Here is a 55,689-nt window from a genome sequence, read left to right on the forward strand (position 1 = left end):
GCAGATCAAGGACGCCTTCCCTGTGGCCGGGTCACCGGTCCCGATAGAGGTCTTCGTCCGGCTCCCAGAGCGAGTAGAAGTCCTCCGGTGGATCGTCGAGGACGATTTCGTCGTTGAAGTCTCCCAGCTCCGAGAGCTCGTCCTCGACCTCTAGGCCGCATGCAGAGCAGTCGAAAATGTAGGGCGTGAAGATCACGGTGCCCTCCTGCCCGTCCTCAGGGTGGAGGTCGCCGACGAGCCAGCCGTCCGAGCCACAGGCAGGGCAAGGCCTGGGCAGGCTGTGCTGCATAGCAAGGGTGCCGAGTTGCCGTGTGATCGTCGTGAGGAGGACCTCCCGTTCCATCGGTTCCAAGTGGCCGTATCGCTGCTCGAAGACGGCTCGTGCCCTGGCGAGCTTGCCTTCCAGGCGGATGCGGGTAGCCCGGACTCGCTCCTCGATCAGCTTGTCGTGCAGGGACAGGTAACTGCCCCAATAGGTGTTCGGATCTATCTTCAGTTCGGTGAGCAACGGATCGATCAGCCGAAGGCAGGTGGTGAAGACCGTCTGGACCTCGGCGGACTCATGGACGCCGCTGTGAGCGACGCCGTTGCGCGCGTTCGCAACTGGTTCGAGAGCCTGCTTGCTGACAGGCATCTGATTGCGAAGGATCTTGTGCACTCGGGTATGAGCTTCGACCAGCCCGATGGTCTTCGCCCGGCTCGCGGGGATGGACGTGTGCGCGCCGTGGCCGGTGGCGTGCAGGAGCGAGTCGAAGTCCCGCGCCTCGACGATCAGGGCCGGGTGCAGCGACGAGAGGTAAGCCTTGAGAAGGTGCTCGGCGGCGATCCCGGCATGGTGGACTGCGAAGTCGTATGACTCCGGTCCCTGCGCGAAGGCCGTCAATGCAGCGGCCATCCACCGCTGAGATGAGGTCTGAAGCTGTTCGGAGTGCATGGGCTGGACCCTAAGGCTGTTCGACAGGTGAGGGGCCTGATTTTGTGCCCTCATCCCTGTGGGCACGACCGCTCGGCAAGCTCGCCCCGGAACCAGTGGAGTGGTGCCCGAACTGCGGCGCCCATGCCCTTGTTCGGGGCGTGGTCACCACCGCCGCTCACGACGCCTTTCAAGGGCAAGGTGGCGGTCCAGTACCACACCGCCCGCTTCCGGCTCGTGTCCCAACGCGCCAAGGTGTTGAACGTGCCGCCCCCGGCCTTACGAAGGCCAGGCACGTCCGCCTCGGATACGCCTGTCAATGCTCCCGCTGCACCAGCGGTCCCCATCTGCGCGGTGGGTCATAGTCCGATGCCGCGCATGGGGTTGTCCCTCCAGCGGTCGACCGCGCGCACGTACTCGTGTACCTGAGGGCTCATCGGTGACCAGCGGCCGTGCTCGGCGATGAACGCCACCGGCGTGCCGGCCTTCGCTGCCTCGGTCGGGCCACCGGCCCGCAACCCGTGAGCCGTGAAGGTGTCCGCCCGGGGAAGGCCGGCCGCGCACGCCAGGCAGCGGACCCGCTCGTTCACTGCAGCCCCGCTCATCCGGCCGTCCTGGAGCCGGCCCCAGCGGTTGATCCGGCGCAGAAGGGGGCCATCGACGGAGCCGTGCTCGGCGAGAGCGTCCAGCCAGGCCCGGGTGACGCGTACGGGGTCCGTGTCCGGGTGGGAGCCGCGGGGGATGGTCACCTCGGCGCCCACAGCGTCCTTGTCCGTCTTGGACTTGCGGATGAGGACGACCAGGCCGTCCTCGGTGAACGTCACATCCGCGATGTCCAGGGCTGCGAGTTCGGATCGGCGGGCCATCATCGCGAAGCCGAGCACCAGCAGCACCCGGTCGCGAAGCCCCGTCAGTGTGCTGAGGTCGGTGGCGTCGATCATCGCGCGCAACGGGTCGAGCGTGATCGGTGGCGCCTTGCGCTTCCGCTTGCCGGCCGTGGCCCGGTCTTGGCGGTGCGCCTTAAGTACAGCCAGGGCGGCGCTGGTGTCAGGCAAGCCTGGGTGCCCGCTGTGGCGGTGGACAGTGCGGATCGCGGCGATGCCCTGCTCGATGGTCGAAGGCGCCCGATCGAGGTCGGCGAGATGGCCTACGTACTCGGCCAGCGTCTCGGCGGTCGCGGGCAGCACGGTGCGGCCGACCGAGGAGCACCACCCCACGAAGGCCTCCCATTGGCGCCCGTAAGCGGCGCGGGTGTTCTCGGGTACGGACTGCTCGATGCGGTCACGGGTTGACTCAGAGATCTGGTTGTCCAGGTGAGCCGGGAGGTTCGTGGCGGCCGGGACGAGTTCGCTGGACATGCTTAGCCTCACTGCCCTGACCCTCCATAACCTGACTTATGGAGGGTCAGAACGCTTCCCTAGGAGAACAGATTGGATGGGTCGTTCCGCATTCTGGAGGCGGTCCGCCACGGGTGGTCCAGGCCGGCATCGCCAACCGCGGCGCCCATCAGGAGAGCCCGCTCACCCTCGGCGAGCGAAAGCGCGTCGGCGAGCCTGACCGCGGCGTCCGCGACGGACAGCGCAGTCCGCTCTCCAGGTTCACCAGGTAGCCCGGGGACAGCCGGACCAGGCGGCCGAGCTCGCGCAGGCCCAGCCCGGCACGCTGCCGGGCCGCCCGCAGCACCCTGCCGAGCTCGGGCGGTGGCACCCGGCGCTCTCGCAGGCCCCGCGCCGGCACGTCACCGCCCGACAAGACCATCGCCCCCGAACAGCCGACCGCATGTTTGCCAACCAGCGCCGGGCCAACCGGGCGCCTCCGCGTGGAGCCGGTCCACGCGGAGGCGGTGCGCGATCGTCTCTCTCACTCGTCCTCCGCGACGGCATGGGCCTGGCACAGCTGGTACCGCAGCAGTTCGAGTTCGGCGAGGACGTTGGACAGGGAGGACGCCAGGGTGGTGACCGTCGCCCCCTCGCCGTCGCCGTCCTGGTAGAGCAGGGACTCGCTGAGCGTCACGAGGTCGTCCGGGTGGAGGTAGGTCCTGCCGGCCTCCGTGTCGGCCCGGTGCCGCAGCTGGGTCTCCTCCTCGTGGATCCGCCGGAAGTAGGCGCTGAAGAGGCTGTCGAGGGCGTAGGCCCGCTGGACGGGGGTGAGCTGTTGCCAGGCCCAACGCCCGTACTCGCGGACATCGGTGGACTCCCCGACGTGCCGGGCTGCCTGCCGGGCCTCGTTGAAGGCGGCGTGAAAGGCCAGGCCTTCGTGCTGGATCTCGGGGACGATGCCGTCGAAGGTCTCCCAGGGCCCGGTCATCGGCCGGCCTCCGCGAGCGCGACGCGGACCAGACGCGGGGCCGCTATGCGGGGCGTCTGGACGACGTAGGTGATGCCGCACGGGCCGCGGCGGACGCCCAGGCCCAGGTGCCGGTGCAGCTCGCTGCACTTCGGGCACCTCACGATCGCCTGGAGGTGGCCGGTGGTGGCGAGGCGTCTGGCGCGCACGTGCGGGACAGGGTTGGTCTCGGAGGTGTAGTTCATGGTGCTGCTCCTTGCTGGGTTGGCCGGGCCCGGCCGGATGCCGGACCCTGGAGGGTGCCGGGAGCGGGCTCACTGCGGATGGGCCCGAGCCCGGCAAGTCGTTGGATCAGGCCGCTGCGATGCAGGGGCCTCCGCCGTCGGACCAGGCGACGAACTCCGGCTTCAGCCAGGCACCGCCGTCTGGAGTAGCGGCCGTGACCGTGATGCCGCCCGGCCGGAGCACGTAGATCCACTCGTCCCACAGCGGGTCCGCGGTCACCTCCGTCACGAGGCCCTCGGGCTCACTGCGGTCGCCGTGGCAGTAGCAGCGGAAGCCGCGGTCGCCCCGCGGCGGGCACGGGTTGATCCACCCGCAGTCGGCGGTGGGGTCGGTGCCGATCTGGGACCAGCCGGCGGGGTGTTGATCGATGAGGAAGTCGAGCATCGCGTCGAGGTCGTGCCGGTAGGCGCGGTGGTACAGGTGCAGGAGTTGGGGGATGCGGTCGGCGGGGTGGCCGTCGTTGGTGACGTACCGGCCGTGGAAGCCGGTGTGGGTGGGGCGGGCGATGATCGACGGGTGATTGGGCATGGCTGTGTTCCTTGGGTCTGAGGCAGTTAAGCTGGTGTCGGCTGGTCATGACGCTCGGGCCTGGGGCCGACAGTCACGACCGTGGGGTGGTCGTGGCGTTCGGCCGTCAACGCGGACGACGGGTTGCGAGGGGCAGCAGCCGACGTGAACGGTGATGCCTTGGTCAGCCAGGAAGGGCGTCGGCGGTTCATCCGCTTGGGGCGTTCGTGAGCTTCCTGGGCCGTGTGCCGGGTTCGTCTCGCGCTGTGCCGGGCAACCCGGCACAGCAAAGTGGCTGTTGAGAGGCCTGGGGAAGGTAGGTGTGCCGGGTGTGCCGGGTGACTTGGCATTGCAGCTCTATTTGCGCGCTACTCTCTGGGACCTCTCACGCGCGAAGCTTTTTGAGAAAACCCGGCACACCCGGCACAGCCCGGATCACCTGCAGAAATAGGCCTATCCGTACCCGGCACACACCCGGCACAGTGCCCGGCACACCCGGCTCACGGACTGTCCTCCCGGTCCTGAGCCGTCATGAGCCTGAGACCGACGTACATCGGCACTTGGAGCCCGCCGACGCGCTTCCTGGACCGCCGTAGACCAGGGATGGCCGCCAGCAGATTGCGGCCGAACGTCTCCTTCGTGCCCTTGCGGTCACGGCCGGAGAGGTCGCACCAGTCCTTCCACGCCTCGAACAGCATCTCCGTGGACACCTGCTCGTCCGGCGCGACCACGCACCGTTCCCCGAGGAATGCCTTGATCGGCGAGACGCTGGCAGCCAGCATGGCGACGGCCTCCGCCGACGACTCCGGTTCCAGGAACCTGCCTCGCTCGGCGAGCCGGGCAAGCCCGTCCAAGGCCCAGTTGAGGATGCCGGGCAGTTCCTTCTTCAGGTCGCGATCGAGGGTGGTGTCCTCACGTCCCAGGAACGAGTTGGTCATCGTCAGGATGATCAGACGGGACGCGATGGCCCCAGAGGCGTCCGCGAACGCGGGCAGCTCGTTGCTCAGCAGCATGAAGCGGGCTGGGATGCGGCCAGACCACGGGTCCTTGTGCTTGCGGTCGACGGTGATGGTGTCTTCGCCGCTGATGGCCAGCAGACGTTCGACTACGGTTTCAGCGCCCTGCCGTGGGAGCCGGCCGTCGGCGACGATCGCGAGGGACTTCCCGATGATGTCCGAGAGACCGAAGTTGGTAGTCAGGCTGGACATCGTCGGGCCAGCCATGTTGGCCTTCCCGACCAGATCGGTGATGGTCCGGGCGATCGTGCCCTTCCCGGACCTGGGCGGGCCAATGATCAGCAGGATCTTCTGCAGGTCGGTGCGCCCGGAGATCACGTACCCGAAGAACTCCTGGAGCGCCCCAACGGCGCCCGGATCATCTGGCCACAGTTCGGCGAGGAATCCGAGCCACCTGGCCGGAGCGGGCGCGTTGCGGTCGTAGTCGAAGGGGACGGAGACGCGGTTGAAGTAGGCCGGGGTGAGTTGATGGAGCTGCCGGCTACGGATGTCCAGCAGACCGTTTCGCGCAGCGATGACCTGGACGTGATCGCCTTCGGGCTCGGGAGCCGCGAGCCAGGTCGGGACCTCGATGTCGGACGGCAGGTGGGTGATCGCGGCGATGGCCTCGATGAGGTTGCTCACCTTGCCCCGGGTCGGGGCCCAGGGCATCACCTTGACCTTGCCGTCCTTGTCCGCCCCCTCGAATGTTGCGTGCTCCAGGCGTGGATACAGCTCTGCCCGTACGGCGGCGTCGTCCAGTTCAACCCAGTGCGGACCCGCCCATCGCATCCACGTTCCACGCCAGTTCCGCAGGACCAGGAAGCCGTGGCGTCGCCATTCCGGCTCAAGCTGTCGGGCCACAGCCATCGGGTTCGCGGGGCTGGGCAGCTCCAGCGGGCGCTCGACGGCGTCGGCGTCTTCCGCGTACGGGCCGCCGTACAGGGTGTCGTCCCAGTCCTCGTCCACGGGGCCGGCGGGGGCGGGAACCGACATGAGGCCGCGGACCATGGGGTCGACCGAGGAACTGTCGAAGGAGGTCACGCCGCAGCTCCCTGCACGTCGGCGCGGTCGACCTGCTGGCCGTTGACCATGTGACGGTGCCAGCCCGGCTGGCCGGGGATCGCTACGGGCGGCCAGGCCACCGACGCGGCGGGCTCACGGGCCGGAGCGAACCTCCGCGCCCGGTCCCCCTCCTCGACGCCGGGCACCTTCGCCAAGGACTTGGCCCAGCCAGCGATGAGGCCCCAGTCGGCAGCCTGCTCGGCGGCGAGCTGTGCGTAAACCTCCGCGGCGATCTCGTCCCGCACCCCCTGACCGAGCTCGACATCGGCCTTCGCCTCGCAGATGACCCGCTCCGGCAGCTCTGCGCAGTGCTCCCGCCATGCGGCAGCCGCGCGGATCAGGGCTGCCGCGCGTCGCGGGTCGTCGAGCGGGAGCTGCAACCACTCCTGGGAACCGTAGGTGATCTCGGCGTGCCGTCCGTCGACCTCCAGGGCGGCAAGCTGTCCACGCTCCCATGCCTGCACCGCGGCGCGAACCTTCCGGTCCTCCCGAACGGCGTCCTCCGACCGGCGGGTCAGCTGCGCCTCGTTCTGGATTGTCAGCATGCCTTCCTCCCCGCGACGTCGTCGACGAGAGCGGTGAGTGCCCGGTGGAGACGGAGACCAGCGGCGCGGGTACTGCGCTTGCTGGGCTGTTCGGCGAGAACGTCGCCAGCTGCTGCAAGAAAGGCGTGGAACTTCACCCCGGAGCTCCGGCGGTCGGCATCCAAGGGTTCGTCCTGGTGGCTGGCCGCTTCTGCCCTCGGGCTGCCGGGAATGGTGTGCACGGGGTCTCCGGGCTGTGGGAGTAAGTGGGTAGGGAGGGCGAGGGCGCGCCCCGGCGAATGGCGGGGCAAGCAGCCCCGGGACCTGCTTGGCGGGATGCACCTGGGCTTCGTCATGTCCGTGTTGGGCTTGGTGCCCCCGCAGGCACGTCGGTGAGCACCGGCGTCCGGGCCGGGGTCGTTTCCGGTGCTAGGCGGCGTCGCGGCTACCCGTCGACTGCGGCGCCAGCAGGATTCGCAGTTGGGCGACCTGTGCTGGCGTAAGCAGCGGAGCCTCGTCAACCTTCGCCTTGATGCGCCGCCAGTAGGCGGCCCGGGCGTGATCCCCGCGGGCTTCGGCTTCCTGGGCCTTCATCTCGGCGTACATCACGCCACTGCCCTGCGCCGTCGCCGCATGAAGGCCTCGATATCTCTGAGGCTGTAGCGGACGCGAGCAGCCGGCCCGTCACCGAGCTTCGTGAAGGGCAGCCCGTTTTCGAGCGCCCTCCAGTTGGCCAACGTCTGTGGCGCCACCTTGAGAATCAGGCTCGCCTCGCGAGGCGTTAGCCAGATTTCGAGATCACTAGCATCACTCTGATGCATGAGCACTCCAAGACAAGTAGCAGAATGACTACTTTGGCGAATGAGTTCGCCATTGCATGGAGCATAGATCGGTAGCTTGCAGGATGTCTACCCTGTGGAGGAGAATCCCCATCATGGCTTCCAACGCAGTGATCAGTGGCCCGACCGCAGGCCGGGTAGCGGAGAACGTGGAGCGGATTCGCAAGGCACGCCAGCTGCATCAAAAAGACCTGTCAGCCCGGCTCCGGGAAGTTGGCCGGCCCATGCTCCCTACCGTGGTCAGCAAGATTGAGCGCGGCGAACGGCGCGTGGACGTTGACGACTTGGTTGCACTGGCCCTTGCGCTGAACGTGAGCCCGACGACGCTGCTGCTGCCGCCGACATCGAGCGACACCCCGGTCGCTTTGACCGAGTGCGTCAGTGTCGCCAGCCGCACCGCATGGCAGTGGGCCGAGGGCCAGCGCACCGCGATGGAATTGGAACGGGCCGATGGCGTCGATCTGGCCGGACCTGGAGCGGACCCGGCAATCTCTCAGGACGCATACGAGCGCGAGCAAGAGTTCGCGCGTCAGCAGGCCGCTTACCGGGCTCTCGCCCAGCCGGAAGAGCGGCGAAGGGCCGAGGACCACTCGGCGATCAGAATGATCCGCAACCTTGAGGACGTAGTCACCGACCTGGTGGCACCAGCACCCGACATGGACCGTGCCGGGCTCGCCGCCCTGGGGCGGATGGCACATCGGCGCCACACCCAGCTGGGGATCGAGCTGGACGGGATCGTCGAGAATCTCCCACCTGTCCATCCGGGCGCCCCCGTGCGCGACATGACTTCCGGGAGTTAAACCACGCGCGCTAGAGATCGTCTTCAAAGGTCAGATCCAGAGCAGGATCGAGGCGACGGTGACGGCTGCCTGGTAGGACTCGCGGGTCTTGTCATACCTGGTGGCCAGGCCGCGCCATTGCTTCAACCGGTTGAAGCAGCGTTCGACGACGTTGCGGAGCCGGTGGACACGGCGGTCGAAGCCGGGTGGGCGGCCGCCGCGCGAGCCTCGGTTCAGGCGTCCGAGCGTCTGGTCGACGCGTTCGGGGATGGTGTGGGGGATGCCGCGCCGCCGTAGGTAGGCGCGGATCTTCCGGGAGCTGTAGCCCTAATAGGCATCAAGGCCGGAGCTTCCCGACCTTGGCAGGGACCGGGCGAGACGTCTGATCTGTAAGCCGTGCTTCGAGCGCTTCGACAAGAGCGACGCGTGCGCGGCCCCTGCCACTCGGGGCCGGGCCGCCGTAGCGTGCCGTGGTTCGAGCCGTTCCCAGGGCCACCTCTTGATCAGCCGGAGCCGTGGAACTCTTCACGAGAGCGAGGACCCTGAGATCAGCTGGGGCCACGGACGGCTGATGGGGTGGTGCGCCGGCGAGCGCTTCTATTAGGTCGCCGAGTGGTCCTACCGCGGCTCGACGCCGACGGACACCGGAGCATCGAAAAGAGGCGCGCATGCACGTGACCTGCGGGATCGACTGGGCCGAGGACCATCATGATGTGGCGGTGGTCGACTCTGAGACCCGCCTGCTCGGCAAGCTGCGGATCAGTGACGACGCGGCGGGCTTCCAGGACCTGCTGCGGTTGCTCGCCGAGCACGGCGACACGCCCGACGACCCGATCCCGGTCGCGATCGAGACCTCTCGCGGGCTCCTGGTGGCCTGCCTGCGAGCCTCCGGACGCCGTGTCTTCGCGATCAACCCGATGGCCGTGGCCCGTTACCGCGACCGCCACGCCGTCTCCCGCAAGAAGTCCGACCACCAGGACGCCGTCGTCCTGGCGAACATCCTGCGGACCGACGCCGAGCTCCACCGCTCCCTGCCCAGTGACTCCGACCTGGTCAAGGCGATCGCCGTCCTCGCCAGGGCTCAGCAGGACGCGGTCTGGGACCGCACCCGGGCCCACAACCGCCTGCGCTCGCACCTGCGCGAGTACTACCCGGCGATCCTGGAGGCGTTCACGGGCAAGCGCGAGCGGCTGCTGGCACGGGAGGCCCGCGCGGTCCTGTCGATCGCGCCCACCCAGGCAGAGGCCGCCACACTCACCCGCGGCAAACTCAAGGCCGCCGTCACCAGGGCCGGCCGCCAGCGCCGGATAGACGCCGAGACCGACCGCCTGCTCGAGGTGTTCCACCGGACCTGGCTCCGCCAGCCGGCGCTGGTGGAAACGGCGATGGGCCGCCAGACACTGGCCCTGCTCGCCCAACTCGAAGCGGCCTGCCAGGCCTGCGACGACCTGGCTGCCGCAACCGAGGAACTCTTCCTCCAGCATCCCGACGCGGAGATCATCACGAGCTTCCCGGGCCTGGCCGTACTCACCGGCGCCCGGATACTCGCCGAAATAGGCGACGACCGCACCCGGTTCGACACCGCCCGCGATCTGAAGGCCTACGCCGGAAGCGCCCCCGTGACGAGGGAATCCGGCAAGAGCCGGCGCGTCAGCCACCGACGGATCAAGAACAGCCGCCTGGCCGCGACCGGCAGGCACTGGGCCTTCGCCGCACTCACCGCCTCACCCGGCGCCCACAACCACTACAACCGCCGACGAGAGACCGGCGACCGCTACCACGCGGCCCTCCGCCACCTCTTCAACCGCATGATCGGCCAGCTCCACCACTGCCTCACCAGCCGCCAGAAGTTCGACGAGGAGATCGCGTTCGCCCCACCGAAAACGCCGCCACTCGCCGCAGCCGCTTGACCCGATAACTGCATGGGGTGTCTTGTCGGCGATGAGGTGGTCGGGCCGGGTGCGCGCTCGCCCCGGCCCGACCCTGGGGGCCCGGATCGCTTCCAGCACGGCTTCGAGGCGGGTGCAGTCGTTGGTGTTGCCGCCCGTCAGGACGAAGCCGAGCGGGCGGCCCCGGCCGTCGCAGGCCAGGTGGAGCTTGGTGCTCAGTCCTCCGCGGGAGCGGCCGAGGGCGTGATCACCCGCTTCGTCCCGGTCGGCTGCCCCCTTTTGCCCCCGGTGGCGTGCTGGTGGGCCCGCACGATCGTGGAGTCGACCGACACCAGCCAGTCGATGTCCCCGGCCGCGTCCTTCTCCGCCTGGATCGCCTGGAGCATCCGGGAGAACGTGCCGTCCAGCGCCCACCGGCGGAACCGCGTGTACAGCGTCTGCCAGGAGCCGTAGCGCTCCGGCACGTCCCGCCAGGACGTACCGGTCCGCAGCTTCCACACGATCCCGTTCAACACCAGCCGGTCGTCCGAACGCGGACGACCGGCCACCCCCGAAGCCGGCAGGAACCGCGACAGCACCGCCCACTCGGCATCCGACAACTCATGACGACGCACCATGACCGCCATGATCCCTCAACACTTGATCAGCTTTGAAGACGACTCCTAGGCCAGGCATCCGCGTTAGCCCGACGCCGAACCATCTACCGCCGCCCTTGCCAGGCCCGCGCCAGGTCTACGAGCACACCGGTTCCCATTGCCCCCACCGGGGCCCCGCTTGAACACCCCCATCGAATGCTTCGCCTTTCGCTCCAAAGCCGCTCGCCTGGAAGCGCGAGAGGCTCGCGCCTGCCGTCCTCGGCCGAGTTACCGAACCGGATCACGGACGCCACCTCGGCAAGCCGGATTGATACGAAGCTCGGCCACCTGACCGCGGAAAGGGACCAGGCCGTCCTCGCCGGAGTCCCCAATAAGCCTTCAGCGGGCGCTGCACACGGCCAAAGCCTGCGGAGAGGTAGTCGACCGCACGGGCCAGGCAGGCTCAGCCCTCGGGGTAGTCACCAACCAACTCGCTACGATCGCCCACATCGCCCCGCTTCACAGTTGGCACGATGCCGATCAGGTGTTGGGGACCGCGGCTTGGAGCGGGTGTGCGCCGCCGGCGCTGAGGCTCGGTTGCTGGCCCGACTGCACTCCCGAGACCTCGAAGCACGCTCTCGACCTTCCCCGGCTCCAGCCGCATGGAAAGATCATCCCGTGGCGGAACGATGGCCAGGCGGCCGAAAGGACTCTGGGTGGGGATGATCAAAAAGCTACGGCACACCACGGCGGTATGCGTTCTACTGGCCTGCTCGGCAGGGTGTACGGGCCTGCTGAACGACACGCACAAACCTGAGACCACGGCAGAAACGAGATGCGCTGGCCCTTCCATGTACCCCAGCAGGACTGCCGTTCCGGCGAGCACTCTGCTGGCGCATCCCGAAATGGTTGAGCAGTTCAAGGATACGGTCCGCTCCCATGGATCTGCGGCTGAGCAGTTCGCCACGCGGCACGTCGTCCAATGGCACGCCGCGGCCACCGGAGGGCGTCCGGGCCTCTTTCACGCAGCGATCGTGATAGGCACTGACCTACCGGGTTACAACATCGACTACGGTAACTCCGCCACAGGCGCCGGCAGCCAGATGGACGCCAATAATCAAGGAAAGCTCCAAGCAGAGCTGATCCTCGACGCCTTCGAGAAGTGGTGGGGCGGAAGCGATGAGCGGCAGGACCCTATGTACGCACGGATGGTGCAGGTAGTGGCGGCAGGCGACACGGTCATCCACGATGGCCGACACCTGAACCGCCAACTGTGCCCCGCGCAAGAGCCGGCCGGCCCCTGACAGCGGGAACATCAAGAAGCAAAAGTAACTGGACGTTCACACTGGCCAACCCCCGCTTCAGGGACACCTTTGCGTCGCTGATCATCAACGGGGACGCCGACATCCGGATCAGAACGACCAGCGGTCCGCTGTCGATCATCTCAGCAAACCGGGCGAGCGGCTGCAACCGAGGCGAGCTGATCGCACTAGAGATCGTCTTCAAAGGTCAGATCCAGAGCAGGATCGAGGCGACGGTGACGGCTGCCTGGTAGGACTCGCGGGTCTTGTCATACCTGGTGGCCAGGCCGCGCCATTGCTTCAACCGGTTGAAGCAGCGTTCGACGACGTTGCGGAGCCGGTAGACACGGCGGTCGAATCCGGGTGGGCGGCCCCGGCCGTCGCAGGCCAGGTGGAGCTTGGTGCTCAGTCCTCCGCGGGAGCGGCCGAGGGCGTGATCACCCGCTTCGTCCCGGTCGGCTGCCCCCTTTTGCCCCCGGTGGCGTGCTGGTGGGCCCGCACGATCGTGGAGTCGACCGACACCAGCCAGTCGATGTCCCCGGCCGCGTCCTTCTCCGCCTGGATCGCCTGGAGCATCCGGGAGAACGTGCCGTCCAGCGCCCACCGGCGGAACCGCGTGTACAGCGTCTGCCACGAGCCGTAGCGCTCCGGCACGTCCCGCCAGGACGTACCGGTCCGCAGCTTCCACACGATCCCGTTCAACACCAGCCGGTCGTCCGAACGCGGACGACCGGCCACCCCCGAAGCCGGCAGGAACCGCGACAGCACCGCCCACTCGGCATCCGACAACTCATGACGACGCACCATGACCGCCATGATCCCTCAACACTAGATCAGCTTTGAAGACGACTCCTAGCGCCCCGCACGAACCACAGCCCGTGCGGGGCGCCTTGCTCACGTTGTGTCGTTCAGCGTGGCTTCTTCCACTCGATGTCGATCGTGGAGTCATCGAAGTAACCTGTGCCACTGCCAGGTACGAATCCGGGCTGTCGGCCCCGCCGAGCCTTGTTGATGGTGACGGTCATGATCGCGTCGATGATCGAGCGCTTCTTGTCCAGGTGGTAGCCCTCCCACTGCTGGGCGATCTCCTCAGTGCCAAGCGGCAGCGACGCGAGCACCGAGCCGGATGTCTGGGCAACCATCTCCGCTGTGATCTTCTCCAGCCGCGCCCGGGTGAACGCGGTCGAGTCGAGCATCTGCTTGCGGGTGATCAGATCCTGGCCATAGTCGGCGGCAATGCTGTCGAGCTTGGCTCGCAGGGTATTGGCCAGGGCCGCCAGTTCCTGTCGCGACGGCCCTTCCGCGACGGGTGGCAGCAGCAGTTCGGCAGCGTCCGACCTTGAGAGGCGGTCCACTGCCAGGCCTTCGACGTAGGCGTCCAAGGCGTACGCGTCCCGGACGATGTGCTTGCCCGTCCGGCATCGGTAGGCCGGCCGATGAGTCTTCTCACCCTCTCCCGCCTTCGCCTTGCCGCCGACCCCGGTCGTGGACCCACGAGCGGTCTCGCCACAAACCCCGCACACGTACAAGCCGGAGCCGAGCCAGACTCGGGCGTTCGTGGTCGTGGTGCGTCGCTCGGGCGCCTCCAGGATCGCCTTGCATGCCCGCCACTTATCCTCGGGCACGATGGCTGGCCATCCAGCTTTGCCGATAATTTCGCCGTAGTGGTCGATCAGGCCAGCACTGCGGGGGCGCAAGAGGAGCTTACGAAGCTCGCTGGGCTGCCAGTCGCGGGATTCGGGCTCGCCCTTGCTGCCATCCTCCTGGCGGTACCTGCGGGCCACTGTGCGAACGCCCTGGGCCGCGAGGGTGCTACAGACCGACCGGAGCGACTCGCCAGCGATGATGGCGTCGGTCGCGGCCTCGACGTGCCAGGCCTCACTACCAGGAAGATTCGCAGCCTCGGCGCCACAGGCGCCGCATCGGCGATCGGCATCGAAGCCCTCGACGGCCGAGCACTCCGGGCAGATGAGCGACCGCAGGGTGACCCCGTTGCTCTCATAGCCGAACGGACGTGGACCGCCGCGGAACTCGCCCTGCGCGAGCGTCTCAGCTTTGCTGTCACGCACGCGCTCGGAGATCTCCTCGGACTCGCCTTGCGCATCGACGGCTGCCCTGCGCGCGTCCTTGCGACCCTCAGCCGTCGACAGGTTGAACCGCCCTTGCTTGATCGTCTCTACCTCGATGTTCTTCTGGACGATGAGGTCGAAGAAGTCGAAGGCATCCTTGATCTGCCGATACAGCCGCTTGGGTGACAGTGCGAGCACCGCATCCGCTTCACCCGATCGGAGCATCTGCAGCATCCGCTCGTACTCGGGCCTCGGCTTGCCGGAGTACGCCGAGAGGTCGTTCTCGACAAGAACGGCGACGATGTCCCAGCCGTTGCGCTCGGCTCGCCGGCGGCACTCTTTCTCCTGGCGGTCGACGCCTTCGCGCTTACCTTCCCGGTCGTCGCTGATCCGGCAGTAGATGACGACTCGGCGGCGCGCACCGCCTTCTGCTGCTCGTGTCTGCATGTCAGCAGGGTAGCGCTAAAAGAGTTTTTTGGAAGCCATTGACAGGTCGAAGCCGCTGCCGCTCTTGGGCACCGAGGCCGGGCTGAGCCCGACGGTCAGTTTGCGCTGCGGCCAGGCCTCACCGCTGTTGCAGACCGCGGCGCGGACCCGGTCACGGGCCTCGGTGAGTGCCTTGTCGGGCAGGCCGACCAGGGTGAACGCGGCCACCCCGGGCTCCAGATCGGCCTGGACCTCGACGATCACTCCGTCGACCCCGACCAGGGCGACGGAACAGGTGCGGGCGAAGGCCATCTCAGACCACCCCCCGCAGGTGGTCGACCAGGGCCGCACCCCGCGCCCGGTTGACCACGGCCACCAGGTCGATCCGCACCCCGCCCGGTGGGGCGGGCGGCCACTGCGGATCGGACGGCCCGGGGTCGTACCCGGGCCCGGCGAGTCGGGCGAAGTGCCCCGGCCAGCGTTCGGCCAGCCAGCGTTCCGCCAACCGGCGCAGCCGGGCGGCCTTGGCCCGGTCGATGGCCTCGCTGGGCTGTTGGAAACCCCGCTCGGAGCGGGTCTTCACCTCGCAGACGGCGACGGTGTCGCCGTCGAGGGCGACGATGTCCAGCTCGCCCTCGACGCAGCGCCAGTTGCGGTCCAGGATGCGCAGCCCCGCCTCCGCGAGGTGGCGGGCGGCGACCCGCTCGCCGTAGCGGCCGAGCCCGTTCCTGGTGGTGCGGTCCGGATCGGCCGGGCCGGCCGCCCCGGTTGCGGCCGCGTTCGGTACGGCCTGGTCCTGCACGACGGTGTTCTGCATGGTGACCACCTCCGCCGAGGAGGCTGCACCACCGTGCGCGGCGGGGCCGGGAATTTCCGCTTCCCTGTGGATAACCCGGGCCTGTGGACAACTCTTGTCACCCGCAGGAGTGAGAAGCCCCCGTCAGGCGAAATTCGGCTGGACAACGCGGGACGGAGTCGTCCAACGTCAGTTCCCGAAGCCGGACTCGTCCGAGGGCAGCTCCAGGTCGCTCTTCGCGAGTTCCTCGATGTTCACGTCCTTGAAGGTCAGCACCCGGACCTTGCGGACGAACCGGGCCGGCCGGTACATGTCCCAGACCCACGCATCCGCCATCGACACCTCGAAGAACACCTCGCCCTGGACCGAGTGCACCTGCAGCTCGTAGTCGTTGGTGAGGTAGAACCGTCGCTCGGTCTCGATCACGTACTTGAACAGGCCGACGACGTCCCGGTACTCCCGGTAGAGCTTGAGCTCCATCTCGGTCTCGTACTTCTCGAGATCTTCGGCACTCATCCAGGCGTCCCCTCAACTTGTCACGTCCACCCATTGTGGACCACCGCACCCACGCTCAGAGCCGTACCGGATCCACCGGCGGGCCCTCTGCCAGCAGCCGCCCCAGGAAGTCCGCCAGTCCGACCGGATAGACCGTCTCGGCGGTCCCCCGCAGTTCCTCGACCGTCCACCAGCGCGCCGCGAGCAGCTGGGCGTGCTCGTCCTCGCCCATGCCCGAGTGGTCCAGACCCGTCTCCGTGGTCCGGGCCAGGTGGAACCACTGTTCCTGCTCGTAGCGCTGTCCCCGAAAGGAGAACGACACCGTGCCGTACGCCACCAAGGGCCCCAGGTCCACACCCCGCAAGCCGGTCTCCTCCGCGAGCTCCCGCTCGGCGGCCCCGCGCACGTCCTCCCCCGGCTCCAAGCCGCCCCCGGGCGTGAACCACCACGTCCGGTCGGGCACCGCGGGGTCGGCGCCCAGGAAGAGGAGGATGCGGTCCAGCCCGTCCAGCAGCAGGATCCGCGCCGCCCTGCGACGCTGTGCTGTCATGGCAGCGCTCCACGCTCCTTCCGTTCGCATCGGTGGCGCTACCGATCCTGCCACCCGCCGCGTCCGTCCGGGGCGATGTTCGGCAGAGCGGCCCGACCTGCGACGTCCGCGCTCAGGAGCTGCGCCCCCGGCGGAGTCGGCGCGCCAGGCCCGCCACCCCGCCCAGCGCCGAGGTCACCACGATCAGCGCCGCACCGGCGACGGTGGCGTAGGCGGCCGGCTCGAGCGGCCCGGGGTCGGAGGCCCTCGGGCCCGAGAAGCCGTCGAAGGCGGTGGTCCGGTCCAGCAGGCCGGTCCGGCCGAAGGGCAGCAGGGTGGCCTCGACCCTGGCCTCGACGGCCGTGGCCGGGACGGTCCCGCCGTCGACCTCCAGGTGGGTGCGGGAGTCCAGCGAGCCCACCCGGTTGTCGCCCAGCAGGAACAGCCGCCCCTGCGGCACCGTCACGCTGAACGATTCGCCCTGGCTGCCCTGGGTCGCGAGGTACGGCTCGTCCACCGGCTGCCCGTTGACCGTCAGCCGGTGGTCGGCGGCCGTGGTGGCGACGGTGTCGCCGCCGACCGCCACGATCCGCTTGACCATGAGCTCACCGCCCCAGGCCTGGTCGCGGAAGACCACCACGTCACCCCGGCCGACGGCGCCGCCGCCGACCTTGCGGGCGAGCACGGTGTCACCGATCTGGAGCGTCGGGTGCATCGAGGCGGTGGGGATCTTGTACGGCCGGTAGTCGACCGCGATGAGGGCGAAGCCGCCGATCATCATCAGCAGTCCGAGCGCCAGCGCGACGCCCTGCAGCACGGCGGCGGGCCGGCGGCCGGGCCGGGCGGGCGCGTCCGAGCGGTCGGCCGACTGTTCCACGACACTGCTCATCGACACCGTCCACCTCTGGCCGACCGGAGAACACCACTGGCACGCCGGTGGCTCGGGCGCGAACGCCGACGGGCCGTGGCACGTCCGAGCAGATTACTCGTCGGTACCACGGCCCGCGCAAGGGTCGGGGAGGAGCAGGTGGAGCTCAGCCGTCCTTCCGACGGTCGCTTCGGGCCCGCACCCGACGCACCAGCGGAAGCAGGGCGACGGCCCCCACCGCACCGGCCACGGGAGGCGCGGCCGGCAAGGCCCCCGCCGCCAGGCCCTTCTGGTCGAAGGTGTCCGGCACCGGGAGCGTCGACCAGTGGTTGATCGGCCAGGCCACCGTGAAGGCACGGCCGATCACGTTGTCCACCGGCACGGTCCCGCCGCCCGGCTGGTCCATGTGGAACCGGGAGTCCAGCGAGTCGGCACGGTGGTCGCCCATCACCCAGATCTTGCCCTTCGGCACCTTCACCGGGCCGAACGGCTGAGTCCCGCAGGGGGTGTTGCCCGGGTAGATGTACGGCTCGTTGAGCGCCACGCCGTTGACCAGGACCGGCCCGTCGCCCTTGCACTCGACGGTGTCCCCGCCGACGCCGATGACCCGCTTGATCAGGTCCTTCTCGTTGGCGGAGGGCATCAGCCCGACGAAGCTGAGCACGTCCTGCACCCCGCGGACGAAGGAGTTGCTGCTCTGCTGGGTCGGCTCGTCGTTCAGCCAGCCCCCCGGGTCGTGGAACACCACGACCTCTCCGCGCTCGGGTTCGGCCCCGAACCAGGGAGTCAGCTTGTCCACCAGGACGCGGTCGCCGACCTGCAGCGTGTTCTGCATCGACTCGGACGGAATGGAGAACGCCTGGACGAAGAAGGTCTTGATCACGAGGGCCAGGACCAACGCGATGCCGACCAGGATCGGCAGCTCCTTCAGGAAGGAGCGCTGCTTGCGCGGCTTGGCCGGATCGCCCGAACCCTCTTCCACCGACCCGCTCCCCGACTGCGGCGGCTCACCGGAGCCGGTCGCCCCGGGGGCGTGCCCGTCCGAGCCGTGCTCGTCGCCGGTCTGGGCGGCCGCCTCCTCGGCGGAGGGCGCCGAGGACTCGGCGGACCGGTCCACCCGGCCGCCCGGGCCCTCGGGTTCCCCGGCGCCTGAGCGGGCACCGATCACCAAATCCCCCACAACGTCTCCTCCCTGCTGTGCGGACGCCCGCGCGCCCGCGCTCAGAGTGCCGCACAGCGGGCACCACGCTCGCCACGACCATGAACGCATCAGGATTGCCCACGGCGGACTCCCCTGACACCCCACACGGCCACGACGCACGACCGGGACCACTCCCGGCCGCACCTGCACTTCTCTATCACTCCAAGGCATCCGACTCGCGGTTCCACACGCGTTCTCCGGCCGCTCGACGGCCGGGGAGGCTCACTTCGGAGGCCGCCCCGAACGACGAACGACGAACGGAAGGATGCCCAACACCCCCATAACGAGCGGAGGTTCCACAGGAAGCGGCCCAACAGCCATCGAATCCGGCGCAGTTCCGCCGAGCTGCGGCGCCGCGGAGAGAGCGGAGAGTGAACCCGGTTCATCGAGTTGATGCAGGCGGTCCAGCGGCCAGGTGATCAGGAACGCGCGACCGACCACATCGCCGAGCGGGACGGTGCCCTGCCCCGGATTGCCCATGTGGAAGCGGGAGTCGGCGGAGACGTCACGGTGGTCCCCCATCACCCAGAGCCGTCCCTTCGGCACCTGCACCTTGAACGGCTGCCGGGACGGCGGGTTGCCCGCTGCGAGGTACGGCTCCTCCACCGCCCGGCCGTTGACGCTGAGCCGCCCCAGCGCGTCGCAGCACTCGACGGTGTCCCCGCCGACACCGATCACGCGCTTGATCAGGTCCTGCTCGTTGTCGGAGGGCAGCAGCCCGACGAAGGCCAGCACGTCCTTGGCCGGGCCCAGGACCGGACCGTCCGCGGGCGGCTTGTGGTCGCCCTCCAGCCACCCGCCCGGGTCCTTGAACACCACCACGTCGCCGCGCTGCGGCTCGCTGCCGAACCAGGGGGTCAACTTGTCCACCAGCACCCGGTCCCCGACCTGGATGGTCTGCTCCATCGAGCCCGAAGGGATCACGAACACCTGGATCAGGAAGGTCTTCATCAGCAGCGCCACCACCAGCGCCACCATGATGATCAACGGGAACTCGCGCAGCAGCGACCGCTTGCGCCGACGGGCCGCGCGTCTGGCGCTGCGCCGGCGGTCGGCGCGGCCGCGGACCGGCACGACCGGATCGGCGACCCCGACGGCCCCGCTGGCTCCGACGGAGCTGTCCCCGTCCTCGCCCGGCTCCGGGACGAGGACCGGGCGGTCGGCGCCCCGCCCCCTACCCCTGCTCCCCATGACCGCCCGTCCCCGCGATCGTGGCGAAGGCCGCGGGCCGGTCCAGCCCGGTCAGGCGCGAGAACGGGAAGACCACCCAGTCCGCCCGGCCGATCACCTTGTCCTCGGGGACGAAGCCGCCGCCCGGTTCCCCGAGGTGGTCGCGCGAGTCCCGGGAGGCGCTCCGGTGGTCACCCAGGACGAACAGCTTGCCGCGCGGCACCACGATGTCGAAGGCCACCTCGGACGGCTGGTCGCCCGGGGCCAGATAGGCCGACTCGTCCACCGGTACGCCGTTGACGGTGAGCCGGGCACCCGGTCCGGTGCTGCGCACCCGGTCCCCGGCGACGCCGATCACGCGCTTGACGTAGACGGTGTTCCCCGCCGGGGCCAGCCCGAGGTCCCGGCCGGCCGAGCGCAGGCTGTCCCAGAAACCGGGTGGCGCGGCCGACTCGGGGAGGAAGGAGCCGGTCCCGTCGAAGACCACGACATCGCCGCGCCGGGGGTGGCCGCCGAAGGCGTAGGCGAGCTGGTTGGCGATCAACCGGTCGCCGGGCCGCAGGGTGTCCTCCATCGAACCGGAGGGGACGGTGAACGGACGGGCGACGAAGGCGTTCACCAGGAGCAGGGCCGCCAGGCAGATTCCCACCAACAGCAACAGGTCCCGCGAACGCGACCGCCCGGGCTCCTCGCCCTCCTCCGCGCTCTCGCCCTCCGGGTCGCGATCCGCGTCCGGCGGCGGTCCGGCCTCCCGCCCCGGTCCGGAAACGACCGCGGACCGCGACAGCGAGTCCGCACCGGTGGGTGCGGGACTGCCGTCGCGGTCCGCGGGTGGTTCGTGCGTGCTCATCGGGCGCTGAGCTTACCTTGCGGTGGCTCGGCCCCTCTGGGCGCTCCGGTCCCCCGGCGTGGCCGGGGGGCGGTGGATCAGCGGTCGCGCTTCTCCTTGATCTTCGCGGCCTTGCCGCGGAGGTCACGCAGGTAGTACAGCTTGGCGCGGCGAACCGCACCGCGGGTCACGACCTCGATCTTCTCGACGACCGGGGTGTGCACCGGGAAGGTGCGCTCCACGCCGACGTTGAAGCTGACCTTGCGGACGGTGAAGGTCTCACCGACGCCGGCGCCGTGGCGACGGATGACGACGCCCTGGAAGACCTGGACACGGGAGCGGTTGCCCTCGATGACCCGGACGTGAACCTTCAGGGTGTCACCGGCGCGGAACGCCGGGATGTCGGTGCGCAGCGAGGCCGCGTCGACAGCAGCGAGCTTGTTGCTCATGTTGCTCTCCATCGCAGGCGCCACGGGCCGCCCACGGAAGTTCGTCACAATGGGGTGAGCTGCGGGCCGCATCGGCTGGCGGCGATCCCCCCGTGGCGGGGGCGCCGGTCCACGTGCTCCCTACGGAAGGGAACCAGCGACAGACAGCAGCGGCCTATTCTTCCACATCACCGGCTGCGGACCGAAATCGGCCCAGCTCCTCGTCCCAGGCCAGGCCCAGGACGCTGAGCGCCGCCCGGTCCTTCTTGTCGAAGGAGCCGTGCTGCCAGCGCCCGACCAGGTCCGGCCGGTTGGCCAGGGTGCGGGCGAAGGCCTGCTCCCGGCGCCAGCGGGCGATCTTGCCGTGGTTGCCGCTGAGCAGCACGTCCGGCACCGTCCGGCCGCGCCATTCGGCGGGCTTGGTATAGACCGGGCCCTCCAGCAGGTCGGCCATCGCGCCGGGCGCGAAGGAGTCGTCCCGGTGGGACTCGGCGTTGCCGAGCACGCCGGGCAGCAGCCGGGCGATCGCCTCGACCATCACCAGCACCGCGACCTCGCCGCCGGCCAGCACGTAGTCGCCGATCGAGGCCTCGACCACCGGCATCCGGGTGGCCGCCTCCTCGATCACCCGGCGGTCGATGCCCTCGTACCGCGCGGGGGTGAACGCCAGCCAGGGGCGGCAGGCCAGCTCCTGGGCGAGCTCCTGGGTGAACGGGCGCCCGCTCGGGGTGGGTACGACCAGGGTAGGCAGCTCGCCCGCGGGCCCGCCCGCCAGCACCGCGTCCAGCGCCTCGCCCCAGGGCTCCGGCTTCATCACCATGCCGGGGCCGCCGCCGTACGGGCTGTCGTCCACCGTGCGGTGCACGTCATGGGTCCACTCGCGCAGGTCGTGGACGTGAACGTCCAGCTGACCACGGGCCCGGGCCTTGCCGACCAACGAGATGTTCAGCGGCTCCAGGTACTCGGGGAAGATCGACACGACGTCGATCCGCATCCCGGTCCGGACACCACCGCCGACCTCGGCCGCGACCTCACCCACGACCTCGTTCACGCCTTCGACCGCCGACCGGACCGCCGCCCCGGCCGCCGGCTCGACCGAGGGTCCGGCCGCGCCCACCTGCACGAGATCCTGAGGAGCCTGCTCGACGCTCATTCCGACTCCTCCCGCTCCTCCGGGCCGTCCGCCGCGTCCGCCGCGTCCGGCTCCTCCGACGCGCCGCGGGCGACCTCGGCCTCGTCGGGGTCGATCAGCCCCGGCGGCGGGGTGATCACGGCCCGCTGGTTCTCCAGGTCGATGGTCGGCACGATCTGGCTGACGAAGGGCACCAGCACCTCCGTACCGTCGGGCTTCTCCACCGTGAGCAGGTCCTGGTACGGCAGGTGGACGACCTCGGTCAGCTCGCCGACGAGGGTGCCGTCGAGCAGCACCACGTCGAGGCCGATCAGCTGGTGGTCGTAGTACTCCTCCGGGTCGTCCGGGCGCTCCTCCGGGTCGACCTCGGCGATGAGCAGGGTGCCCCGCAGCGCCTCGGCCGCGTTGCGGTCCTTGACGCCGGCGAAGCGCAGCAGCAGCCGACCGCTGTGGACCCGGCCGGATTCGATGGTCAGGGGCCCGGCCGAGGCCGGGTCGGTGAGCAGGACGGCACCGGGGCCGAGCCGGAGCTCCGGCTCGTCGGTGCGGACCTCGACACTGACGTCCCCCCTGATGCCGTGGGCGCGGCCGATCTTGCCGACGACGAGCTGCACGGTGATCGTTCTCCTGGAGTTGCTGGGTGAGCGAGGGAGCAGAGAAGGGTGGTGCGGAAACGAAGAAGGCCGACCGGGACGACATGCGTCCCGGTCGGCCTCAAGCCCGACGGCTGAACGAGCAGCTGCGTCAGCGAATGTTGTCCACGTCGACCAAGTCGACCCGGACGTTGCGACCGCCCAGGGCGCCGACCACGGTGCGCAGTGCGCGCGCCGTGCGGCCGCCCCGGCCGATCACCTTGCCGAGGTCATCGGGGTGCACTCGCACCTCGATGGTGTTGCCCCGACGCAGGTTGCGCGAGCGCACCTGCACCTCGTCGGGGTGCTCGACGATGCCCTTCACCAAATGGTCGAGGGCGTCCTCGATCACGATCAGGCCTCGGCGGCGGCGTCGGCCTCAGCCTCGGCCTTGTCCGACTTCTTGGCCTTTGGGGTGATGGCGACACCGGTGGTGGCGTCCTCGAAGCCGGCGACGGCCTTCGCGAACAGGTGCGAGAAGTCCTCGACCTTGGGCTCGGCGACCTTCAGCGGCTCCGGAGCCGGCAGGCCCTTGAACTTCTGCCAGTCGCCGGTCAGCTTGAGGATGGCGAGCACCGGCTCGGTCGGCTGGGCGCCGACGGACAGCCAGTACTGGGCGCGCTCGCCGTCGACCTCGATCTTCGAGGGGTTGTAGGTCGGCTGGTAGATGCCGATCTCCTCGATCGCGCGACCGTCACGCTTGGTGCGGGCGTCGGCGACGACGATGCGGTAGTGCGGGGAGCGAATCTTGCCGAGACGCTTGAGCTTGATCTTGACTGCCACGGGAGTGGGTTCTCCTGGTGTTGACGTGGGTGAGCGGCCTCGCGTCCGCGTGGGGTTGCGGGGCTGGCCGTTCAAGGGACACGCCAGCCGTAGGAGAGAGGGGTCCTGCTCGGCTGCCGAGTACTCAGCTGTCCATTCTGCCATACCGGCGCGGACGGTCTTCACCCGCCCGGCCCGGCCGGTGCCCGCCGAACGGCCCAGGACACCCGCGCACCGGCCCCGCCCGCAACAGAAAAACGGGCCCGCTCACCAGCGGACCCGCTCACGGACGAAGGACTCAGGGCTCGACCGGGAGCCCCCGCTCCCGGTCAGCCCACGGACTCACCGTTGTCACTGCACTGCTGCACTGCCGTACCGCCACCGGCGCCGATCACCCCGGCCGCACCGACTGCCCGCACAGTCGTCGGCCGGTCCCGGCCCCGGATTACGCGATCTTGAACGGCTGCTGGCACGCGCCGCAGACGATGGACGCCTGGGCGAGCACCGACGGCACGACCCGGACGTTGCGCCCGCAGCCGCAGACCGCCTTGACCCGGACGCCGCCCCCGGAGGAGCCGTGCCGGGCGGCCGGACCGCGGAAGGCGCGGTTCGCGCCGTCGCCGGCCACCGCTTCCTGGTGCGCGCCGAGGGCGCGGTCCAGTCGCTCGATGGTCTCGGCGTAGCGCTCCTGGGTCTCCTTGAGCATGGTCACCTGGGAGAAGCCGCTGCTCGCATGCGGTTCGACCGGGTGCGCCAGGCCCAGCTCGGAGGCCAGCATCAGGAAGCGCCGGTTGTGGTAGCGGCCGGCCCGCGAGGTGTCCCGGATGTCCCGGGCCGCGGCCAGACCGTGGGCAGCCTCGTGGAGGAGCCGCTCGAAACCGAGCCGCGTGCCACAGGCCGAGGAGGACTCGCCGATCAGTGCCTCGGGCGAGGCCAGGTCGGGGAGGTCCTGGTGGTAGGCCTGGATGTCACTCCAGGCGGCGGCCAGTTCGGCCGCAAGGACGAGGGGCTGTGTCGTGCTCACGCTAGACCAACGATGCAGGGCGAGCCGATGTTCCGCATGTTCCCGTTCTCCGGGAATTCCCAGGGAACTCCCAGGAATGCACGACTGCGCGCGAATTGCGCGTTCCGGATCTGATGCAAGACCAACCCCCTGCCGGTTTCGGCCCGCCGCAACGCGGACGGGCCTCGTGAATTCCGTCCAGGGGCGGGCTGTCGCCCCCAGGACGTACGGCCCGTGGACCCGCCGAAGTTGACAGGGCCACGGGCCGTACACCGTACCGCTATTCCGTTAATACCGGCAGCTGACCGGCCAGTAGGGATGTCCACGACCTTGACGCCCCCGGCAGAGTTACCGGATTCTTACCCACCCGCATTCCGGGCAAATGTCGCCGGTATCGGTCATTACCCGCCGACCGCAGACATCAGTACGCGCGAGCGACCATCAGTACGCGCGAGCGACGATCGCGATATTGCCGTCCTGGTCGTCCGCGTCCGGCACCGAACCGTCGGCCGCGACGATGCAGCGCACCGTGACGCCCTGCTCGGCCAGCTTGGCCTCGCCCTCCGCGCCGAGGTCGGCCCAGGAGATCCGGCCCCAGCCGGTCGCGGCGGCCTCGACGGCCTCGTCCAGGGTCTTGACGTCGACGGTGCGGGCCTCGCGGCGCTCGCGGGACTGGCGCAGCAGCAGCGCCTGGTCCTCCTCCAGGATGCCCGGCAGCAGGGCGGCCAGGCCGTCGATGGAGACCGGCTCCTTGCCGCCCGGGATGCGGCGGGCCAGCATCGCGGTGCCGTTCTCCAAGTCGCGCGGGCCCACCTCGATGCGCAGCGGGACGCCCTTGAGCTCCCAGTCGACGGCACGGCGGCCGAACGGGGTGTCGGTGCGGTCGTCGACCACGACCCGGACGCCGGCGGCCTCCAGCTGGGCGCCGATCTCACGGACCTTGGCGATGACCGCGTCGTCGCCCTTGATGGCCAGCACCACGGCCTGGACCGCGGCCAGGCGCGGGGGCACCCGCAGGCCGTTGTCGTCGCCGTGGGACATGATCAGGCCGCCGACCATGCGGGTGGAGACGCCCCAGGAGGTCTGCCAGACGTGCTCGCGCTCGGCGCCCTGCAGCTGGTAGGTGGTGTTGAACGCCTTGGCGAAGTTCTGGCCCAGCTCGTGGCTGGTACCCAGCTGCAGCGCCTTGCCGTCGCCCATCATGCCCTCGAGCGTGAGGGTGTTGATGGCGCCGGCGAAGCGCTCCTTGGCGGTCTTGCGGCCGAGCACGACGTCGATGCCGAGCACGTTGGTCATGAAGTCGCCGTAGACCTGGGTGTGGATCATCGACGCGTACGCCCGGGCGTCCTCGTAGGTGGCGTGGGCGGTGTGGCCCTCCTGCCAGAGGAACTCGGTGGTGCGCAGGAAGACGCGCGGGCGGAGCTCCCAACGGACCACGTTGGCCCACTGGTTGATCAGCAGGGGCAGGTCGCGGTGGCTCTGCACCCACTTGGAGAAGTACTCGTTGATGATCGTCTCGGAGGTGGGCCGGACGACGACCGGCTCCTCCAACTGCTTGCCGCCGCCGTGGGTGACCACCGCGAGCTCGGGCGCGAAGCCCTCGACGTGCTCGGCTTCCTTGGTCAGGTAGGACTGCGGGATGAACATCGGGAAGTAGGCGTTCTGCGCGCCCGCCTTCTTGATCCGCGCGTCCATCTCCTGCTGCATCCGCTCCCACAGGCCGTAGCCGTACGGTCGGATGACCATGGTGCCGCGCACCGGACCGTTGTCGGCCAGCTCGGCCTTGTTGATGAGGTCCTGGTACCAGCGCGGGAAGTCTTCCGCCTGAGGGGTGAGAACGGGTGCCTTAGCCATGGGCGGAATGGTACGGGGATCGGCCCCCTCACTTCGAATCGCCGTCACACCTGCGGGAGGCCGATGCCGCCCGCGGCAGCGGAACGCCGCTCCCGCAGCCGCCGCGCGCCGCCCGCAGGGGGCGCACGACCGCGACACGCGCGCACCACCCTGCACCCCTCTGGACGCCGGGCCCGACCCGCTGTTCGCTGGGTGTGGGGCGGGACTTTGGGGGAGCCGTAGCAGCACACCGAAGGACCGGATGGGAGGCCGCGATGGCTTCAGCTCGGACGACCGGCACGACCGCACGACCAGCGACCGCACGACCGGCGGGGGCACGACCGGCGGGCGCGCGACCGCACCACCCGCAGCCCGGAGCCGCCGGGCCCGCGCGGGCGCGCGACTGGGCGGAGATCCAGGAACGCATGCTGGTGCCGCTCTACGAGGCGGTGTACGACCGCCTGGAGGTCGGCCCGGCGAGCAGCGTGCTGGGCCTCGGCTGCCGCTCGGGGCTCGCCCTGCTGCTCGCCGCCGGGCGGGGTGCCCAGGTCTCCGGCCAGGAGCCGCAGGACGAGCTGCGCGAGCTGGCCCGGGGCCGTCGGCTGCGGGTGTGCGCGGGGGCCCGGCCGACCGCCGCCGTCCCCCGCTCGGCCCATTCGCTGGTGACGGTCTTCGACCAGCTGCCCGGCGCTGCCGAGCCCGGACCGCTGGTCGCCGAGGCCGCCCGGCTGACCCTGCCGGGCGGGCACGTGGTGCTGGCCGCCTGGGGCCCGCCGGAGCGCTGCGAGAGCGCACCGGTGCTGGACGTGGCACGCCGGAGGGCGGGACGGACCACCGCGCGCGACCCGTTCGAACTGAGCGCGCCCGGCGCGCTGGAGGACCTGCTCCTCCGGACCGGCCTGCGTCCGGCCGGCGGCGGCCGGGTGGGCTGCCCGTTCGCCTACCCGGACCTGGACAGCGCGGTCCGCGGCCTGCTCTCCACCGGGTTGTTCGAGGCGGCCGAGGAGTTCTCCGGCGGCCCGCTGGTGGCCAAGGAGCTGGAGGAGGCGCTGCAGCCGTACCTGCGCCCGGACGGATCGGTCCGGATGGCGAACGTCTTCCGCTACCTGATCGCCGAACGGTCCCGGTAGCCCCTCGGCGCCACCCGCACGAAGCAGCGCCACCCGCACGGAGCAGCGCCACCCGCACGGAGCAGCGCCACCCGCACGGAGCAGCGCCACCTGCTCAAAGCGGCGCCGCCCGCACGGAGCGGCACCGCACACACGAAACCGGGGGCGCCCGCCACCACGGCGGGCGCCCCCGGCCTATCGGGTCACGCTTCCTCCTCGGAGGTCGCCCGCGGCACCCCCGCCGCCCGGTAGGCCGCCTCCTCGTCCAACGTCTCCGCCTCCAGCAGCGCCGCCGCCAGCGCGTCCAGCCGGGGCCGCTGCTCGATCAGGATCCGCACCGCGTCCTCGTAGCACTCGGCGACGATCCGCCGGGCCTCCTCGTCCACCGCGTCCAGCGTGGTGGGCGCCGCCGAGAGCCCGTACGCGCCCTGGGCGTCCGCGGGCACCGCGGTGAGCCGTCCGACCCGCTCGCTCATCCCCCAGCGCCCGGCCATCCCGCGGGCGATGTTGGTGACCTGCTCCAGGTCGCTCTCCGCGCCGGTGGTGATCACCCCGTAGACCACCTGCTCGGCCGCCATCCCGCCGAGCGCGCCGATGATCCGGCCGCGCAGGTAGGGCTCGGTGTACGAGTAGCGGTCGTTCTCCGGGGTGGAGAGGGTGACCCCGAGGGCGCGTCCGCGCGGCACGATGGTGATCTTGCGGACCGGGTCCGCGCCCGGCTGGAGCATGCCCAGCAGGGCGTGCCCGCTCTCGTGGTAGGCCGTCCGCTCGCGCTCCTCCTGCGGCATCACCAGCGGCCGCACGGCGCCGAGTTGGACCTTCTCCAGGGCGTCCGAGAGGTCCCGCTCGTTGACCGCGTCCTGCTGCCGCTTGACGGCCAGCAGGGCGGCCTCGTTGACCAGGTTGGCGAGTTCGGCGCCGGTCATCCCGGGGGTGACCTTGGCCAGCTGGGTGAGGTCGGCGTCGCCGGCCAGCGGCACGGTCCGGGTGTGGATCCGCAGGATCGCGGCGCGCCCCTCCCGGTCCGGCGGGCTGACGGTGATCCGGCGGTCGAAGCGGCCGGGGCGCAGCAGCGCCGGGTCGAGCACGTCGGCCCGGTTGGTCGCGGCGATCACGATGACGCCCTCGGAGCCGGTGAAGCCGTCCATCTCGGTGAGGATCTGGTTGAGCGTCTGCTCGCGCTCGTCGTGCCCGCCCATGCCGCCGCCGGCGCCGCGCTGGCGGCCGATGGTGTCGATCTCGTCGATGAAGATGATCGCGGGGGCGACCTTGCGCGCCTCGGCGAACAGTTCGCGGACCCGGCTGGCGCCGACGCCGACGATCATCTCGATGAACTCGGAGGCGGAGGCGGAGAAGAACGGCACGTCCGCCTCGCCGGCCACGGCCCGGGCCAGCAGGGTCTTGCCCGTCCCGGGCGGGCCGCTGAGCAGCACCCCGCGCGGCATCTTGGCGCCGAGCTTGCGGTACCGCTCGGGGTGCTTCAAGTAGTCGACGACCTCGGTGAGTTCGGCCTCGACCTCGTCGATGCCGGCCACGTCCGCGAAGGTGGTGCGCTTGCCCTGGTCGGCGGTGACCGGCTTGGGCGGGGCCTTGCGACCGAGCGGTCCGCCGCCCAGCCCGCCGCCGGCCATCCGGCGGGCGAGCAGCACCCAGATGAAGATCAGCAGCAGCATCGGGGCGAGCGACAGCAGCAGATTGGTGAGGAAGCTGCGCTGCTGGACCGGCGAGGTCGCGGTGACCTCGACGCCCTGCTGCTGCAGGGTGGTCCACAGGTTGTCACCCGCGAAGGAGGGGCGCTGGGTGTCGAACTCCGTGTAGTCGCCCTTGCCGCCGTCGGGTTTGGGCTGGGCGCTCTTGAGGGTGCCCTCGATCGCGTCGCCCTTGGAGTAGATCTTGGTGATGTTGCCCTTGTTCAGCTGGTTGTTGAACTCGGTGTAGGAGATCGTGGTGGCGCCCTCGTTGCCGAAGAACGACAGCAGCAGGTCGGAGATCAGGAACACCACGAGCGCGGTGAGGACGAGGCCCGTCCAGCCGCCGGGCATCCGGCGGCGGGGCGGCGGCGGGGGCGGGGCGCCCTCGGACCGCCAGGGCTGGTCGGGGGTCTGGCGCGGCGGTACGGGTTCGGTCACCCACCGGACAATACGGACAGCTGCTCGGGCGGGCCAACCGCAACGCCGCGCCCGGGCCGCCGTACGGCCGTGCCGAGGCCTCCGACCAGCGGATATGACCTGACGTCGGATGTTACGCCGCGCTGCCCGGCCACTCCTCCGCGGTCAGCGCGAACCGCTCGTGGTCGCGCCAGTCGCCCTGGAGGAACAGCATCCGCGGGGTGAAGCCTTCGTGCCGGAAGCCCAGTCGCTTGGCCAGCGCGATCGAGCGCTCGTTCTCCGGCTGCACGTTGATCTCCAGCCGGTGCAGGCCCAGTCCGTCCGCCGCCTGCGGGGCGAAGCAGTGGTCCAGGACCAGCCGCAGGCCCTCGGTCATCCGCCCGGTGCCGGCGAACGGCAGGTACGAGTCGTAGCCCAGTGAGGCGTTGCAGAACCGGCCCATCACGATGTTGGCGACGTTCACCTTGCCGACCAGCCCGCCGCTCTCCCGGTCGAGGATCAGGAAGGTGTGCAGGCCCGCCCCCTGCCGCCCCAGCAGCTCCGGCAGCCCGTCCGGCTCGACCGGGTTCCACCGTCCGATGTGCTGGGCGGACCGTCGGACCGCCTCCGCGTACGCAACCTCGTCCTCGGCCCTCGGGGCCCTGATCATCACTCGCATGCCGACATCATCGGCCACGGCGGCGCCCGCGGACACGGCACGCCGCCCGGACACGGCGATCCCCCGCCCCCCGCGGCCCGGGGCGGACAGGCGAACGGCCCGCCGCCCGGAACACACCGGACGACGGGCCGCACGGAACAGCCGGGCCGAGGCCTACAGCATGTCCTTGAACTCCTTGGGCAGTTCGAAGTCGGCCGGGCCCTTGCCCGCACCGAGGCCGAACGCGCCGCCGTCGGCCGGCTGGCCGCCCGGGCCGAGCGCGCGACGCTCGGCGGCCGCGGCCTCCTCCTGCGCCCGCTTCAGCGGGTTGCCGCTCTTGCGCTTGCCCTTGGCCTGCGGGGCCTTCTTGCCGGACTTCTTTGCGCCGCCGCCCATGCCCGGGATCCCCGGCATGCCGGGCATGCCCTTGCCGGAGGCCATCGCGGACATCATCTTGCGGGCGTCGAAGAACCGCTCGACCAGGTTCTTGACCTCACCGACCTGGACGCCCGCGCCCTTGGCGATGCGGGCCCGGCGGGAGCCGTTGATCAGCTCCGGCTCGGCCCGCTCGGTCGGGGTCATCGACTTGATGATCGCGCCGACCCGGTTGACGTCCTTGTCGTCGATGTTGTTGATCTGCTCGCGGATCTGGCCCATGCCGGGCAGCATGCCGAGCAGCTTGGAGATCGAGCCCATCTTCTGGACCTGCTCCAGCTGGGACAGGAAGTCGTCCAGCGTGAAGGCCTTCGGGCCGCCGCGCAGCTTGGCGGCGATCTTCTCGGCCTCGGCCTGCGAGAAGGTCTGCTCGGCCTTCTCGATCAGCGAGAGGACGTCACCCATGCCGAGGATGCGCGAGGCCATCCGGTCCGGGTGGAAGGCGTCGAAGTCGTCGACCTTCTCGCCGTTGGAGGCGAACATGATCTGCCGGCCGGTGACGTGCGCGACCGACAGGGCGGCACCGCCGCGGGCGTCGCCGTCGAGCTTGGAGAGCACGACACCGGTGAAGTCGACGCCCTCGAGGAAGGCCTGCGCGGTGGTGACCGCGTCCTGGCCGATCATCGCGTCGACGACGAAGAGGACCTCGTCCGGGTTCACCGCGGCGCGGATGTCCGCGGCCTGCTGCATCAGCTCGGCGTCGATGCCGAGGCGGCCGGCGGTGTCGACGATGACGACGTCGTACTGCTTCTGCTTGGCGTACTCGATCGAGTCCTGGGCGACCTGCACCGGGTCGCCGACGCCGTTGCCCGGCTGCGGGCCGTAGAAGGCCACGCCGGCGCGGTCCGCGACCACCTGGAGCTGGTTGACCGCGTTGGGGCGCTGGAGGTCACAGGCGACGAGCAGCGGGGTGTGCTTCTGCTGCTTCAGCCAGGCGCCGAGCTTGCCCGCGAGGGTGGTCTTACCGGCACCCTGCAGACCGGCGAGCATGATGACCGTCGGGCCGCTCTTGGCGAACCGCACCCGGCGGGTCTCGCCGCCGAGGATCGCGACGAGCTCCTCGTTGACGATCTTGATGATCTGCTGCGCCGGGTTCAGCGCGCCGGAGACCTCGACGCCGAGCGCCCGCTCCTTGACCTGCTTGATGAAGGCCCGGACGACCGGCAGCGCGACGTCCGCCTCCAGCAGCGCGATGCGGATCTCGCGGGCGGTGGCGTCGATGTCCGCCTCGCTCAGGCGGCCCTTGCCCCGGAGGTTCTTGAACGTCGCTGCGAGGCGATCGGAAAGGGTGTCGAACACGTCGGCGCGGGTCCTCTGCGGCATCGGTATCGGTACGGTCGTCGTCCCCCAGGGTATCCGGCCACCCCGGGTACGGTCTCCACCCCCGTACGGCGGACTCCCGGACCGGCCCCGGACCAGCCCCGGACCGGCCCGGAAACCACGGCCCCCGCCCCGGGGAACCACGGCGCCCGACCCGGGAACGGCCCCGCCCCGGCCCCGGGCGGCGCCCTCAGCCCAGTGCCGAGCGGACCGCCGCCGCGACCTCCCCGGCCCGCTCGGCGGTGAGCGGGCGGCCCGCCGGATCGGTCAGGTAGAAGGAGTCGACGGCCTCCGCGCCCAGCGTGGAGACGTGCGCGGTGCGCACCCGCACGCCCGCCGCGTCCAGCGCCCGGCCGATCCGGTGCAACAGCCCGGGGGCGTCGTGCGCGCGGACCTCCAGCACGGTCGCGGTCGCCGAGGCGACCACCGGCGCCACCGCGACCAGCGGCGGCGGTGTCGCTATCCCCCGGCGGCGCGGGGCCGCCGCGTCCCGCTCGGCCAGCCGGCGGGCGACGTCCAGCGATCCGTCCAGCGCCCGCCGCAGGTCGGCGCGCAGCCGGGCCGCCTCGGGCGGCTCGCCGAACTCGGCGGCCACCCGCCAGGAGAACAGCAGCACGGGGCCCGCGCCGATCGGGTCCAGCTCGCGCAGGCCGGCCGAGCGGACGGTCAGCCGGTGCAGCGCGAGCACCCCGGCGACCGTCCCGAGCAGCCCGGGCCGGTCCGGGACGGCCACGGTCAGCTCGACGCCGGTCGGCTCGGTGCCGGGGCCGGTCCCCTCCGCCCGGGCCAGCAGCGACAGTGCGGGGGCGCCGGTGCGGGCGGCCTCGACGGCGAGCCGCTCCTGCTCCGCGCCGGGCGCCGTCTCCGGGGGCGGGGCCGCTCCCCCGACCAGTTGGGCGGCGGCCCGCGCGACCAGGCCGTCCACCAGCGAGGCCCGCCAGCCGCTCCACGCCGCCGGGCCGGTGGCCAGCGCGTCGGCCTCGGTGAGCGCGTGCAGCAGTTCCAGCTCCGACAGGGTGCCGACCGCCTTGGTGACCGCCTCGACGGTGGCCGGGTCGTCCGGGTCGCGCCGGGTCGCGGTGTCCACCAGGGTCAGGTGGTGGCGGACCAGCACCGCCAGGGTCTCGGTGTCCTCGGTGGGGAAGCCCATCCGGGCGGCCAGGTCGCGGGCGATCACCTCACCGGCCTCGCTGTGGTCGCCGGGCCAGCCCTTGCCGATGTCGTGCAGCAGCGCGGCCACCAGCAGGAGGTCCGGCCGGGCCACCCGGCGGGTCATCGCGGCGGCCCGGACCGCCGTCTCCACCAGGTGCCGGTCCACCGTCCAGCGGTGCACGGCGTTGCGCTGCGGACGGCAGCGCACCCGCTCCCAGTCCGGCAGCAGCCGGGTCACCAGGCCCTCCGCCTCCATCGCCTCCCAGACCGGGACGGCCGCCTCCCCCGCCCCCAGCAGGGTGACCAGCTGCTCGCGCGCCTCGTCCGGCCAGGGCACCGGCAGCGGACGGCACTCGGCGGCCAGTCGGCGCACCGTCGCGTAGGAGACGGTCAGTCCGTTCTGGGCGGCGGCGGCCGCGGCCCGCAGCGGCAGCACCGGATCGGCGGCCGGGCGGGCGGCCTGGGCGAGCACCGCCTCGCCGTCCTGCTCGACCACGCCCTCGGCGAGCGGACGACGGTCCACGGTGCCCCGCGCGACCGCGCCGGTGCCGCGCCCGGCGCCGCCGAACGGGAAGCCCCGCCGGACCGCCCGACGGCCCCGGCCGGACCGGGCGGCGAGCACCCGGTCCACCGCCCGCCAGGTGACGTCGCTCGCGTACGCGATGGTCCGGGCGGCCTCGTAGACCTGGCGCAGCAGGGTGTCCGCGTCCAGCACCCCGAGCCGCTCGGCGACCTGGTCCTGGTCCTGGAGGCTGAGCCGCTCGGTGGCCCGGCCGGTGGCCAGGTGCAGCGCGTCGCGGACGTCGGCGAGCCGCAGCGCGGCCGCGTCGAGGCCGTCCCGGGGTGCGTCGGCGAGCCAGGTGGCGGCGACGGCGTCGAGCGCGACCAGGTCGCGCAGGCCGCCGCGGGCCTCCTTCAGGTCGGGCTCCAGCAGGAAGGACAGTTCGCCGTGCCGCTCGGCCCGCTCCCGGCCCAGTTCGCGCAGCTCGGGCAGGCGCGCGGGCGCGCTCGCGCGCCAGTCGGTGAGCACCGCGGAGCGCAGCGCGGCGGTGAGCGCCGCGTCCCCGGCGAGGTGGCGGGCGTCCAGCAGGCCGAGCTGGGCCTTGAGGTCGCCGGCGGCGACCGCACGGGCCTCGGTGGGGGTGCGCACCGAGTGGTCGAGCTTGGCGCCCGCGTCCCACACCGGGTACCAGATCCGTTCGGGCAGTTCGCGGTCGACCGGGCCCTCGTGCAGCAGCAGGACGTCCAGGTCGCTGCGCGGGGAGAGCTCGCCCCGGCCGTAGCCGCCGACGGCGACCAGGGCGACGCCGAAGAACGGGGCGCCGGCGGCGGCCAGCAGTCCGGCCAGCCAGTCGTCGGTGAGCCGGGCGAGCTCGGCGCGGCGCGGGCGGCCGGTCAGCCCGGGCCGGTCCAGCAGCGCGGCGCGGGCCGCGGCGTAGTCCGAGGGGTCGGTGGGGCTGTGCTCGGTGGTCATGCGCGGGTTCCCGTCCGTGATGCGGGTGAGCCGTGGTGGCGGCGAGCCGTGGTGCCGGTGGTGAGCCGAGGTACCGGTGGTGAGCCGTCGTACGGGCGGACCGCCGTACGTCCGGGCGGGGATGCGCCGACGGGCGGACCGCGCCCCGGGGAGGGGCGGGCCCGCCGGACCGGTCAGCGCCTCACAGGGCGTCCGGGCCGCGTTCGCCGGTGCGGACCCGGACGGCGGTGTCGACCGGGACGCTCCACACCTTGCCGTCGCCGATCTTCCCGGTCCGGGCGGCCTTCACCAGGACGTCGATCAGCTCGTCGGCGTCCTCGTCCTCGACCAGCACCTCGATCCTGATCTTCGGGACCAGGTCGACGGTGTACTCGGCGCCCCGGTAGACCTCGGTGTGGCCGCGCTGGCGGCCGTAGCCGCTGGCCTCGGTGACGGTCAGGCCGTGGACCCCGAAGGCCTGCAGGGCGGCCTTCACCTCGTCCAGGCGGTACGGCTTGATCACGGCGGTGATGAGCTTCATCGGGCGTCGACCTCGGTCTTCTCGGCGGACTTGTCGGCGGGCTTTCCGGCGGGCCTGCCCGCCGGCTTCGCGGCGGGCTTCCCACCGGACGCTGAGGAGCCGGACGGGGTGGCACCGGACGGGGAGGCCCCGGACGGGGAGGCCCCGGACCCGGCCGCGGCAGCGAGCCCGCCGCCCTGGAGCGCCCTGGCCAGCCCCGCGCCGACCGCGCTGAAATCGTAGGCGGACTCGGCGTGTTCGGCCTGGTCGATGCCGGCCACCTCGACCTCCTCCGCGACCCGGAAGCCGACCAGCCGGTCGACCGCCTTGGCCAGCAGCCAGGACAGCACGAAGGAGTACGCCGCGACCACCGCCACGCCCATCGCCTGCTTGCCGAGCTGGCCGAACCCGCCCCCGTAGAACAGGCCCTTGGCGGTCTGGCCGACCCCGCCGGTGGCGAACAGGCCGATCAGCAGCGAGCCGATCGCCCCGCCCACCGCGTGCACGCCCACCACGTCGAGCGAGTCGTCGAAGCCCCAGCGGTACTTGAGCGAGACGGCGGCGGCGCAGACCGCGCCCGCGACCAGGCCGATCGCCACCGCACCGAGCGGGCTGACCGAGCCGCAGGCCGGGGTGATCGCGACCAGTCCGGCGACCGCGCCCGAGGCGGCGCCCAGCGTGGTGAACGCGCCGTGCTTCAGCTTCTCGTAGACCAGCCAGCCGACCAGCGCCGCGCCGGTGGCGACCTGGGTGTTGACCATCGCCATCGCGGCCACGCCGTTGGCGGCCAGGGCCGAGCCCGCGTTGAAGCCGAACCAGCCGAACCAGAGCAGCCCGGAGCCGAGCATCACCAGCGGCAGGCTGTGCGGGCGCATCGGGTCCTTCTTGAAGCCGACCCGCTTGCCCAGCACCAGGCAGAGCGCGAGGCCGGCGACACCGGCGTTGATGTGCACGGCCGTCCCGCCGGCGAAGTCGATCACGCCGTTCCGGTCGCCCAGCCAGCCGCCGTTGCCGTTGTCGACCATGAACACCCAGTGGGCGACCGGGAAGTAGACCACCGTCACCCAGAGCGCGATGAACAGGCCCCAGGCGGGGAATCTGGCCCGGTCCGCGACGGCGCCGCTGATCAGCGCCGGGGTGATGATCGCGAACATCAGCTGGAAGACCGCGAACGCCGTCACCGGGATCGACCCGGTCAGCTCGTTCAGCCCGATGCCGCGCATCCCGAGGAAGTCCAGGTTGCCGATCAGCCCGGCGAAGGCGTCGGGCCCGAAGCTGAGCGAGTAGCCGTAGAGGACCCAGAGCACGCTGACGATGCCGAGCGAGAGGAAGCTCATCGCCAGCATGTTCAGTGTGCTCTTGGCCCTGACCATCCCCCCGTAGAAGAAGGCCAGGCCCGGGGTCATCACCATGACCAGGGCCGCACTGATGAGCACGAAGGCGGTGTCGCCCGCGCTGAAGCCGTCCGGCATCGGCGTCTCCTCTGCGTCAAAGCCGCTCCGCCCCCGGGCACCTGTCCCGTGCCACCCGGGGTGTCGGCGATGAAGAGGAGAGTGCCGAAGACTGGTTTCGGCCAGTGCGGTCGGTTGTTTCGCGGCCGTGACGCGTGCGACGCGCGGGTTACGGCCGCGTGAACCACCGCCCCGCCGGTGGGCCGGATGGGTTAACGTGCCGCCGCACCGCACGGCTCGGGGCGGAAGAGCCACCGACCGTGACGGCGGCGGCCGTCACGGTCGGTGGAGCCCTGGCGGCGGGTCGGTCAGACCACCGAGACGAACTCCGGGATGTCCTGGACCACCCGCTCCTGGAGCCGGCTCACCGCGTCCACGCCCTGGAACCGGGCGGCGGCGGCCTCCGTGGTCTTGCGGACCCGGGAGTTCAGCCGCTCCGACCGCACCTTGGTCGCGATGTCCACCGCCTGCTCCGCGTAGCGCGCCGCCTCCTCGGCCTCCTTCTGCAGCAGGTGCACGCTGGCCATGCCGATCAGGTTGAAGGCGTACGAGCGCACGTGGTCGTCGTCCTGGCGGAACAGGTCGACCGCGCGCTCCATCACCGGGGCGGACAGCGAGGCGTACAGCTGCGCGTTGTCCGAGTGGTACGCGAGGTCGCGGTAGGAGTGGGCGTTCTCGGCGTTCAGCTCGGCCGGCGAGAAGAACTTCAGCCAGTCCGGGTCGCCGTCGCCGTCGCGGATGTCGGTGAAGGTGTCCTCGGAGAGCCGGATCGCCCGGGCGCAGCGGTTCACCTCGCCGATGGTGGCGTAGGCGCGCGCCTCCATCGCGTACAGCAGGGACTGCTGGCGCGGGGTGGCGGTGTCCCGGCTGCCGTACTGCGCCAGGTGGATCAGCTCCAGGGCGTCCTCGCCCCGGTTGAGGTGGATCATCTGGCGGCTCATGTCGGTGAGGATCAGCGCGCCGAACGGGCGGTCGCCGGCCTCCTTGGCCGCGTGCAGGGCCAGCACGTAGTACTTCTGCGCGCTCGGGTGCATCCCGACGTCGTAGGACATCCAGCCGGCCAGGTGGGCGAGTTCGGCGGTGAGCCGGAACAGCCGCTTGGTGGTGTCCTCGTTGTACGTCTCCTGGAGCAGGTCGGTGACCTCGTGGAGCTGGCCGACCACGGCCTTGCGGCGCAGCCCGCCGCCGTTCTGGGCGTCCCACTGGCGGAACATGACCGTGGTCTGCTCCAGCAGTTCCAGCTCGGGCTCGGAGAGCCGGCCGGTGAACGCCTCGCCGCCGTTGGCCGCGGTGAGGATCGGGGTGGGGATGCCGCTCGGGCCGGGGGCGAGCCAGCGCTGCATCGGCTCGATCAGCGCGGCGCCGGCGGTCAGCGCGAGCGAGGTGCCGAGGAAGCCCCGGCGGTTGAGCATCAGGTCGCTGCGGGAGTAGTCACTGATCAGCTGGACGGTCTGCGGGGCGCTCCACGGCAGGTCCACGCCGCCGCCCACGGTGGAGACCGGGATCGCGGCGCGCAGGCCGAGGTCCTCGATGGACACCACCGAGCCGAAGCGCTCCGAGAACAGCTCCGACATGATCTTGGGGATGGGCTCCCGGGGCTGCTCGCCGTCGAGCCATCGGCGCACCCGCGAGGTGTCGGTGGAGACGTGGTGGGCACCGATCTGGCGGGCCCGGCGGTTGACCTGACGGGCCAGCTCGCCCTTGGACCAGCCGCTGCGGGTGAACCACGTGGTCAGCTTCTCATTGGGTTGCTTCTCTGCCATGGGAGTCCCCATCCCGCCCGGCCCCTGCGGGGCCCCGATCGTGACCGCCCGACGGTTGCGGGCTCTTGCCAGACGTGCCGTGCCAGACCTGCCGTGCCTGGCGGTGTTGCGGTACCGCCTCGTACTGGTGTGCCATCGTCGCGGACGGTGCGTCAGATCCCCAACTCCCGTTCCCCGACGGCCCGGAGCAGGATCCCGGACGACGTCCGTGTGCTGAACGTAGCCCCCCGCGAGGCACCCGTGGGAGCGCCCCTGGCGAAACGCCACCTTTCGCCACCCCCAGGAGTGAACCGAAGCCCGGAGGCGCACGCTTCACTGGATAGTCGCGACGGTCCGGCATATGCGGGCCGCCAAGTCCCCCGGCCAACCCCGGAAGACCCGGCAGTCCCGCAATCCCCCGCCACCACGGGCGAGTTCGCCACCCACTCGGGACGGCAACCGCCCCGCGCACCCGACGATCCGGCATCGGCGCCGCTGCCACAAGGCGGCGCCCGAGGCACACCACCGCAACTGGCGCACGCCAAGCGCTGCGCGCCGCCACCGCACCACGCACCACGCAACGGACAATCAACACACAGTCACCGTCCCGTAACCATCGGCAACGAGAACCTGTTGGGGGAGGCATGGACAACCTGTTCGGCGAACTTCGGCTGGGGCACCTGCGGCTGGCACCGCTGGGCGCACGCCGCCGCACCAAGGTCACCGCGTCCCAGGCCGTCGCGGAGTACACCGGCCGCTGGGGCTGGACGGTCGCCACCGGCGACCCGGCCACCGGCACCCCCGCCCCGACCCGCTGTCCCTGCGGCGCCCACCGCTGCGCCGCACCCGGCCTGCACCCGGTGCCCGGCAGCGGGAACCCGGCCCCGGCCGCCGGCGCCGAGGGCTCGGTGCTGTTCCCCACCGGCCGCGCCTTCGACGTCCTGGACGTCCCCGAGCCGGCCGGCCTCCAGGCGCTGGTCCGCCTGGAGCGGATGGGCACCCAGGTCGGCCCGGTGCTCGCCCCGCCCACCGGCCGGCTGCAGTTCCTGGTCGCCGCCGGCACCGCCCGCCGACTGCCCGACCTGCTGTACCGGATGGGCTGGGACGACGCCGCGCTCGACCTGAGCTGCCACGGCGAGGGCAGCTACGTCGCCGCCCCGCCCACCGTCCTCGGCGAGCTCGGCCCGGTCCGCTGGCTGCGCCGCCCCACCCGCGACAACGCCGGGTGCCCGCCCGAGGCCCGGCTGCTGCTCGGCACCCTCGCCTACGCCTGCCACCGCAGCCGCGAGCGCACCGCCGAGCCCGCCTGGATCGCCTCCTAGCCGGACGGGCCGGACGGGCCGCACTGCCGGACACCCCCGGACACCCCCCTGCCGGGCCCGGACAGCCGAAAGGGCCCGCCCCCTCAGGGGCGGACCCTCGGCGACGGAGGGATCCCGGTCAGTCCCCGATCAGCGCGTCCACGAACGCACCCGGCTCGAACGGCGCCAGGTCGTCGGCGCCCTCGCCCAGACCGATCAGCTTGACCGGCACGCCCAGCTCGCGCTGCACCGCGACCACGATGCCGCCCTTGGCGGTGCCGTCCAGCTTGGTCAGCACGATGCCGGTGATGTCCACCACCTCGGCGAACACCCGGGCCTGGATCAGGCCGTTCTGGCCGGTGGTGGCGTCCAGCACCAGCAGCACCTCGTCCACCGGGCCGTGCTTCTCGACGACCCGCTTGACCTTGCCCAGCTCGTCCATCAGGCCGGTCTTGGTGTGCAGTCGGCCGGCGGTGTCGACCAGCACGGTGTCCGCGCCCTCGGCGATGCCCTCCTTGACCGCGTCGAAGGCGATCGACGCCGGGTCGCCGCCCTCCGGGCCGCGCACGGTGCGCGCACCGACCCGCTCGCCCCAGGTCTGCAGCTGGTCCGCGGCGGCGGCCCGGAAGGTGTCGGCCGCGCCGAGCACCACCGTACGGCCGTCGGCGACCAGCACCCGGGCGAGCTTGCCGGTGGTGGTGGTCTTGCCGACGCCGTTGACGCCGACGACCAGGACCACCGCCGGGCCCTCCTCGTGCTTGGTGGAGCGGACGGTGCGGTCGGCGTCCTTGCCGAGCAGCTCGACCAGCTCCTCGCGCAGCAGGGCGCGCAGCTCGTCCGGGGTGCGGGTGCCGAGCACCTTCACCCGGGTGCGCAGCCGCTCGACCAGCTCCTGGGTCGGGGCGACACCGACGTCCGCGGTGAGCAGGGTCTCCTCGATCTCCTCCCAGGTGTCCTCGTCCAGGTGCTCGCGGGAGAGCAGCGAGAGCAGGCCCTTGCCGAGCGAGTTCTGGGAGCGGGAGAGCCGGGAGCGCAGCCGGACCAGTCGGCCGGCGGTGGGCTCGGGGACCTCGATGGCGGGAGCCGTCTCGGCCTCTGCGGGGGCCTCGACCTCGACGGCCTCGACGGCCTCGGGGAGCGGCACCTCCTCGACGGTGCGGCGCGGCTCCTCGGTCGGCGGCGCGGACTCGTCGCCGACCTGGGGCTCCCGCGGGGTGGTCTTCGGCGCCGTGATGACCGGCGCCTGCGACTTCGGGGGCAGCTGCTGGCGTCGTCTGCCGGAAACGACGAGGCCCGCGATCGCACCGACGGCGACCACGGCGATGACTACGGCAAGGATCACGTATTCCATAACCGCTCCAGTATCCGTGACCGGAGCCGTTCTGGACCGCAGCCGCCCTAGACCGTCACCGCACGGACGCCTGCCGACCCCCGGGCCCGGCGGCCGGGCGCCGTCGCCCCCCGCAGCCGCTGGCTGATCACCTGGGAGATCCCGTCACCCTTCATCGTCACCCCGTACAGCGCGTCGGCGGACTCCATGGTCAGCTTCTGGTGGGTGATCACGATCAGCTGGGAGCTCTCCCGCAGCTCCTCCATGATCCCGACCAACCGGCGCAGGTTGGTCTCGTCCAGCGCCGCCTCCACCTCGTCCATCACGTAGAACGGGCTGGGCCGCGCCTTGAAGATCGCCACCAGCAGCGCCACCGCGGTCAGCGAGCGCTCGCCGCCGGAGAGCAGCGACAGCCGCTTGACCTTCTTGCCCGGCGGCCGGGCCTCCACCTCGACCCCGGTGGCGAGCATGTCGTCCGGGTCGGTCAGCACCAGCCGCCCCTCGCCCCCCGGGAAGAGCCGGGCGAAGACGCCCTCGAACTGGGCGGCGGTGTCGTGGTACGCCGAGCTGAACAGCTGCTCGACCCGCCGGTCCACGTCCCGGACGATGTCCAGCAGGTCGCGCCGACTGCGCTTGAGGTCGTCCAGTTGCTCACCGAGGAAGCGGTGGCGCTCCTCCAGCGCGGAGAACTCCTCCAGCGCCAGCGGGTTGACCCTGCCCAGCTGCTGGTACGCCTTCTCCGCGGCCCGCAGCCGCTTCTCCTGCTCGGCCCGGACGTACGGGTACGGCTCCCCCGGCTCCGCCCCCTCCTCCGGCGTGCTCGGCGGGACCGGCCGGTCCGGGCCGTACGAGGCCAGCAGTTCGCCCCCGTCGATGCCGAACTCCTCCAGCGCGCGGGCCTCCAACTGCTCGATCCGCAGCCGCTTCTCGGCCCGCAGCACCTCGTCCCGGTGCCCGGCGTCGACCAGCTTGTCGAGCTCCTCCTTGAGCGCGCGCCCCTGCTCGCGGTGCTCCCGGAGCTCGCTCTCCCGCTCGGCGAGCGCCCGTTCGACGGCCGCGCGCCCGGCGTCCGCGCGGGCCAGCGACACCTCCAGGCAGGCCAGCAGCTGCCGGGCGCCCGCGGCGACGGCGTTCGCCACCCGGGCGTCGTGCGCGGCGCGCCGGCGGCGCTCGGCGGCCCGGTCACGCGCCTCCCGTTCGGCCCGGGCGGCCCGGTCCAACTGGTCGGCCCGGCCGGCCAGGGCACGGACCCGCTCCTCGTGGGTGCGCACCGCGAGCCGGGCCTCCAGCTCGGCCTGCCGGGCGGCGACGGCCGCCCCGGCGAGCCGCTGCTGCTCGGTGGCGTCCGGCTCGTCCTCCCCGGCCTCCGCGGACGCCTCGGCCGCGGCCAGCCGTTCGGCCGACTCCTCGGCGGCGGCGAGCAGTTCGGCGAGGCCCCGGTCGGCCCGCGCGACGGCCTCGGACAGCCGCCCGGCCTCCCCGGCGGCGGCCCGGGCCTGTCCGCCGAGCCGGCCGAGCGTCCCCGCCACCTGGGCCCGCTCCTTCTCCGACTGCCGCCGCAGCTCGCCGAGTTGCTCCACCTCGTCGGCCGACTCCCGCCGCAGGTCGATGAGTTCGGCCAGCCGCTCGGCCGACTCCGCGCAGCGCAGGTCGAGTTCGCCGATCTCCCGGGCGGCCTGGTCCACCGCGGCCCGGACCTCCAGCAGGCTGGGAGCACCGCCGGAGCCGCCCTCGGCGAAGCCGGCGCCCAGCCGGTCGCCCTCGACGGTGACGGCGGACAGACCGGGGCGTTCGGCGACCAGCCGCAGCGCCCGGTCCAGGTCGGCGACCACCGCCACCCCGGCCAGCCGGTTCCGCACCGCGGCGAGCAATTCGACTGGGCCGTCGACCAGTTCGGCGGCCCACCGGGCACCGTCCGGCAGCCCGCCGCCGGCCGGGGGGAGCTCGGCGTCCCCGGCGACCAGGAGCGCGGCCCGCCCGGCGTCCCGGGCCCGCAGCAGTCGCAGCGCGCCGACGGCGGCGCCCGGCGAGTCGACGGCCACCGCGTCGGCGGCCGCACCGAGCGCCGCGGCCACCGGCACCTCGTAGCCGGTCTCGACCCGCAGCAGTGCGGCCGCCGGGCCCAGCAGCCCGGTCAGCCGCTCCCCCGCGTCCAGCAGTGCGCCGGTGCCGTCCTTGCGGCGCAGCCCGAGCGAGAGCGCCTCGTGCCGGGCGGTCAGCCCGGCCCGCTGCCGCTCGGCCGCCGCGGCCGTCTCGCGGGCCGCGGCGAGGTCCCGCTCGGCCTCGGCCAGCCGCTCGCGGGCCCGCCGGTACCCGGCCTCGGCCAGCTCGTCGTCCCCGGCCAGGCCGTCCACCTGCCGCTGGAGCTCGTCGAGTTCGCCCTGCGCGGCCGCGGCCCGCAGCAGCGCCTCGTCCCTGGCCGCGGCGAGCCGGCCGGTCTCGTCCTGCGCCGAGCCGGCCCTGGAGCGGGCGGCGGCGGCCTGCCCCTGGAGCCGGGCCAGGCCCTCCCGGCGGTCCGCGATGGCCCGGGCGGCGTCCCGCAGCCGACGCTCCTCGGCCGCCAGCCCGCGCTCCAGCTCGCCCTTGTGTTCGACCGCCTCGGCCAGCGCGTACCGGGCCTCCTCCAGCGCCTCGGCGAGGGCGGCCTCCTCCGCGCGGACCCGCCCGGCCTCCTGCTCCAGTTCCTCCGGGTCCCGGCCGCGGCGTTCCTCGACCGCGCCCCCGGCGGCGGCGTGCCGGGCCCGGGCCTCGGCCAGGCCGATGGTGCCGCGGCTGCGCTCGGCGAGCGAGGAGAGCCGGTACCAGGTCTGCCGGGCGGCCTCCAGCCCCGGACCGAGGTGCTGGACCTGCGCCTCCAGGACCCGCTCGCGCTGCACCGCGCGGGTCAGTTCCTGTTCGACGGTGGTCCGGCGCAGCCGCAGGGCCAGTTCGTCGGCGACCTCGGCCTCGACGGCCCGGCGCAGGGCGAGCAGGTCGTCGGCGAGCAGCCGCAGCCGGGCGTCGCGCAGGTCGGCCTGGATGCCGGCGGCGCGACGGGCGACCCGGGCCTGCCGGCCGAGCGGTCCGAGCTGGCGGCGCAGTTCGGCGACCAGGTCCTGGACCCGGTTGAGGTTGACCTGCATCGCGTCCAGCTTCCGCAGCGCCTTCTCCTTGCGCTTGCGGTGCTTGAGGACGCCGGCCGCCTCCTCGATGAAGGCACGCCGGCCCATCGGGTCGGCGTGCAGGACGGAGTCGAGCTGCCCCTGTCCGACGATGACGTGCATCTCCCGGCCGATGCCGGAGTCGGAGAGCAGCTCCTGGATGTCCAGCAGCCGGCAGGTCTCGCCGTTCAGGGCGTACTCGCTGCCGCCGTTGCGGAACATGGTCCGGGTGATCGTCACCTCGGCGTAGTCGATCGGCAGGGCGCCGTCGGTGTTGTCGATGGTGAGGCTGACCTCGGCCCGGCCCAGCGGGGCGCGCCCGCTGGTCCCGGCGAAGATGACGTCCTCCATCTTGCCGCCGCGCAGCGTCTTGGCACCCTGCTCGCCCATCACCCAGGACAGCGCGTCCACCACGTTGGACTTGCCGGAGCCGTTCGGGCCGACCACACAGGTGATCCCCGGCTCGAAGCGCAGGGTGGTGCTGGAGGCGAAGGACTTGAACCCGCGCAGCGTCAGGCTCTTCAGGTGCACGCGGCCGGTCCCCTCATTCGCTCACGACGGGAACCGACTGTATCCGGAGTCCGACACGACGAAGGGACGCCACATCAGGGCGTCCCTTGCAAAGCTGCGTCCCTTTCGGGGCGGCTCAGTGCACAGCGGCGTCGATCTGTGAGGACCGGGGGGCTCAGGTGAGAGCCGGCTCCCGCTGATCCAGATCGATGCTGTTGAGCAGCGAGTGCTCGTCAGCGACAGCGGTGAGCGCGTCGTTCTCAGCCTGCATCCGAAGGAGCTCGGCTTCAAGGTCCTGGACGCGCTGCTGAAGCCGTCGCATCTCGGAGAGCATTCGCGGGTCGGGGCCGCCGACGTACCCGAGAAGCGCCTTTGCCATGATGAATGGTCCTCCACGCTGAGTGACCGAACCGGAACGGTACAGGTCTAGGGGGAAGGGGGACGCACGCGCGGCGCGCACCCGAAGTGCTGGCTGAGCACTACGGCACAACCACCGTGAGCTGGGCTCACGAGGGCATGCGCCTGCCGGGAAACGCGATCGTGTGCGCGGGCTTCAAGCGTCTCACCAAAGACGGTACGGGTCAACACGATCACCGCACGCTACCGCGCCCCTGTCACCTGCCCGGCGGTGTCGTCACGCCTGGGGGGTCTCGGGCCCGGGTCCACCACCTGCTCGTGGATCATCGTTCGATGCGGAGTCAACCACGAGTCTGCCCGAATGGCAACCGTATGACACCGCCGCTTGCCGATCATTTCCGGGGCCGGGCGGCGTCGCCCCGGGGAGCCGGGCTCAGCGGATCTCGAAACCCTCGTAACCTGCGCCGACGGCGGTCCAGATCTCGGTCACCCCGGTCACCGCGCCGGGCGTGTCGGGCCCGCGCAGCAGTTCCAGCAGCAGCTCGCAGTCGGCGGCCAGGCCCTCGGCCACCACCTGCACCCGGCCGTCGCCCAGGTTGCCGGCGTAGCCGGTCAGGCCGATCTCCAGCGCCCGTGCCCTGGTCCACCAGCGGAACCCGACCTCCTGGACCTTCCCCCGGACCCAGGCGGTCACCCGGACCGGTTCCTCACTGTGGGCGTCGCGACCGTGCATGCCCCGACCCTAACCGGCGCGGCCGCCGCTCACAGCTCCACCGGGCCCTCGACCGTCCAGCCCGGGTCGTGCACCTCGGCGTGCAGCTCGCCGCGGCGGGCCTCCCGGCCGCAGGTGCGACAGACCCAGGCCGGGTCGAAGGCGTGCGACGGGTGGTCCTCGGGAGCGTGGGCGAAGGTCACCGGGGAGTCCGGCAGCAGCCAGCGGTCGCCCCAGGTGCGCAGCGCGTGGGCGAGCGGGGCGAGGTCCCGGCCGGCCTCGGTGAGGTGGTACTCGTAGCGCGGCGGCCGCTCGCTGTACGGGCGGCGCTCGACCACCCCGGCCTCCTCCAGTGCCCGCAGCCGTGCGGTCAGCCGGTCGCGCGGGGCGCCGGTGTTGCGGGCGATCCGGTCGAAGCGGTGGTTGCCGTAGAACAGTTCGCGGACCGCGAGCAGGGCCCACTTCTCCCCCACCACCTGGAGCGCCGCGGCCATCGAACAGGGGCGGCCGGGCACGGCGGCCGGGGCGCGGGGCGGGGTGTCGGAGGTCACAGCGTCAGCCTGCCACACCGGGTTGCCTTCTCAAACCCGCACCGGGCACGGCCGACGGGAACGCCGACGGCCCCGCCGGTCGGAACCGGCGGGGCCGTCGGGGTCGCGGAAGGATCAGCGGGTCAGCGGGTCACCAGTCCCCGCCGCCACCGCCGAAGTCGCCACCGCCGCCGCCCCAGTCGCCACCGCTGAAGTCGGAGGCGTTGAAGTCGGCCCCGGTGAAGTCGCCGCCCTCGTACTGGTCCTGGTAGCCGCCGTGGCCGCCCTCCATCATCGGCGCCGCGGCGTAGGCCGGGCTGCTCATCATCGAACCGAGCATGGTGCCGACCAGCAGGCCGCCCAGCAGGCTGCCGCCACCGAAGCCGCCGTAGTACCCGCCCGCGTACGGCGCGTACGCCGGGCCGGCGTTCCAGTACGGCTGCGGGCCGTGCTCGGTGTCGACGGTGCGCACCGCCGGGTCGAGGCCCGCCGCCACCCGGTCCGCGTCGGCCTGGCAGACCGGGACGGCGCGGGCGGAGCCGCCGGCCGGGGCCCAGTCGACGTCCTTGACGGACGGGCCGTGCCGCGGGTCCATGAAACACGGGGGGCGCCGCTCGGGCAGCGGACGCTTGGCGCGCCGGGCCGCGAGGGTGGCCAGCTGGAACCGTCCGTCCTCGATCGCCTCGGTGACCTGCGTGACGTCCTCGGGCTTCCTGGCCTCGCTCATCAGCCGCTTGGACTTCTCGTACGAGTCCAGGGCGTGGCTGTAGTCGGTGCGCTGGGCGTCGTCGGCGTCCGGCGCGCTCGGGCTGAAGTCGAGCCGCTCCAGCTCGACGCCGAAGGCGGTGATGTCCTCGTCCACCACGCGGCGCAGCTGCTCCAGCTCGGCCCGGGCCTGCGCCTCCTTGCGCTGCTTGGCCCGGCGGAAGAGGAAGAAGACGCCGGCGCCGGCCAGCGCCACCAGCAGGACGGGGATGATCACCCAGGCGATCGAGGTGCTGTGGTTGACCCCGCTGCCCTTGGTCTGCGGGGCGGCCTGGTCGACGAAGTCGTTCAGGGTGGCGTTGATGTCGCCCTTGTCGGCGCGGTGGACGGCACCCGCGATCCGGCCCGCAGCGCCGGCGCTCATCGCGCCGCGGTCGGAGTAGGCCAGGAAGTCGTCGTTCCCGTGCCAGATGGCGTAGACGCCGTCGATGCCGACCAGGGTGCGCAGGTCGGTGCCGATGGTGGCCTTGTTGGCGGATTCGGGGACGACCGCGACGAAGATCGGCTTGTCGGCCTTCTCGATCTTCTTGGTCAGCGCGTCCGCCTGGGCCTGGCTGAAGCGGTCCTGCATGGTCGGGGCGACGTAGACCTGCCCCTTCTTCAGGGTGGCCGCGGCGTCGCTCAGCCCGCCGGCGGCCGAGGCCGCGGGCGCGAACAGCATCAGCAGCCCGAGCAGCGTCGCCACCAGGGCAAGCGGCCCGGTGCCCCGGGAACGTCGTGCAAGGGTTCTCATGCCCTTGACGCTACCGTGACCAGCGCCGGAGCACGGCATACCCTTCGCATACTGGTTATGACAAAATTCCCCGCCGTCCGCCGGGGCCGCTCCCCTTCTCGCGGATGACATTTCCCCGAGTCGACCCTGAGACGGGTGGGACCGGGGAACCACGTGAGGCGGCCGAACGTACGTCCCGGCGGGCCCGGAGCGGTGCGGAGACGGATCCGGGGCGGCCCGAGGGGGTGTCCCGACCGTACCGCGCCAACGGGCAGACTGTTCCCGGACCGTCGGTCCCATTGCCTTTTCTTGACCCAACTCCCGTTACTCGACCCAACTCCCGATCGGAGCGCTCGGTGATCATCGGCCTCGTCACGGCCGTGGCGGCATCCGCCTGCTACGGCACCGGCTCGGTCCTGCAGGCCGTCGGATCCCGCCGCTCGGCCCGGGAGGAGGCCGCCAAGGGCGCCACCACCTCGACCACCGAGCACGGCGGGCCGAGCCTGTCCTCCACCGCGAAGGCCGCCGTCACCTGGGAGTTCATCACCGGCACGGTGCTCGACCTGATCGGCTTCGGGCTCGGCGCGCTGGCCGCGCGGCTGCTGCCGCTGTTCCTCTCCCAGACCATCATCAGCGCCAACCTGGTGATCACCGCGGTGCTGAGCATCAAGCTGCTGGGCATCCGGCTCAAGCAGTTGGAGTGGGCCTCGATCGGCGTGCTCTGCTCGGCGCTCGTGCTGCTGGCCGTCTCGGCCGGGCCCGAGGGCGGCCACCACGCGTCGATGGCCTTCCACTGGGGGCTGCTGATCGTCACCACCGTGCTGCTGGCCGGCGGCAGCCTGCTGGTGCGCCGGATGGGCTCCAAGGGCGCGATCGTCGCCGGCCTGCTCTCCGGCCTGGGCTTCGGCGCCCTGGGCGTCGGCGTGCGCATCCTGAACGGCGTGGAGCCCTTCGACCTGGTCCGACTGGTCTCCGACCCGGCCCTGTACGCGGTGCTGGTCGGCGGCCTCGGCGGGATGTACGTGCACACCGTGGCCCTGCAGATCGGCTCGGTGAACGGCGCCACCGCCGCCCTGGTGGTCGGCGAGACGGTGCTGCCCGGCGCGGTCGGCGTGCTCTGGCTCGGCGACTCCACCAAGGCCGGCCTCGGCTGGCTCGGCGTGGCCGGCTTCCTGCTCGCGGTGGTCTCCGCGGTCGGCGTGGCCTACTTCGGCCAGGGGGACCACGGCGCCCTGGGCGACGCCTCCACCGACCACCCCGAACTCGCCCACAAGTAGCCGCGGTCCGGCCGCTTCAGCCCCCGCTGTGCCGCGGCACCCGCTGGCAGCGGGGGCAGAAGTAGCTGGACCGGTTCATCCAGGCGGCCCGCCGGATCGCGGTGCCGCAGCGGCGGCAGGGCTCGTGCTCGCGGCCGTAGGCGTCGAGGTCCCGGGAGAAGTAGCCGCTCTCACCGTTCACGTTGACGTACAGGCTGTCGAAGCTGGTGCCGCCCACGGCCAGCGCCGCGGTCATCACGTCCCGGGCGTTGGCCAGCAGCAGCGCGGCCTGCGGGCGGGTGAGGGTCGCGGTCGGGCGGTCGTAGTGCAGCTTGGAGCGCCACAACGCCTCGTCGGCGTAGATGTTGCCGACGCCGCTGATCAGGGTCTGGTCGAGCAGTGCGCGCTTGACCGTGGTGCGCTTGGCCCGCAGCGCGGCGGCGAAGGCCAGGTCGTCGAAGCGCGGGTCGAGCGGGTCGCGGGCGATGTGCGCGATGGAGACCGGGGTGCCCTCCGGGTCGCCCTCCTCGGCCTCCTCGACGGCCAGCCCGCCGAAGGTCCGCTGGTCGACGAAGCGCAGTTCGCGCCCGCCGTCCTCGAAGCGCAGCCGGACCCGCAGATGCGTCTCGTCCGGCACCGAGGGGTCCTGGACGAGGAGTTGGCCGCTCATCCCGAGGTGGCCGATCAACGAGAAACCCGCCCCGGTGCCGCCCAGCGGCACCCAGAGGTACTTGCCGCGGCGCTGCGCGGCGCCCAGGGTCGTGCCGGTCAGCCGGGCCGCGAAGTCGGCCGCGCCGGCCGGCTGGCGGCGCACCGCGCGCGGGTGCAGCACCTGGACGTCGGCGACGGTCCGCCCGGCGACCCAGTTGGCCAGTCCGCGGCGGACGACCTCGACCTCGGGGAGTTCGGGCACGGGAAACAGGCCTCCTGCGTGAAGGGATCGGCAGGAGGACAGGCTACTTCGGGATCACGCGCCGGCGGGCAGCCGGTCGGCGTACTTCTCCTTGATCGCGCGCCAGGCGCTCTCGGCGGCCTTCTGCTCGGCTTCCTTCTTCGAGCGGCCGACGCCGCTGCCGAAGTCCTCGCCGGCCACCCGGGCCGCCGCGGTGAAGGTCTTCTCGTGGTCCGGACCGGACTCCATGACCACGTACTCGGGCACGCCGATGCCCACCGAGGCGGTGAGCTCCTGCAGGCTGGTCTTCCAGTCCAGGCCGGCGCCCAGCTGAGAGGACTCCTCGATCAGCGGGTCGAACAGCCGGTGGACGAACTCGGTCGCCGCCTCCAGACCGCGGTCCAGGTAGACGGCCCCGATCACGGCCTCGACGGTGTCCGCGAGGATCGACGACTTGTCGCGGCCGCCGGTGCCCTCCTCGCCCTTGCCGAGCCGGATGAACGTGCCGAGCTCCAGGCCGCGGCCGACGTCCGCGAGCGCGCGGGAGTTGACCACCGCGGCGCGCAGCTTGGCGAGCGTGCCCTCCGGGACGTCCGGGTGGACGCGGTAGAGGGTGTCGGTCACCACGAGGCCCAGCACCGAGTCGCCGAGGAACTCCAGGCGCTCGTTGGTGGGCAGGCCACCGTTCTCGTACGCGTACGAGCGGTGGGTCAGGGCACGTACCAGAAGGGCGCGCTCAAGCGTGTACCCGAGGCGCCCTTCCAGGACGTCGTATTCGGTCGAAGCCGGCCCGCCGGCCTTGCCGCTGCCCGAAGAACCCTTCGAGGCAGAGGACGCCTTGCGGGTGGAGTTACCGTCCGACATCGATCCGTGCACCCCGCCGATCAGACCGAGAGGACCTGGCGACGGTTGTACGTGCCGCAGCTCGGGCACGCGATGTGGCCCAGCTTCGGCTCGTGGCAGCGGTCGCACGCCACGAGGGCCGGAACAACGGCCTTCCAGTTGGACCGGCGGTGGCGCGTGTTGCTGCGCGACATCTTCCGCTTCGGAACAGCCACGGCTACTTCTCCTGGTTCTCGGCGAGACCCTCACGGGTGTCGCTGTTCTTGATCCCGTCACCCTCGTCGCCGGGGGTGGCGGAGAGTCCCTGCAGAGCCGCCCACCGGGGGTCGGCGGCGTCGTGGTGGTGCGCCGGGTCGTCGCTCAGGCGCGCTCCGCACTCGGAGCACAGGCCCAGGCAGTCTTCCTGGCACACCGGCTGCAACGGCAGTGCGAGCACCACCGCATCACGCAGCACCGGCTGGAGGTCGAAGAAGTCGCCCTCCAGACGGTAAGTCTCTTCTTCCGAGTCCTCGTCGAGGTCCTCGGCGCCGGTGGTCCGGGCGCGGTGACGCTCGTCGGACTCCGGGTAGTAGTACAGCTCCTGGAAGTCCACGTCGATGTCGAAGTCGACGGGCTCCAGGCACCGGACGCACTCGCCCTCGACGCGGGCGTCGGCGGTGCCGGTGACCAGCACGCCCTCGACCACGGACTCCAGGCGGAGCTCCAGCTCGATCGGGCTCTTCTCCGGGACGCCGATCACGTCGATGATCCCGAAGCCCTCGGGGGCCTCCAGGGTCCGGCTCACCTTGCGCATCGCGCCCGGACGCCGACCGAGCTCGTGCGTGTCGAACACGAGGGGGTCGCGGTGGTCGAGGCGGTTCAAGGTGTCCTGACTTCCATAGGAATCAACGCTGGTTCCCCCGTCCGAGCCGGCGTTGCGAGGGCAAGCCGACGGCCGGACATGGGGATGCCGGAGTGGTCAGACTACCGGAGTCTCCCGCCAGGCCCAACTTCGGCCCCGTCAGGAGACTCCCGCACCGCCCCGGCGGGCGGCGCTCAGCGGCCGCCGAGCTCCCGCAGCCGGGTCATGTCGATCATGCTGGTGTCGAAGAAGCTGGTCTCGTCCAGGTTCTGCTGCTGCGGAACGGCCGGGGGCAGGGCGGGCTGCTGCGGGTAGCCGTAGGCGTCGTACGGCTGGGCCGCGTAGCCGTCCTGCTGCTGCGGGTAGCCGTAGGCGCCCTGCTGCTGGCCCTGGTGCTGCTGCTCCTGGTAGGGCTGCTGCTGCGGGTAGCCGCCCTGCTGCTGGCCCCACTGGGCCTGGTACGGGTCGCCCTGGACGGCCGGGTCGAAGCCGCCGCCGTACACCTCGGCGTACTGCCCGGCCTGGTGCTGCTCCTGGTGCTGGTGCTGGGCGGCCGCGTACTGGTCGGCGCCGGGCGCCTGCCAGCCGGCCGCGGCCGGGGTCTGCTCGGGCCAGGTCTGCTGCTGCGGGACGTCCTCGCGGTACCAGGCGATGTCGGCGCCGTCGGCGTCCTCGGCGAAGCCGGCGGCCACCGCCTCGGCGCGCTCCTTGGCCTGCTGGGCCTCGTCGGCCGCGGCGAGGTAGGCCCCCAAGTCATCGATCGGCCGCTTGCCGAGCAGCTTGTCGCGGCCCTTGCCGACCGCCTCCAGGGTCGCGCTGAGCACGTTCTCCAGGGTGGCGAGCTTCACGTCGACGTACTCGTCGACCTCGGGGCTCGGGCTGAGCCGCTGCGGCTGGAACTCCTCGCCGTCGGTCTCGCCCTCGGCCTCGAAGCCGCCCGCGTCGCCGCGCAGCTTGGTCCGGCCGCGGCCGACCGCGCCGAGCGTCTTGGTCAGCACCACCTCGAAGTTGGCGAGCTTGCTGTCCACGTAGTCGTCGGCCTCGGCGCGCTGGGTGTCGACGTCGACACGGGCCTCCGCGAGCAGCCGGTCGGCCTCGGACTGGGCCCGGCGGACCACCTCGGTGTCGGAGATCAGCGAACCGCGCTCGGCGTGCGCACCCTGGATGATCCGGTCCGCCTCGGCCTGGGCACCGGCCACCACCTGCTCGTGGTCGGCCATCACCGACTGGGCCTGGGCGAGTTCGGCGGGCAGGGCCGCCTTGAGGTCGTTGAGCAGGCCGATCAGCTCGGCCCGGTTCACCACGCAGGAGGCCGACATCGGCATCGAGCGGGCGTTCTCGACCGCCGCCACGATCTCGTCGACCTTGTTCTGCACGTCCACGGGGCTTCGTCTTTCCGTGTGCCGCCGACGGTCCGGCGGAGGCAGGCCCGGCGCGGTGGACCTCACCGCAGGGCAGGAGTACAGACTGTACGGCCCCCGTGCGGCGACCTCACAACGCCCGAGCCGAACCCGTCTCCCCCGCCTCGGACAAGCCGTGACGAACCGGCAGGAAACCGTTGCCGCTACTGGGCGGCCCGGCGCTCCGCGATCCGCTCCACCAGGCGGCCGTGCACCGTCTCCGGCAGCAGGTGCGAGACGTCGCCGCCGTACGAGGCGACCTCCTTGACCAGCGTCGAGGAGAGGAAGCTGTAGGTCGGCGAGGTCGGCACGAACAGCGTCTCCACGCCGCTCAGGCCGTGGTTCATCTGGGCCATCTGCAGCTCGTAGTCGAAGTCGCTGACCGCGCGCAGGCCCTTGATGATCGCGGGGATGCCGCGCTCCCGGCAGTAGTCCACCAACAGGCCGTGGTGCGACTCGACGACCACGTTCCCGAGCGGGGCGGTGACCTCCTCGATCAGGCCGATCCGCTCCTCGACGGTGAACATGCCCTGCTTGTTCCGGTTGATCAGGACCGCGACATGCACCACGTCGTACAGCTTCGAGGCCCGCTCGATGATGTCGAGGTGACCGTTGGTGATCGGGTCGAACGAACCGGGGCAGACGGCTCGGCGCATGGCGTGTGTGCTCCCTCGTGGGGTGACGGCTGCTGCGGGCCGCGGCCCGCTACTCCTGATCGCTGGCCCCGGCGGCGGCGCGACCGTACCAGAGGGTGCCCTCGCCGTACCGGCGGGAGCGCAGTACCTCGAAGCCCTCGGGCCAGCCGAACTCGCCGCCACGGGTGCTGCGCTCCACGGTGACGAGTGCGTCCTCCGCGAGCCAGCCCCCAGCCGACAGTGTGATCAGCATCTCGCGCAGCTCGTCGTCCGTCACCGCGTACGGCGGATCCAGGAAGACCAGGTCGTACGGGGCCGACGGCGGCGGCCCGGCGATCACCTTCTCCGCCTTGGCGGCCCGCACCTCGGCACCCGGCAGGCCGATCGTCCGGACGTTCTCCCGGATCACCCGGGCCGCCTGGGCGTCCGCCTCGACCAGCAGGACGTGCTCGGCGCCGCGCGACAGCGCCTCCAGGCCGACCGCGCCCGATCCGCCGAAGAGGTCCAGCATCCGGGCCCCGTGCAGGGTGCCGCGGAACGCCTCCAGGGTGGAGAACATCGCCTCACGGGCCTTGTCGGAGGTCGGACGGGTGCCCCGGCCGGGCGGTACGGCCAGCCGGCGGCCGCCGGCCGACCCGGCGATCACGCGGGTCATGGTGGTGGAAGGTCCTTTCGTCGCTGCCCGACCACGCTATCCCGATCTCCCCGTCGGGCCCACGCCGAGCGGGTGCGGCCCGGCGGAACGCTCCCGCCGGGCCGCACCCGCACCCCCGGACGGTCAGCTGGCCTCGGAGCCCGCGCCCTGGCTCGGCACGGCCGCGCCGAGCAGCGCCGGCGAGGCGTAGCGGGACCAGGACAGGCAGCCGTCGGGCGGGCAGAACTCGGGGCGGCGCGGGTCGTGCCCGAGCTCGCGCAGCTTGGTCCGGACGGAGTCGGGCGTGCGGCCGAAGCGGGCGGCGATCCGGGCGACGGTCTCGCCGTCGTGGAAGCGCCGGACCAGCTCCTCCTCGTGCTGCGGCACCCAGGGGGCGCCGTGGCCGGGGTACAGCTCGCGCAGCACGTCGCGGTCGGGGATGGGCTCGGCCACGTCGGCGACGATCGCCAGCGCCCGCAGCGCGCGGTTGAGCGCGATCCGCAGCGAGGCGACGTCCTCGACCGGCAGCCGGAGCCGGCCCGAGGCGAGCGGCGTGGCGGCCGCCCCCTCGCGCCAGCCGGTGAGGGTGAGGGTGACCTCTCGGTCGTCGTCGCTGGCGAGTTCGATCCGGAAGACCTTGTCGCCCAGCGGGAGCTCGTTGAGATGACGGAATGCCATGGCAGGACCCCCAAGTGTCGTGCCAGGTACGCACCTTGGGGGTGCGCCCTGAACAACTCCATTCTCTCGCGGGGGTCTGACAATCCGGGCCGTCCGGGGGCTCGTCCGGCCCTTCCCTCCGGACCGCTCAGCCCTTCTCCATGAAGGCCGCGCGGTCCTCGTCGATCAGGCTCTCCAGCACGGTGCGCAGCTCCGGGTGGGCGGTCAGCTCCGGGTCCTCGGCGACCAGCCGGGTGGCCTCGGTCCGGGCGGTGAGGATGACCTCCTCGTCCTCCAGCACCGAGAGCACCTTGAGCGAGGACTTCACCCCGGACTGCGCCTGGCCCAGCACGTCGCCCTCGCGGCGCTGTTCGAGGTCGATCCGCGACAGCTCGAAGCCGTCCAGGGTGCCGGCCACCGCGTCCAGCCGGGCCCGGGCGGCGCTGCCCCCGGGCATCTCGCTGACCAGCAGGCACAGGCCCGGCGCACTGCCCCGGCCGACCCGGCCGCGCAGCTGGTGGAGCTGGGAGACCCCGAAGCGGTCGGCGTCCATGATGACCATCGCGGTGGAGTTGGGGACGTTGACGCCGACCTCGATGACCGTGGTGGCGACCAGCACGTCCACCTGCCCGGCCGAGAAGCGGCGCATCACCTCGTCCTTGGCCTCCGGGGCGAGCCGGCCGTGCAGGATCTCCACCCGCAGGCCGCTCAGCGGGCCCTTCACCAGCTTCTCGGCGGTCTCCACCACCGAGAGCGGGGGCCGCCGTTCGTCGCTCGCGGCGCCCGCGTCCGGCTCGGTGAGGTCCTCGAAGTCCTCCTCGGCCGCCTTGCGCCGCTTCTTGGCCGCCTTCGGGTCGGCGGCCGGCTCCTCGTCCCCGATCCGGGGGCAGACCACGTACGCCTGGTGGCCCTTGCCGACCTCCTCGCGGACCCGCTCCCAGGCCCGGGTGAGGAAGTTGGGCTTCTCCAGCGCGGGGACGACATGGGTGGAGATCGGCGACCGGCCGGCCGGGAGCTGGTCCAGGACGGAGGTCTCCAGGTCCCCGAAGACGGTCATCGCGACGGTGCGCGGGATCGGCGTGGCGGTCATCACCAGCAGGTGCGGCGGCTGGTCGC

The 55,689-nt window shown here is 71.7% G+C and carries 53 protein-coding genes and 4 pseudogenes (1 of these 57 cut by a window edge); 6 read left to right on the top strand and 51 right to left on the bottom strand.

Annotation, left to right across the window (positions count from 1 at the left end):
• Positions 1-31 precede the first annotated feature (31 nt).
• The 10 genes from AB0O91_RS21915 to AB0O91_RS21960 all read right to left on the bottom strand — a co-directional run bounded on the left by AB0O91_RS21915 (position 32) and on the right by AB0O91_RS21960 (position 7,396).
• Positions 32-934 (bottom strand): hypothetical protein, encoded by a 903-nt coding sequence (locus AB0O91_RS21915; protein WP_363435740.1) that lies wholly within the window; start codon positions 932-934, stop codon positions 32-34.
• A 338-nt stretch (positions 935-1,272) separates the two neighbouring features.
• Entirely contained in the window at positions 1,273-2,271 is a 999-nt protein-coding gene (locus AB0O91_RS21920) for a tyrosine-type recombinase/integrase (RefSeq protein ID WP_363435742.1), read from the bottom strand.
• Positions 2,272-2,419: 148 nt separating this feature from the next.
• On the bottom strand, positions 2,420-2,671 hold the full coding sequence (locus AB0O91_RS21925) for a helix-turn-helix transcriptional regulator (RefSeq protein ID WP_363435744.1): 252 nt from the start codon (positions 2,669-2,671) through the stop codon (positions 2,420-2,422).
• A 102-nt stretch (positions 2,672-2,773) separates the two neighbouring features.
• Positions 2,774-3,220, bottom strand: a complete 447-nt coding sequence (locus AB0O91_RS21930) for a hypothetical protein (RefSeq protein WP_363435746.1) — start codon at positions 3,218-3,220, stop codon at positions 2,774-2,776.
• Positions 3,217-3,444, bottom strand: coding sequence for a hypothetical protein (locus tag AB0O91_RS21935; protein WP_363435747.1), 228 nt, complete (start codon positions 3,442-3,444; stop codon positions 3,217-3,219). Before AB0O91_RS21935 ends, AB0O91_RS21930 begins: the two co-directional genes overlap by 4 nt.
• A gap of 106 nt (positions 3,445-3,550) precedes the next feature.
• Entirely contained in the window at positions 3,551-4,012 is a 462-nt protein-coding gene (locus AB0O91_RS21940; RefSeq protein ID WP_363435748.1) for a hypothetical protein, read from the bottom strand.
• 479 nt (positions 4,013-4,491) lie between these two features.
• Positions 4,492-6,030, bottom strand: coding sequence for a phage/plasmid primase, P4 family (locus tag AB0O91_RS21945; protein ID WP_363435749.1), 1,539 nt, complete (start codon positions 6,028-6,030; stop codon positions 4,492-4,494).
• Complete coding sequence (locus AB0O91_RS21950; RefSeq protein ID WP_363435750.1) at positions 6,027-6,596, bottom strand: hypothetical protein; 570 nt, start codon at positions 6,594-6,596, stop codon at positions 6,027-6,029. Before AB0O91_RS21950 ends, AB0O91_RS21945 begins: the two co-directional genes overlap by 4 nt.
• Positions 6,597-7,004: 408 nt before the next feature.
• Positions 7,005-7,184, bottom strand: coding sequence for a hypothetical protein (locus AB0O91_RS21955; RefSeq protein WP_363435751.1), 180 nt, complete (start codon positions 7,182-7,184; stop codon positions 7,005-7,007).
• Positions 7,181-7,396, bottom strand: a complete 216-nt coding sequence (locus AB0O91_RS21960) for a helix-turn-helix domain-containing protein (protein WP_363435752.1) — start codon at positions 7,394-7,396, stop codon at positions 7,181-7,183. Before AB0O91_RS21960 ends, AB0O91_RS21955 begins: the two co-directional genes overlap by 4 nt.
• A 113-nt stretch (positions 7,397-7,509) precedes the next feature.
• On the opposite strand from AB0O91_RS21960, the gene AB0O91_RS21965 reads away from it, so the two are divergent.
• A complete protein-coding gene (locus tag AB0O91_RS21965) occupies positions 7,510-8,214 on the top strand; it encodes a helix-turn-helix transcriptional regulator (RefSeq protein ID WP_363435753.1) in 705 nt (234 codons plus the stop codon).
• 30 nt (positions 8,215-8,244) lie between these two features.
• On the opposite strand, the pseudogene AB0O91_RS21970 reads toward AB0O91_RS21965, so the two are convergent.
• A pseudogene (locus AB0O91_RS21970) lies at positions 8,245-8,499 on the bottom strand (transposase); the annotation flags it as partial.
• A gap of 362 nt (positions 8,500-8,861) precedes the next feature.
• On the opposite strand from AB0O91_RS21970, the gene AB0O91_RS21975 reads away from it, so the two are divergent.
• Positions 8,862-10,103 (top strand): IS110 family transposase, encoded by a 1,242-nt coding sequence (locus AB0O91_RS21975; RefSeq protein ID WP_363435754.1) that lies wholly within the window; start codon positions 8,862-8,864, stop codon positions 10,101-10,103.
• A 21-nt stretch (positions 10,104-10,124) separates the two neighbouring features.
• Here the strand turns inward: AB0O91_RS21975 and AB0O91_RS21980 are convergent.
• Positions 10,125-10,708 (bottom strand): annotated as a pseudogene (locus tag AB0O91_RS21980) (IS5 family transposase); the annotation flags it as partial.
• 854 nt (positions 10,709-11,562) lie between these two features.
• On the opposite strand from AB0O91_RS21980, the gene AB0O91_RS21985 reads away from it, so the two are divergent.
• The gene (locus AB0O91_RS21985) at positions 11,563-11,961 is read left to right on the top strand and encodes a hypothetical protein (protein ID WP_363435755.1); all 399 of its coding nucleotides are present in this window, start codon (positions 11,563-11,565) and stop codon (positions 11,959-11,961) included.
• A gap of 205 nt (positions 11,962-12,166) precedes the next feature.
• Here AB0O91_RS21985 and AB0O91_RS21990 read toward each other — a convergent pair.
• The 17 genes and pseudogenes from AB0O91_RS21990 to proS all read right to left on the bottom strand — a co-directional run bounded on the left by AB0O91_RS21990 (position 12,167) and on the right by proS (position 26,152).
• Positions 12,167-12,765, bottom strand: a pseudogene (locus tag AB0O91_RS21990) (IS5 family transposase).
• A gap of 101 nt (positions 12,766-12,866) precedes the next feature.
• A complete protein-coding gene (locus AB0O91_RS21995) occupies positions 12,867-14,474 on the bottom strand; it encodes a recombinase family protein (protein ID WP_363435756.1) in 1,608 nt (535 codons plus the stop codon).
• Positions 14,475-14,507: 33 nt separating this feature from the next.
• A pseudogene (locus tag AB0O91_RS22000) lies at positions 14,508-14,765 on the bottom strand (magnesium chelatase domain-containing protein); the annotation flags it as partial.
• Between the two features lies 1 nt (position 14,766).
• Positions 14,767-15,270 (bottom strand): YraN family protein, encoded by a 504-nt coding sequence (locus AB0O91_RS22005; RefSeq protein ID WP_363435757.1) that lies wholly within the window; start codon positions 15,268-15,270, stop codon positions 14,767-14,769.
• Positions 15,271-15,438: 168 nt separating this feature from the next.
• The gene (locus AB0O91_RS22010; protein WP_030056781.1) at positions 15,439-15,765 is read right to left on the bottom strand and encodes a DUF2469 domain-containing protein; all 327 of its coding nucleotides are present in this window, start codon (positions 15,763-15,765) and stop codon (positions 15,439-15,441) included.
• Between the two features lie 55 nt (positions 15,766-15,820).
• A complete protein-coding gene (locus tag AB0O91_RS22015; protein ID WP_363435758.1) occupies positions 15,821-16,294 on the bottom strand; it encodes an NUDIX domain-containing protein in 474 nt (157 codons plus the stop codon).
• 112 nt (positions 16,295-16,406) lie between these two features.
• Positions 16,407-17,162: a signal peptidase I gene (gene lepB, locus AB0O91_RS22020; RefSeq protein WP_363435759.1), complete on the bottom strand. Its 756-nt coding sequence runs from the start codon at positions 17,160-17,162 to the stop codon at positions 16,407-16,409.
• A gap of 145 nt (positions 17,163-17,307) precedes the next feature.
• Positions 17,308-18,321, bottom strand: a complete 1,014-nt coding sequence (lepB, locus tag AB0O91_RS22025; RefSeq protein ID WP_363435761.1) for a signal peptidase I — start codon at positions 18,319-18,321, stop codon at positions 17,308-17,310.
• A 243-nt stretch (positions 18,322-18,564) separates the two neighbouring features.
• Entirely contained in the window at positions 18,565-19,533 is a 969-nt protein-coding gene (lepB, locus tag AB0O91_RS22030) for a signal peptidase I (protein ID WP_363435763.1), read from the bottom strand.
• Positions 19,517-20,362 (bottom strand): signal peptidase I, encoded by an 846-nt coding sequence (lepB, locus tag AB0O91_RS22035; RefSeq protein ID WP_363435765.1) that lies wholly within the window; start codon positions 20,360-20,362, stop codon positions 19,517-19,519. The genes lepB (AB0O91_RS22030) and lepB (AB0O91_RS22035) overlap by 17 nt, the downstream gene beginning before the upstream one ends.
• Before the next feature lie 77 nt (positions 20,363-20,439).
• Positions 20,440-20,790 carry a 50S ribosomal protein L19 gene (rplS, locus tag AB0O91_RS22040; protein WP_030243502.1) on the bottom strand — a complete coding sequence of 117 codons (351 nt, stop codon included), beginning with the start codon at positions 20,788-20,790 and terminating at the stop codon, positions 20,440-20,442.
• 154 nt (positions 20,791-20,944) lie between these two features.
• Positions 20,945-21,763, bottom strand: coding sequence for a tRNA (guanosine(37)-N1)-methyltransferase TrmD (trmD, locus tag AB0O91_RS22045; RefSeq protein WP_363435852.1), 819 nt, complete (start codon positions 21,761-21,763; stop codon positions 20,945-20,947).
• A 155-nt stretch (positions 21,764-21,918) separates the two neighbouring features.
• The gene (rimM, locus tag AB0O91_RS22050; RefSeq protein ID WP_363435767.1) at positions 21,919-22,515 is read right to left on the bottom strand and encodes a ribosome maturation factor RimM; all 597 of its coding nucleotides are present in this window, start codon (positions 22,513-22,515) and stop codon (positions 21,919-21,921) included.
• Between the two features lie 130 nt (positions 22,516-22,645).
• Positions 22,646-22,885, bottom strand: coding sequence for an RNA-binding protein (locus tag AB0O91_RS22055; RefSeq protein ID WP_030056773.1), 240 nt, complete (start codon positions 22,883-22,885; stop codon positions 22,646-22,648).
• A gap of 2 nt (positions 22,886-22,887) precedes the next feature.
• Entirely contained in the window at positions 22,888-23,316 is a 429-nt protein-coding gene (rpsP, locus tag AB0O91_RS22060) for a 30S ribosomal protein S16 (RefSeq protein ID WP_363435769.1), read from the bottom strand.
• A gap of 424 nt (positions 23,317-23,740) precedes the next feature.
• The gene (locus AB0O91_RS22065) at positions 23,741-24,319 is read right to left on the bottom strand and encodes a hypothetical protein (protein ID WP_350741716.1); all 579 of its coding nucleotides are present in this window, start codon (positions 24,317-24,319) and stop codon (positions 23,741-23,743) included.
• 420 nt (positions 24,320-24,739) lie between these two features.
• Positions 24,740-26,152, bottom strand: coding sequence for a proline--tRNA ligase (gene proS / locus AB0O91_RS22070; RefSeq protein ID WP_363435771.1), 1,413 nt, complete (start codon positions 26,150-26,152; stop codon positions 24,740-24,742).
• A 404-nt stretch (positions 26,153-26,556) separates the two neighbouring features.
• Here proS and AB0O91_RS22075 point away from each other — a divergent pair, with 404 nt between their 5' ends.
• The gene (locus AB0O91_RS22075; RefSeq protein ID WP_363435773.1) at positions 26,557-27,261 is read left to right on the top strand and encodes an SAM-dependent methyltransferase; all 705 of its coding nucleotides are present in this window, start codon (positions 26,557-26,559) and stop codon (positions 27,259-27,261) included.
• Between the two features lie 182 nt (positions 27,262-27,443).
• Here the strand turns inward: AB0O91_RS22075 and ftsH are convergent, their stop codons facing one another.
• From ftsH to AB0O91_RS22110, 7 genes are all read right to left on the bottom strand, one after another.
• A complete protein-coding gene (ftsH, locus tag AB0O91_RS22080) occupies positions 27,444-29,369 on the bottom strand; it encodes an ATP-dependent zinc metalloprotease FtsH (protein WP_363435775.1) in 1,926 nt (641 codons plus the stop codon).
• A gap of 112 nt (positions 29,370-29,481) precedes the next feature.
• Entirely contained in the window at positions 29,482-30,006 is a 525-nt protein-coding gene (locus AB0O91_RS22085) for a GNAT family protein (protein ID WP_363435777.1), read from the bottom strand.
• A 153-nt stretch (positions 30,007-30,159) separates the two neighbouring features.
• Positions 30,160-31,719 carry a signal recognition particle protein gene (gene ffh / locus AB0O91_RS22090; RefSeq protein WP_363435854.1) on the bottom strand — a complete coding sequence of 520 codons (1,560 nt, stop codon included), beginning with the start codon at positions 31,717-31,719 and terminating at the stop codon, positions 30,160-30,162.
• A 211-nt stretch (positions 31,720-31,930) separates the two neighbouring features.
• Positions 31,931-34,366: a [protein-PII] uridylyltransferase gene (locus AB0O91_RS22095; RefSeq protein ID WP_363435779.1), complete on the bottom strand. Its 2,436-nt coding sequence runs from the start codon at positions 34,364-34,366 to the stop codon at positions 31,931-31,933.
• A 181-nt stretch (positions 34,367-34,547) separates the two neighbouring features.
• Positions 34,548-34,886 carry a P-II family nitrogen regulator gene (locus AB0O91_RS22100; protein WP_363435781.1) on the bottom strand — a complete coding sequence of 113 codons (339 nt, stop codon included), beginning with the start codon at positions 34,884-34,886 and terminating at the stop codon, positions 34,548-34,550.
• Entirely contained in the window at positions 34,883-36,337 is a 1,455-nt protein-coding gene (locus AB0O91_RS22105) for an ammonium transporter (protein WP_363435783.1), read from the bottom strand. The genes AB0O91_RS22100 and AB0O91_RS22105 overlap by 4 nt, the downstream gene beginning before the upstream one ends.
• A gap of 287 nt (positions 36,338-36,624) precedes the next feature.
• Positions 36,625-38,079 carry a hypothetical protein gene (locus AB0O91_RS22110; protein ID WP_363435785.1) on the bottom strand — a complete coding sequence of 485 codons (1,455 nt, stop codon included), beginning with the start codon at positions 38,077-38,079 and terminating at the stop codon, positions 36,625-36,627.
• Positions 38,080-38,702: 623 nt separating this feature from the next.
• Between AB0O91_RS22110 and AB0O91_RS22115 the strand changes: the two genes are divergently transcribed.
• A complete protein-coding gene (locus AB0O91_RS22115; protein ID WP_363435787.1) occupies positions 38,703-39,380 on the top strand; it encodes a bifunctional DNA primase/polymerase in 678 nt (225 codons plus the stop codon).
• Between the two features lie 118 nt (positions 39,381-39,498).
• Here the strand turns inward: AB0O91_RS22115 and ftsY are convergent, their stop codons facing one another.
• From ftsY to AB0O91_RS22145, 6 genes are all read right to left on the bottom strand, one after another.
• A complete protein-coding gene (gene ftsY / locus AB0O91_RS22120) occupies positions 39,499-40,710 on the bottom strand; it encodes a signal recognition particle-docking protein FtsY (RefSeq protein ID WP_363435789.1) in 1,212 nt (403 codons plus the stop codon).
• 47 nt (positions 40,711-40,757) lie between these two features.
• Positions 40,758-44,360, bottom strand: a complete 3,603-nt coding sequence (gene smc / locus AB0O91_RS22125) for a chromosome segregation protein SMC (protein ID WP_363435791.1) — start codon at positions 44,358-44,360, stop codon at positions 40,758-40,760.
• A 154-nt stretch (positions 44,361-44,514) separates the two neighbouring features.
• Positions 44,515-44,718, bottom strand: a complete 204-nt coding sequence (locus tag AB0O91_RS22130; RefSeq protein WP_045702518.1) for a hypothetical protein — start codon at positions 44,716-44,718, stop codon at positions 44,515-44,517.
• 411 nt (positions 44,719-45,129) lie between these two features.
• Positions 45,130-45,429: an acylphosphatase gene (locus tag AB0O91_RS22135; protein ID WP_363435793.1), complete on the bottom strand. Its 300-nt coding sequence runs from the start codon at positions 45,427-45,429 to the stop codon at positions 45,130-45,132.
• 29 nt (positions 45,430-45,458) lie between these two features.
• Complete coding sequence (locus AB0O91_RS22140; protein ID WP_363435795.1) at positions 45,459-45,959, bottom strand: helix-turn-helix domain-containing protein; 501 nt, start codon at positions 45,957-45,959, stop codon at positions 45,459-45,461.
• A gap of 130 nt (positions 45,960-46,089) precedes the next feature.
• Complete coding sequence (locus tag AB0O91_RS22145; protein ID WP_363435796.1) at positions 46,090-47,436, bottom strand: hypothetical protein; 1,347 nt, start codon at positions 47,434-47,436, stop codon at positions 46,090-46,092.
• A gap of 335 nt (positions 47,437-47,771) precedes the next feature.
• Between AB0O91_RS22145 and AB0O91_RS22150 the strand changes: the two genes are divergently transcribed.
• Positions 47,772-48,692: a hypothetical protein gene (locus AB0O91_RS22150; protein ID WP_363435798.1), complete on the top strand. Its 921-nt coding sequence runs from the start codon at positions 47,772-47,774 to the stop codon at positions 48,690-48,692.
• A 16-nt stretch (positions 48,693-48,708) separates the two neighbouring features.
• Here AB0O91_RS22150 and mutM read toward each other — a convergent pair whose 3' ends face one another.
• The 9 genes from mutM to recG form a co-directional block, all read right to left on the bottom strand.
• On the bottom strand, positions 48,709-49,584 hold the full coding sequence (mutM, locus tag AB0O91_RS22155) for a bifunctional DNA-formamidopyrimidine glycosylase/DNA-(apurinic or apyrimidinic site) lyase (protein ID WP_363435800.1): 876 nt from the start codon (positions 49,582-49,584) through the stop codon (positions 48,709-48,711).
• A 54-nt stretch (positions 49,585-49,638) separates the two neighbouring features.
• The gene (gene rnc / locus AB0O91_RS22160) at positions 49,639-50,427 is read right to left on the bottom strand and encodes a ribonuclease III (protein WP_360233106.1); all 789 of its coding nucleotides are present in this window, start codon (positions 50,425-50,427) and stop codon (positions 49,639-49,641) included.
• Positions 50,428-50,447: 20 nt separating this feature from the next.
• On the bottom strand, positions 50,448-50,621 hold the full coding sequence (gene rpmF / locus AB0O91_RS22165; RefSeq protein ID WP_030056747.1) for a 50S ribosomal protein L32: 174 nt from the start codon (positions 50,619-50,621) through the stop codon (positions 50,448-50,450).
• 2 nt (positions 50,622-50,623) lie between these two features.
• Positions 50,624-51,268 carry a DUF177 domain-containing protein gene (locus AB0O91_RS22170; RefSeq protein ID WP_363435802.1) on the bottom strand — a complete coding sequence of 215 codons (645 nt, stop codon included), beginning with the start codon at positions 51,266-51,268 and terminating at the stop codon, positions 50,624-50,626.
• 173 nt (positions 51,269-51,441) lie between these two features.
• On the bottom strand, positions 51,442-52,629 hold the full coding sequence (locus tag AB0O91_RS22175) for an ATP synthase F0 subunit B (RefSeq protein WP_363435804.1): 1,188 nt from the start codon (positions 52,627-52,629) through the stop codon (positions 51,442-51,444).
• A 182-nt stretch (positions 52,630-52,811) separates the two neighbouring features.
• Positions 52,812-53,303 (bottom strand): pantetheine-phosphate adenylyltransferase, encoded by a 492-nt coding sequence (gene coaD, locus AB0O91_RS22180; RefSeq protein WP_363435806.1) that lies wholly within the window; start codon positions 53,301-53,303, stop codon positions 52,812-52,814.
• Between the two features lie 49 nt (positions 53,304-53,352).
• Positions 53,353-53,937 (bottom strand): 16S rRNA (guanine(966)-N(2))-methyltransferase RsmD, encoded by a 585-nt coding sequence (gene rsmD / locus AB0O91_RS22185; RefSeq protein ID WP_363435808.1) that lies wholly within the window; start codon positions 53,935-53,937, stop codon positions 53,353-53,355.
• A 123-nt stretch (positions 53,938-54,060) separates the two neighbouring features.
• The gene (locus AB0O91_RS22190) at positions 54,061-54,594 is read right to left on the bottom strand and encodes a hypothetical protein (protein WP_363435810.1); all 534 of its coding nucleotides are present in this window, start codon (positions 54,592-54,594) and stop codon (positions 54,061-54,063) included.
• Positions 54,595-54,721: 127 nt separating this feature from the next.
• Positions 54,722-55,689, bottom strand: the final stretch of a protein-coding gene (gene recG, locus AB0O91_RS22195; protein WP_363435812.1) for an ATP-dependent DNA helicase RecG. The gene runs 1,264 nt beyond the window's last position; only the last 968 of its 2,232 coding nucleotides appear in the window; its start codon lies off the right edge, out of view; it ends in the stop codon at positions 54,722-54,724.

It is taken from the genome of Kitasatospora sp. NPDC089797 (assembly GCF_040684795.1).
In the GTDB taxonomy this organism is placed as follows: Bacteria; Actinomycetota; Actinomycetes; order Streptomycetales; family Streptomycetaceae; genus Kitasatospora.

Excerpts from the sequence above, each read along its gene's own strand:
- AB0O91_RS21915 (WP_363435740.1), bottom strand. The coding sequence starts at position 934 with ATGCACTCCGAACAGCTTCAGACCTCATCTCAGCGGTGGATGGCCGCT.
- AB0O91_RS21920 (WP_363435742.1), bottom strand. The coding sequence starts at position 2,271 with ATGTCCAGCGAACTCGTCCCGGCCGCCACGAACCTCCCGGCTCACCTG.
- AB0O91_RS21925 (WP_363435744.1), bottom strand. The coding sequence starts at position 2,671 with ATGGTCTTGTCGGGCGGTGACGTGCCGGCGCGGGGCCTGCGAGAGCGC.
- AB0O91_RS21930 (WP_363435746.1), bottom strand. The coding sequence starts at position 3,220 with ATGACCGGGCCCTGGGAGACCTTCGACGGCATCGTCCCCGAGATCCAG.
- AB0O91_RS21935 (WP_363435747.1), bottom strand. The coding sequence starts at position 3,444 with ATGAACTACACCTCCGAGACCAACCCTGTCCCGCACGTGCGCGCCAGA.
- AB0O91_RS21940 (WP_363435748.1), bottom strand. The coding sequence starts at position 4,012 with ATGCCCAATCACCCGTCGATCATCGCCCGCCCCACCCACACCGGCTTC.
- AB0O91_RS21950 (WP_363435750.1), bottom strand. The coding sequence starts at position 6,596 with ATGCTGACAATCCAGAACGAGGCGCAGCTGACCCGCCGGTCGGAGGAC.
- AB0O91_RS21960 (WP_363435752.1), bottom strand. The coding sequence starts at position 7,396 with ATGCATCAGAGTGATGCTAGTGATCTCGAAATCTGGCTAACGCCTCGC.
- AB0O91_RS21965 (WP_363435753.1), top strand. The coding sequence starts at position 7,510 with ATGGCTTCCAACGCAGTGATCAGTGGCCCGACCGCAGGCCGGGTAGCG.
- AB0O91_RS21975 (WP_363435754.1), top strand. The coding sequence starts at position 8,862 with ATGCACGTGACCTGCGGGATCGACTGGGCCGAGGACCATCATGATGTG.
- AB0O91_RS21985 (WP_363435755.1), top strand. The coding sequence starts at position 11,563 with ATGGTTGAGCAGTTCAAGGATACGGTCCGCTCCCATGGATCTGCGGCT.
- AB0O91_RS21995 (WP_363435756.1), bottom strand. The coding sequence starts at position 14,474 with ATGCAGACACGAGCAGCAGAAGGCGGTGCGCGCCGCCGAGTCGTCATC.
- AB0O91_RS22005 (WP_363435757.1), bottom strand. The coding sequence starts at position 15,270 with ATGCAGAACACCGTCGTGCAGGACCAGGCCGTACCGAACGCGGCCGCA.
- AB0O91_RS22010 (WP_030056781.1), bottom strand. The coding sequence starts at position 15,765 with ATGAGTGCCGAAGATCTCGAGAAGTACGAGACCGAGATGGAGCTCAAG.
- AB0O91_RS22015 (WP_363435758.1), bottom strand. The coding sequence starts at position 16,294 with ATGACAGCACAGCGTCGCAGGGCGGCGCGGATCCTGCTGCTGGACGGG.
- lepB (WP_363435759.1), bottom strand. The coding sequence starts at position 17,162 with ATGAGCAGTGTCGTGGAACAGTCGGCCGACCGCTCGGACGCGCCCGCC.
- lepB (WP_363435763.1), bottom strand. The coding sequence starts at position 19,533 with ATGGGGAGCAGGGGTAGGGGGCGGGGCGCCGACCGCCCGGTCCTCGTC.
- lepB (WP_363435765.1), bottom strand. The coding sequence starts at position 20,362 with ATGAGCACGCACGAACCACCCGCGGACCGCGACGGCAGTCCCGCACCC.
- rplS (WP_030243502.1), bottom strand. The coding sequence starts at position 20,790 with ATGAGCAACAAGCTCGCTGCTGTCGACGCGGCCTCGCTGCGCACCGAC.
- trmD (WP_363435852.1), bottom strand. The coding sequence starts at position 21,763 with ATGCGGATCGACGTCGTGTCGATCTTCCCCGAGTACCTGGAGCCGCTG.
- proS (WP_363435771.1), bottom strand. The coding sequence starts at position 26,152 with ATGGCTAAGGCACCCGTTCTCACCCCTCAGGCGGAAGACTTCCCGCGC.
- AB0O91_RS22075 (WP_363435773.1), top strand. The coding sequence starts at position 26,557 with ATGCTGGTGCCGCTCTACGAGGCGGTGTACGACCGCCTGGAGGTCGGC.
- AB0O91_RS22085 (WP_363435777.1), bottom strand. The coding sequence starts at position 30,006 with ATGCGAGTGATGATCAGGGCCCCGAGGGCCGAGGACGAGGTTGCGTAC.
- AB0O91_RS22095 (WP_363435779.1), bottom strand. The coding sequence starts at position 34,366 with ATGACCACCGAGCACAGCCCCACCGACCCCTCGGACTACGCCGCGGCC.
- AB0O91_RS22100 (WP_363435781.1), bottom strand. The coding sequence starts at position 34,886 with ATGAAGCTCATCACCGCCGTGATCAAGCCGTACCGCCTGGACGAGGTG.
- AB0O91_RS22105 (WP_363435783.1), bottom strand. The coding sequence starts at position 36,337 with ATGCCGGACGGCTTCAGCGCGGGCGACACCGCCTTCGTGCTCATCAGT.
- AB0O91_RS22110 (WP_363435785.1), bottom strand. The coding sequence starts at position 38,079 with ATGGCAGAGAAGCAACCCAATGAGAAGCTGACCACGTGGTTCACCCGC.
- AB0O91_RS22115 (WP_363435787.1), top strand. The coding sequence starts at position 38,703 with ATGGACAACCTGTTCGGCGAACTTCGGCTGGGGCACCTGCGGCTGGCA.
- ftsY (WP_363435789.1), bottom strand. The coding sequence starts at position 40,710 with ATGGAATACGTGATCCTTGCCGTAGTCATCGCCGTGGTCGCCGTCGGT.
- AB0O91_RS22130 (WP_045702518.1), bottom strand. The coding sequence starts at position 44,718 with ATGGCAAAGGCGCTTCTCGGGTACGTCGGCGGCCCCGACCCGCGAATG.
- AB0O91_RS22135 (WP_363435793.1), bottom strand. The coding sequence starts at position 45,429 with ATGCACGGTCGCGACGCCCACAGTGAGGAACCGGTCCGGGTGACCGCC.
- AB0O91_RS22145 (WP_363435796.1), bottom strand. The coding sequence starts at position 47,436 with ATGAGAACCCTTGCACGACGTTCCCGGGGCACCGGGCCGCTTGCCCTG.
- rnc (WP_360233106.1), bottom strand. The coding sequence starts at position 50,427 with ATGTCGGACGGTAACTCCACCCGCAAGGCGTCCTCTGCCTCGAAGGGT.
- coaD (WP_363435806.1), bottom strand. The coding sequence starts at position 53,303 with ATGCGCCGAGCCGTCTGCCCCGGTTCGTTCGACCCGATCACCAACGGT.
- rsmD (WP_363435808.1), bottom strand. The coding sequence starts at position 53,937 with ATGACCCGCGTGATCGCCGGGTCGGCCGGCGGCCGCCGGCTGGCCGTA.
- AB0O91_RS22190 (WP_363435810.1), bottom strand. The coding sequence starts at position 54,594 with ATGGCATTCCGTCATCTCAACGAGCTCCCGCTGGGCGACAAGGTCTTC.